Genomic DNA, 57,671 nt, shown 5'->3' with positions numbered 1-57,671 from the left:
AGAGAAACACATATCTACTGCATTATCTACAATATCTGTAATCATCTTGTAGATGGCATCGCGCATGTTCTCGCCATCCAGCACCTGGCGGCGCTCTTTGTAGATGATCTCACGCTGCTCATTGTTAACCTGGTCGTAATCAAGAAGATTCTTACGAATACCGAAGTTGTTAAACTCGATTTTCTCCTGTGCCTTCTCGATGGCGTTGGAAAGCATCTTATGCTCAATCTGCTCATTCTCAGCTACACCAAGAGATGTGAACACCTTCATCAGACGCTCAGATCCGAACAGACGCATCAGATCGTCCTCAAGAGAAATATAGAAACGGGATTCTCCTGGATCTCCCTGACGTCCGGAACGTCCACGCAGCTGGTTATCAATACGTCTGGACTCATGACGCTCTGTACCGATAATCTTCAGACCGCCGGCTGCTCTTGATACATCGTCAAGCTTAATATCCGTACCACGACCTGCCATATTGGTTGCGATGGTAACGGCACCGGCCTGACCAGCCTGTGCTACGATCTCAGCCTCAAGCTCATGGAACTTGGCATTCAATACATTGTGCGGGATTCCCTCTCTCTTCAGCATACGGCTAATGAGCTCAGAAGTCTCAATGGTAATAGTACCAACCAGTACAGGCTGCTGCTTCTCATGAGCTTCCTTTACAGACTGGACAACTGCATTGAATTTCTCTTTCTTGGTCATATATACGGCATCGTCTAAATCCTTACGCTGAACCGGCTTATTGGTCGGGATCTCAACAACGTCCATAGCATAGATATCACGGAACTCTTTCTCCTCAGTAAGGGCAGTACCGGTCATACCGCCTTTCTTATCGTATTTGTTAAAGAAGTTCTGGAAGGTGATGGTTGCAAGAGTTTTGCTCTCGCGTTTTACCTTAACATGCTCTTTTGCCTCGATTGCCTGGTGGAGACCATCCGAATAACGACGGCCCGGCATGATACGTCCGGTAAACTCATCAACAATCATAACCTCGTCATCTTTTACAACGTAATCCTGGTCACGGTGCATCAGATTATGAGCACGAAGTGCAAGGATGATATTGTGCTGGATCTCAAGGTTCTCCGGATCTGCAAGATTCTCAATACTGAAGAATTTCTCAACCTTCTTCACACCCTGCTCGGTAAGGTTGACAATCTTATCCTTCTCATTTACAACAAAGTCACCGGTCTCGATAACTTCCTCACCCATGATAGCTGCCATCTTGGTCATCTCATGGCTGGCTTCTCCACGCTCCAGCTGCTGTGCAAGGATATCGCAAACCTCATACAGCTTGGTGGACTTGCCGCTCTGACCGGAAATGATCAGAGGAGTACGAGCCTCATCGATTAAAATGGAGTCGACCTCGTCGATGATACAGTAGTGAAGGTCACGCTGTACCAGCTGCTCCTTGTAGATAACCATGTTATCACGAAGATAGTCAAATCCAAGTTCGTTATTTGTAACATAAGTAATATCACAGTTATATGCCTCGCGGCGTTCTTCCGGCTTCATGTCGTTCAGAACTACGCCTACAGTCAGCCCAAGGAATCTGTGAACCTGTCCCATCTCGTCGGCATCACGTTTCGCCAGGTAATCATTGACTGTGACAACGTGAACACCTTTGCCCTCCAGGGCATTCAGATAGGAAGGCAATGTAGCTACAAGGGTCTTACCTTCACCAGTTTTCATCTCGGCGATACGGCCCTGATGAAGTACGATTCCACCGATGAGCTGTACTTCGAAATGCTCCATTCCAAGTACTCGCTTGGCAGCCTCACGGACGGTAGCAAATGCCTCTGGTAAAAGATCATCCAGGGTAGCTCCCTCTTCCAGGCGTTTCTTAAACTCTCTTGTCTTACCACGAAGTTCTTCGTCGGTTAATTTCTGCATTTCGGGACGCAGATCCTCGATTTTCTTAACGAGAGGCATGATACGCTTAACCTCTCGCTGGCTGCGGGTTCCGAAAACTTTTGAAAACATGTTCATTTAGCTTTTATACTCCTGTCTATCTTTTTAGATGCTATATTGTGTAATATAACTGATTTCATTTCATTTAAAATTATTTATTTTGTTTAACATACCAGTCTATTTTAACACTTTTTGTCATGGAAAACAATAAATATTTGATGAACAAAATATGTCTCCCATATGATATATTAAAGTAAAATGAATTTATACCCCAAATCAGCCTCAAATTATTTTATGTTTTAGGAGAATTTTTATATGATTTATCTTTTTCAGGAACTGGACTTAATTTCAAACGAATTGCTTCACCAGATGATTTTCTCATTGCCTGTTGCACGCAGGGAATATGTTCAGCATTTTAAATTGCCGGAAGACCAGAAGCGTTCTGCCCTGGCCTGGCTGCTTTTGCGTTATGGACTTAAACAGGAATATGGTTTCCGGGAAATCCCGGATTTCCAGAAAACCTCTTCTGGGAAACCATTTTTCCGTGGGGAAAATATGCCGTTTTTTAATCTCAGCCACAGCGGAAATTTCGTAGGCTGTGCCTTGCATGACAGGGAAATTGGTCTGGATATCCAGAAGCTCACCGAGCCCCGGGAATCTCTTATCCGAAGAGTCTGCACTCAGGAGGAGCTTATTTCCCTAAAGTCCCCCCAGGATTTCTGCCGGATCTGGGCTATGAAGGAAAGCGCCGTCAAACTTACCGGAGAAGGGATCACCGGAAATTTCCGGGAGATTCTCACTCTGCATCCGGATATGCACACCCATACCATCCCATTAGAAAATGGAACCGGATTTCTGGCCTACAGTATTTATGACGAAAGCGAGCTCCCTGTCCGCGTACTATCCGCCAGGGAGCTTGCTGAAGAATTACTTTAAAATTCAAATTTTTATCACTTTTTCATCAGGGAACGGATCATCCAGAAATCTGGTCACATGATACTGATCCGTTTCTGCCAGATGAAGCTACAGCAGTGCCAGACCAATTCCAGCTGCTCCGTCAAAGCAAAAAAACAAGGGCATGTGAAAAAACTTTCGTTTTTTCACACGCCCTTCCTATTCACCTGTTTTATTTTTCAAACGGATATATCTCTATTAATCCTCCGGCTCGATCAGTCCGTAGGTATTCCCCTTACGCTTGTAAACTACATTCACCTGATCAGTCTCTGCATTGCAGAATACGAAGAAATTATGTCCAAGAAGTTCCATCTGGACACATGCATCTTCTGGATACATAGGCTTGATATCGAATTTCTTGGTACGAATGATCTTAACCTCTTCGTCCTCTTCATAATCCTTGTCCAGATATGCTTTCTGGAAGTTGGCAGCTGACTGCTGCTTATCTACGATCTTGTTCTTGTATTTCCTGAGCTGACGTTCAATTACTTCCTCTACAAGGTCGATTGATACATACATATCGTTGCTGACCTGCTCGGAACGGATGATGTTGCCCTTAACCGGGATCGTCACCTCGATTTTCTGTCTTTCTTTTTCTACACTAAGAGTTACGACAACTTCAGTGTCAGGAGTGAAATACCTTTCCAGTTTACCGAGCTTATCCTCTACTGCTGTACGAAGCCCGTCTGTCACTGTGATGTTCTTTCCGCTGATAATGAATTTCATGCTTCCATCCCCTTTGCTGTTTGATGGGTATATTATAACACATTACTCTAAAAATTAACATCATTTTCTGAAAAAATTACGAATTTTTTCACATTTATAAATTACCTATCAATTTTTCAAATGGTATGGTGCCGCCGAACAGATCCAGGGCACTTCCTACTGTCACATCCAGTTTTCCTCCTGCTGCCTGTTTCAGGAGCTGGATATCCTCCACGCTTCCAACACCGCCGGCGTAGGTCACAGGATGGCCTTCGTATTTTCCCAGAAGCTTCGCCAGGGAAACTTCTATACCTTTTGCCTTGCCCTCCACATCCACTGCATGGATGAGAAATTCATCGCAATAGGCACCCAGCTTTTCCATCAGTTCCAGAGTTACCTCCTCCTCTGTAAATTTCTGCCAGCGGTCTGTGACTACATAGTATGCATCCTCTTTTTTACGACAGCTGAGATCAAGGACAAGGTGTTCTTTTCCGGCTGCATCTACCATCTTCTCCAGATTTTTCCAGGAAATATGGCCATCACGGAACACATAGGAGGTGACGATCACATGACTGGCTCCAGCAGCAAGATAATCTGCCGCATTGTCCGGGTTTACACCGCCTCCGATCTGAAGACCTCCTGGATAAGCGCCAAGGGCCAGCATGGCCTGGGCTTTTGTAGCCTGGAAGTATTCAGAATCCGCACTGTTCAGAAGGATAATATGTCCTCCCTTCAGACCTTTTTCTTTATATAAGGAAGCATAAAAAGCTGCATCCTGCTCTGACACAAAATTCTCCTGTGCCTGGTTTCCCGCATCCTTCAAGCTTCCTCCTACGATCTGCTTTACCTTTCCATTATGTATATCTATGCATGGACGAAATTTCATGATGATCCTCCTTTTCTTGCATTGCAATTAAGTTGTAGCTATCCTGTATTTTGCTCACAAATTTATTGAAATCATATCACAAAAAGGCGTTGAATGAAACACCTCTCTTCATTCAACACCTTTTCATTTTACCTCTATTTTTTTATTATCTTCCATTCGCTGCATTATCCACAGCATCTCCAACATCTTCTACAGCGTTGCCCACACCTTCACCAACATCACGGACACCATCAGCTACTCCATCACCTAATTCTTCCACACCTTCTCCGAGAGCACCGGAAACGGAATTGTTATTGTCTGTCACATTATCACCGGGAACATCTGCATCTCCGGCAGTGCCTGCATCATCTGGTACTGCGGTATCAGCAGTTCCAGCTCCGTCTGCACCATTATTTACGCTGTCGCCCGCGTCATCCACCATGTTTTCATCCTCTGCAGTTCCATTCTCCACGTTATCCTTATCAATGGCGTCCTCATTTGCATTATTTTGAACCTCATCCGCTGCATTGTTATTGTCATTTCCACAGGCTGTAAGCATACATAATGTAAATACCAGCAAAGTACCTATGAGCATTCGTTTCATTTTTTTCATCTCATCTGTCTCCTTTTCTTATTTTCAGCTGAAAACACGTTACTGTCCACTTTCGCGAAAATGACCGTTCCGCCTGGCGGAACTCAGCCTGCGAACAGTAAACATTGCTGTATGCTCCTAATATGTACAGATGAGAAAGAAACTATTCTGGAAGAAATTTACATTTAAAAAATCCATCAATCCGGACATTTCCATTCTTCACTTATCACTGTTGTTTCCGCACGATCCTGCCGCTTTTGGAATTTCTCCACACGTCATGGGCTACCGCAATCTCTCCGCCCACCAGCACATAATCAAATCCTGTACAATACTGGTTTGGATTCTGGAAATCTGCATGAACGCTTAACTGGTCCAGATGAAATACATTGATATCTGCGGGCATTCCTTTTTCCAGGGTACCCAGAGGGAGACCCAGCACCTGCGCCGGTTTTGCTGTCATCTTATATACAGCATCTTCTATGGAAAAAATCTTTTTATCACGCACGTAAGCAGTAAGAAGCTTCGGAAAAGCCCCGTAAACTCTGGGATGATATTTGCCCCCTGCGGGATAGATCGCATCTGAGATCAGATTTGCCCGGCTGTCTTTCAAAAAATACAGCATGTCCTCCTCTGAGGCAATGGTATCCAGCATGGTAACCTGGCAGCGCTCTTCCAGGAGAATGTCATACAGGGTATCATAAGGATCCTGTCCAAACTGCTCTGCGATCTTCGCAATAGACTGTCCTGCAAAGCTGCCGAATTTCTCCGTATGTAAAGTGCTGGCATAGATCATATCAAAGCCAGCCAGCTCCACAATGTTCTCAAAAATATCGGAAGGCTGCTTCAGCACCTTCGTAATCTCCTTCCTGCAAAACGGATCTGCCAGCCTTGCGCAGATTGCATCGGTACCGCCCTCCTGAAACTGTGGGGGAAGAAGATGTACCAGCTGGGTGGAACCAGTCAGATAGGGATACAGGTCAAAATCCACCTTCACGCCCCGCTCTGCCGCCTGGTCAAACAGCTTCAGGATTTTCACCGGAGTCCCGCCCCAGTTTTTCCGCCCGATACACTTCATATGGCTTACATGCAAGGGAATCTGCAGCTCTTCCGCCACGGAAATCACTTCCTGCAGAGCCAGCAGGATTCCATCTCCTTCATTTCGGATATGGGTGGTAATGGGAATGTCCGTCCCCTTCAAGGGCTGCAGTGCTTCCACAAGCCCATCTCTGTCATATTCAAATTCCGGGGCATAGGCAATTCCAAGGCTGATTCCAAGCGCTCCTGCTGACAGAGCTTCCTCCACAGCCTTCCACACCTGATGTAATTCTTCCTTGGAAAGCTTCCCGGAAGCATAGCCTTTTACACTGGCGCGGATGGTTCCATTTCCTGCAAGCATTCCAGTGTTGACGCTGCGCTTTTCTTTTCCAAGAGCTGACATGTAGGCGGACATGGTTGACATAATTCTAAGAGCAGCTATCTCGATTTCTTTCTCTGAAATTCCGCAAGACTCCTCTTTCTTTTTTGAGAAAAGTACACCTTCGGTATCATCTGTATTTTCATCTTTTCCCCAACGAAAATCCCCAGTCACACTGCTGAGAAATCTGGCAATCTCTTTCCCAAATTTCTCCCCAGCCGGAGCCACCGAAAGCCCACAGTTTCCATTCACCACCGTCGTCAGTCCCTGCCGGTTCAAAAGCTCATCATCCCCGTTTCCAAAGGCCTGCCAGTCTCCGTGTCTGTGAATGTCAAGGAAGCCGGGGGTTATATAACCACCGGCCGCATTCAGAACACGCTCTTTTGGAAAATCGGCTGGAATCTCCACATGAGTTCCCACTTCCGCAATTTTCCCATTTTCTATTACAAGATCTCCATGAAATGGCTTTTCCTTTTTCCCATTTACGATCCAGCCATCTTTGATTATGTAGTCCATCCCGAATTACCTTTCCTCAACTTTCCTGATAAACTGACGAATACGATCATTCTTCGGATGCTCAAAAAACTCTTCCGGAGGCGCATCCTCCACGATCACGCCATCTTCCATAAACAAAATCCGATCCGCTACTTCTCTGGCAAAATTCATCTCATGGGTGACGATAACCATGGATACTCCTTCTGCTGCTACTTTACGGATAACACTTAAAACCTCTCCAACCAGCTCTGGATCCAGTGCGCTTGTAGGCTCATCAAAAAGGATCACTTCCGGATTCATGGCCATTGCTCTTGCGATCGCAACCCTCTGCTGCTGGCCGCCGGAAAGATTCTTAGCCATTGCCTCTTCCCTGCCTTCCAGCCCAACCATTTTCAGCAAATCTTTTGCCTTTACAATTGCCTCCTGTTTGGGGACTTTTTTCACATGAACCGGTGCCTCGATCACATTCTGCAGCACACTCATATGGGTAAAAACGTTAAATCTCTGGAAAACCATTCCAATATGCTGCCGCAGCTCATGCAGTGCCTGACCGGAATTCACAGGTTTTCCCATATAATCGATTTCGCCGCTGTCGTAGGTTTCCAGCTGGTTGATACACCGGAGAATTGTGGATTTACCAGAACCGCTGGGACCAAGGATTGCAATCTTTTCCCCTTTATGTATGTCAAAACCGATTTCCTTCAGCACCTGAAGATCCCCAAAGCTTTTGCTGATATTTTTTACACTTAAAATAACATCTTCTGCCATTTATGCCATCCTCCTTTCCAAAACTCCTGCAATCTGGGTAAATATAGTTGTCAGGATCAGATATAATACCGCAACAGCTATGTACGGCTCAAAATAATGGAAAGAATTATAAGCGATCAAGGTTCCCTCTCTTGTCAGCTCTGTCAAAGTGATGGCGGACAAAATAGAAGTATTTTTGATGGTGGCAATAAACTGGTTTACAAGAGGAAGAATGCAGATCTTGGTTGCCTGTGGTGCCACAATTCGAAGCATTTCCAGATGCCAGGGCATTCCAAGTGCTTTGGCTGCTTCTCTCTGCCCCGGGTCAATAGCATGGATACCGGAACGGACAATTTCTGCAATGTATGCGCCTGTATTTAAAGACATGGAAAGCACACCTGCTGTCATAGCGCTGAAAGTAATGCCCAGGTTTGGCAAACCGAAATAGATCAGAAATGCCTGCACCATCAGCGGGGTTCCTCTCCAGATCCAGATGTACATCTGTGCCAGTCTGGATACCACTTTTATGTGGCTGTCTCTCATCAACGCAAGCACAACACCCAGAATCGTACCAAAAATAAGTGTGAGAACCGATATTTCCATCGTCACTGCGCATCCCTGGAGCAGTGATGTCATTTTATCAAATACAAGTGACCATTTCAATGTTACCATACTATTTCCCCTGTGGCCAGTAATTATAGCCGGTTTATCCTTTCTTCCTTACTCTTCCGGTATTACTGGTCACGGAGTGACCAGTAACGCGCTTTCTGCATAGAAACATATCTGTGTTTTATTGTAACTGTTCAGTCCTTTCACTATTATGCTTTATTCAGCGGTTTTCGCATCTTCTGCTGCAGCTGCTTCTTCTCCCTCGCCGGAAGCATCGATCCATTTTGTCCAGAGTGTATCATAAGTGCCGTCTGCATAATACTCGTCAATACATTCATTGATAAATGCAAGCAGATCATCTTTTCCCTTCTGTACGGCGATGGCGTTCTCTGCATGGGTAAATGGATCACACACGATCTTGGCACCTTCATATTCCTGGGAAAGAATCTTCTGGTTCAGAAGATCGTTTACCACAACATCCACACGGCCTGCCAAAAGGTCAGATACGCATCCTACTGTATCCTTGTACTGAACAATCTCATAGGAAACATCCGGATTCTCATCCAGGAAGCTCTGCGCTACGTTATAAGAAGTTGCGCCCTCTTTTACTGCAACCTTCAGACCATCGCAGTTATGCTATCCCGATTTCCAGCTTTACTAACGCAAAAAGGACCGCCCTGTGGCAGCCCTTTCTGCATGGCAGAAATGCGATATTGCATTTCTCTCTTATGAAGTTTCGGTACGTTATGGAAACAAGTGCAAAAATGCTTTATCAGCAAATACTCTGACCTGCCATACCATAAACGCAAAAAACGGAGCAAACTCTCTAAGTAGTTTGCTCCGTTGCAACTTATGATGGAATTATAGCAAACACATTGCTATCTGTAAATCCATAAATTCAACAATTATTTTGTATGCATTTTACAATTTTTGTATATTTCTGTTAACCTTCGATCACGTTGCTCATATCATATCTTCCAGCTGGTTTTCCGGCAAGATATTTCGCTGCTTCTACAGCACCCTTGCCAAATACAGCCTTAGAATATGCTGTGTGCTTAAATTCGATCACTTCATCCGGTCCGGCAAAAATCACTTCATGCTCGCCAACAATAGAGCCTCCGCGAACTGCGGAAATACCGATCTCCTTAGCGTCACGTTTCTCTCTTCTCTGGCTGCGGTCATATACGTAATGATACTGGTTGTCCATTGCCTCGTTCAGACTATCTGCAAGGGCAAGAGCTGTTCCGCTTGGTGCATCCACTTTCAGGTTATGGTGCTTCTCTACAATCTCCATGTCAAAACCAGCTGCTGCCAAAACCTTAGCTGCATCCTGAACCAGTTTCAAAAGAGTATTGATTCCAAGGGACATGTTGGCAGATTTCAGAACGGCGATCTTTTTTGCACTCTCTTCTACTCTTGCAAGCTGCTCTTCACTTAAACCTGTGGTGCAAAGAACTACCGGCATATTTTTCTTCTCGCAGTAGTCCATCAGCTTATCAAAAGCCTTCGGGGAGGAAAAATCGATAACAGCATCTGCTTCCACCTGGCAATCGTCAATGTTTGTAAATACCGGATAGCTGTTTTTCCCCTGGTCTGCAATGTCGATTCCTGCTACGATCTGGGCATTTGCATCCTTCTCAACAATATTGGAAATAACCTGTCCCATATGACCGTTACATCCGTGCATGATAATTTTAACCATTTTATTTTTTCCTTTCTTACTGTAAATTAACGAGCTTGTAAAAATTATTTCAACAATATACGCGCTCTGTTTTTCTCTGCTTACATATTACAAAGAAATCCCGTCAGCCGCTGTCAGACAATATGCTGCCGCACACCAGAGCTGACAGGCTCTGTCCGGGATTTCAACATTATTTATGCAAGCTTAATTCCGTAATCAGCAAGAGCTTTTTTCAGTCTCTCCTCATTCTCCGGCTCCATCTCACAAAGAGGCATACGGGTCGGTCCCACTTTCCAGCCCATCAGGTTCAGGGCAGTCTTAACCGGAATCGGGTTTACCTCGCAGAACAGTGCATTGATAAGCGGAACAGCCTCAAGCTGAAGTCTGGCAGCACCAGCAAGGTCTCCCTCCATAAATTTCATAACCATGTCATGTGTATTCTTCGGAGCAACATTGGATAAAACAGAGATTACTCCAAGTCCGCCAAGGGAAAGGATCGGAAGTACCTGGTCATCATTTCCGGAATAGAGCTCAAGAGCTCCGTCAGCCATGGACATCATCTTGGCAATCTGGGAAAGATCTCCGCTTGCAGCCTTGATTCCCACAATGTTCTTCACATTCTTCGCAAGAGCAACTGCTGTAGCAGGCTGGATATTGCAGCCTGTACGACTTGGCACATTATACATGATGATCGGAGTTTCCGGTACAGAATTGGCAATCTCTGTATAATGACGGATAAGACCCTTCTGGCTTGCCTTGTTGTAATATGGAGTCACAATCAGAAGTGCATCAGCGCCATAAGAAGCAGCTTCCTGAGACATCATAACTGCAGTCTCTGTGCAATTAGAACCGGTACCTGCAATAACAGGAACTCTTCCAGCTACCTTGTCAATTGCAAATTTGATGGTCTGGAGATGTTCTCCATGTGTCAATGTAGAAGACTCGCCTGTAGTGCCACAGATAACGATTGCATCTGTGCTGTTCGCAATCTGATATTCCAGAAGTTCTTCCAGTTTCTCATAATTTACCTTTCCATCTTCATGCATCGGGGTTACAATTGCAACGGCTGCACCTTTGAAAATTGCCATATTATTTCCTCCTATTCATCCTTATCATGAGTTCTGCTCTCTTCCAAGAGTGGTAATGGTAGTCACACTGTCCACATAATCCAAAATGCCAGGGTCTACCCGATTTCCCGTAAGTATTAAATGCATGGATTCGTCCTTCTGTTTCAAAAGCCCGACAACCATATCAACAGTAGCAATATGCTTATCCAGAAGTCCCAGAATTTCATCCAGTACCAGGAAATCACATTCCTGTGTAGCAATCACTTTACGGGCAAAATTTAAACCATTGAGAATATTGCGCTCCTCTTCAGCCTGCTCTTCCTCATTCAACTGGTCGTAACAGCTCTCCATCTTTTCGAAGCGGAAGATCTTGATATCCAGCTGATCCAGTTCTTCCAGAAAGTCCAGCTCACGCCGTTCATTTCCTTTCAGGAACTGAATGATGATCACACTTTTGCCCTGAGAAGATGCCCGCAGTGCCTGACCAATTGCCAGTGTGGTCTTACCTCTGCCATTTCCGCAATATACTTCTGTTATTTCTTTTTCCATACTGATTCCTCTTATTGTTAAAAATAATGTTACCGTCTGCCATAGATCAATAACATTCCTCGCAATGCCGTCTCCGCAAATGATACCGTTCATTATATTCCAGATATCGCGCTTTGCAAATAAGAACCGCAAACTGCGCCATTTTTAATATGCTTATATTACCGCAAAACCAGCAGAAATGCAAGCAGAAGAAACTTGGAGAAAAATCGGGCTGGTTGCCTTCCATAAAGTAACTGGCAGACCATGGCGTATTTCCCGCCACTTCGGTTGGTTTACACATACTCCAGCTTGCTCACCGATACCTCATAAGCGATTCTCTTCTGTGTCTCATTTTCCCCGATGCGCTTCATGTATTCCCTGCTTTGGATCCTGCCCCAGATCAGTACATGACCGCCCACTTCAAAGGCTGAAGCATAGCGGGCATTTCGTCCCCAGCAAATACACGGTATGTAATCTGATTTTCCATAAGGTCGGTTCACTGCAAGAAGCAGATCGGCAATCTCTCTTCCCAGCGGTGTTTTCCGGTAAACAGGCGGCTTACAGATATATCCGTCCAGGAAAATCTGGTTTACCGGTGCCAGAGAATCCTCTTCTTCCAGAAATTTTAATTCCCGTGCAAATGCGGAAAGCACCAGCCGGTTGTGTTTTTCTTCATGACGGTTATAGGAACGGAACTGTCCGTGAATTTCCACATACTGTCCCACGTAATCCTGGGTAACGTCCACCAGCCTTTCAGATACCATCACCGGAATCCTGTCTTCAGAATCGCTAAGCCTCTTTACCAGAAGATCCATGGTATAAAATCCTTCTCCGTAAACCTGGTGGCTGAATGTGAAACCTGTAACGATTTTTCCCGTGATGGAAACCTGATTGTTTTCAATAATTTTATCTGCCATGTTGTAGTTCTCCTTCCTTATTTTCACTTTTTCTGCAGACATATAATACTTGTCTTACTTGTTGGTCTATAATATCTATGAGAAAATCACCCTGTTTAGAACCAGAAATTTAAAATATTTTTTTCATAGAAATTCAAAAATTTTTTTTCAACACCTTGTAATTCGCGAAAAATGTGGTAAACTGAGGTTTTGGACAATATAAAGAAGAAACTACATTAATATGGAAAGAAAGAGGCAGAATCCCTCTGCCCGATAAAGAAAGGATTTCGATTTTTATGAAGACGAAACGCGAAGATGTACGTAACGTAGCCATCATTGCCCACGTTGACCATGGTAAAACCACTCTGGTAGACCAGCTTCTGAAACAGAGCGGTGTTTTCCGTGCCAATCAGGAGGTTCAGGAACGTGTCATGGACTCCAACGATATTGAGAGAGAGCGTGGTATCACAATTCTCTCCAAGAACACAGCAGTTCATTACAAAGACACAAAGATCAACATTATCGATACCCCAGGACATGCTGACTTCGGCGGCGAGGTTGAGCGTGTACTGAAAATGGTAGACGGCGTTATCCTTCTGGTTGACGCTTTCGAAGGCGCTATGCCTCAGACCAAATTCGTTCTGAAAAAAGCTCTTGAGCTGGATCTGCACGTAATCGTCTGCATTAATAAGATAGACCGTCCAGAAGCAAGGCCAGACGAGGTTGTTGACGAGGTTCTGGAACTTCTTATGGATCTTGGTGCTTCCGATGAGCAGCTCGACTGCCCATTCCTCTATGCATCTGCAAAAACAGGACACGCTGTTCTGGATCTGAAGGATACACCAGAGAACATGGAGCCGCTGTTTGAGGCTATTCTGAAATACATCCCGGCTCCGGAGGGAGACCCGGATGCAGACACACAGGTACTGATCAGTACCATTGATTATAACGAATATGTTGGACGTATCGGCGTTGGTAAGGTTGAAAGCGGTACTATTGCCGTAAACCAGGAGCTTACTCTTCTGAACCATCACGATCCGGATAAAAAACAGAAGGTTAAGATCAGCAAGCTTTATGAGTTTGACGGTCTGAATAAAGTTGAGGTAAAAGAGGCAACTATCGGATCAATTGTTGCAATTTCCGGTATTGCTGAAATTCATATCGGAGATACCCTTTGCGGCGGAGATAACCCGGAGGCAATTCCATTCCAGAAGATTTCTGAGCCGACTATCGCCATGAACTTCCTGGTAAATGACAGCCCGCTTGCAGGACAGGAGGGTAAATACATCACCTCCCGTCATCTCCGTGACAGACTTTACAGAGAGTTGAACACAGATGTCAGCCTTCGCGTAGAAGACACTGAGACAACTGAGTGCTTTAAGGTTTCCGGACGTGGTGAGCTTCATCTTTCCGTTCTTATTGAGAATATGAGACGTGAGGGATATGAATTTGCAGTCAGCAAGCCAGAGGTACTTTACAAAATTGATGAACGTGGCAAGAAATTAGAGCCAATGGAAATTGCCTACATTGATGTTCCGGAGGAATTTTCCGGTACCGTTATCCAGATGCTCAGCGAGCGTAAGGGTGAACTGCAGGGAATGAGCACTGCAAGCGACGGTTCCGTTCGTCTTGAGTTCCACATTCCTTCCCGTGGACTGATTGGTTTCCGAGGAAATTTCCTTACTTCCACAAAGGGAACTGGTATTATCAATACTATTTTTGATGGCTATTCTCCATATAAGGGAGATTTCCAGTATCGTAAACAGGGTTCCCTGATTGCTTTCGAGGGCGGCGAGGCTGTTACTTATGGTCTGTTTGCAGCTCAGGAGCGTGGAACTTTATTTATCGGACCTGGCGCAAAGGTTTACAGTGGTATGGTTATCGGACAGAATGGCAAGGCAGAGGATATCGAGCTGAATGTCTGCAAGACCAAGCATCTGACCAATACTCGTTCCTCTTCTGCTGATGAGGCACTGAAACTGACTCCGCCAAGAGTTCTCAGTTTGGAGCAGGCTATTGAGTTTATCGATACAGATGAGCTTCTGGAGGTTACTCCAAGCAGCCTTCGTATCCGTAAGAAGATTCTGGATTCCCGTGATCGTAAGAGAGCTTCTATTAAGAAAAATGCGTAAAGGATTATAAGAAAATAGAGCAGATAGATCTTAGGTTGAGTAAGATTTATCTGCTCTTTTTGTATATAGCAAGCTCTAAAGCTCTTTCTTTAGTTTATAGAAGTCCTTCACAGCCTTCCAGCCAATTTTCACAATCTTCTTCACATTAATGGAATTAGTTCCGCCCTGTCTGGGTTTGAAGGTGATGTCTATGAATTGTACTTTTTCTTTGTAGTGGACAAAGTATGTAGTAAACATAATGTTGGGAATGTTGAAGTCTTCCGGGAGTTTGTCGATATATTTGGCTACCAGGCTGGATTTCATCAGGCGGTACGGCGCATTGGCGTCGGAAACTTTTACACCGAAGATCATTCTCAGCAGAAAGCATACAACATTCTCTACAAATTTTCTGGATTTTCCGTCGCCACGTACAGCGCGGCTGCCGATTATTGCATCATACCGGCCCCTCTGGTTCCAAAATGGCTCGAATTCGTCTGGATTGGTCTGACCGTCGGAATCAGTCTGGAAAATATAATCGGCTTTCTGCCGGATGGCATAACGATATCCATAAAGTACTGTAGGACCGTGACCGCCGTTTGGTTTATCCAGTGAGACAAGAAGGGGTCTTGTAGCAGCGCATTTCTGCAGGAGTTCATAGGTGTTGTCTTTACTTCCGTCGTTAATAATCACCAGTCTGGAATTTCCCTCATCGTTATGACGTTCCACTACTGGGTACCACTGGTCAATGGTTTTCTCAATATTCTCCGATTCATTATATGCCGGAATTACGATATATAAACTGGACATAACTTCCTCCCATTTACTGATTTTTCAAACAGGCTTTAAGCTTTAACAGCATATCTTTAACCGTACTTTATATATCATATTGTAACTGTTCAGTACCTTCACTGCTACACATTTTGCGGTACACAGAAATCATGCTTTCAGCCCGAATTCTTCTGCTAATTTTCCAAACTGGGGCAAAGAGTTCATAATCGTGTCATACGATACACAATAAGCCAGTCTTACATATCCAGGGCAGGCAAAGGAGCTTCCCGGCACCATAAGGATATTGTATTTTTTGCCAGCTTCGCAGAAGGCTTTTTCATCTGCAACTGGAGATTTTACAAATAAATAGAACGCTCCCTGTGGCTTGATACATTCAAATCCCAGTTCTTTCAGTCCATTGTAAAGAGCAAGGCGGTTCTTGTCGTAAGCTGCCACATCTACCTCTGCATCTACGCATTTCGCGATTACTTTCTGGATCAAGGATGGAGCATTTACGCAGCCGATAGTACGATTAGCAATGGCTGCTGCTGCGATCAGTTCCTCGCTTCCGTCTGCCTCGTCTGGAATAACCAGATAACCGATACGCTCACCTGGAAGAGAAAGGGATTTGCTGTAGGAATAGCCTACGATTGTATTTGCATAATATTTTGTCAGATAGGGTACCTGTACGCCGTCATAGGCCAGTTCTCTATATGGCTCATCAGAAATCAGGTAAATCACTGTGCCAAATTCTTTCTGCTTCGCTTCCAGAATTGACGCAAGTTTCCTGATTGTTTCTTCTGAATAAACAACTCCAGTCGGATTGTGAGGAGTATTCACAATGACAGCACGGGTCTTCGGTGTGATTTTCTCCTCAAATTCCTTCAGATTCGGCTGGAATGTGGTAGTATCCGGTGAGATTTCCACAAGGTTGCCATCATAATTGCGTACATATGCACCATACTCCAGAAAATAAGGTGCAAAAACGATCACTTCTTCCCCAGGATTCAGGATCGTCTTAAAAGCCACATTCAGTCCACTGGCTGCTCCAACTGTCATGATCAGATTTTTCGCTGCAAAAGAAGTGCCAAATCGACGGTTCAGGGACTCTGCAATTGTCTGACGAACATCTTCGAATCCTGCATTGCTCATATAGCCATGGAGAACTGTCGGCTCTTCCTCATTTACCAGATCAATGATGGCCTGACGAACACAATCCGGTGCGGGTACACTTGGATTTCCAAGGCTGAAATCAAATACATTTTCCGGTCCGTAAATCGCGCGAAGGCGATTGCCTTCCTCGAACATCATACGGATTGCAGAATTGTTTTTTACATATGGTTTCATTTTTTCTGCTATCATTTTATGTCACTCCTCTTTTGCTTATTTCTTATTAAGATTTCTCTATTATTTCGTCTTATTTTTTCCAAATATAATCCATCCTACAAGTCCCAGTACCAGCAGACTCACAAGCATCCACACGGTCAGCACAACCGGTCCCTTCGGGCTGAACATATCATAATATCCTTTCAGATAAATCACAACTACAATCGCCGAAATCACATACAGCATGTATTTCTGTACGTTTGCAGGGAATTTCAGCCCTTCTCCGGTATCCGCCTCTTTAATAAAGCGCTTCCAGCCCCAGCCATATTTGGACACGCAGAACATTACAAATACTACAGAACCCAGTGGAAGAATATTATTGGATACAATGAAATCTTCCAGATCCATGATGTTCGTTCCTGCTCCAAGCGGCTGTATTCCTGACAAAATGTTGAAGCCAAATACTGCCGGCAGAGAAAGAAGGATCATTGCCACCATGTTGACTATAACAGCTTTTCCACGGCTCCAGCCTTTTCTGTCCATTGAATAGGATATAATATTTTCAAAGACCGCAATTACAGTAGACAGGGAGGCAAAGGACATAAACAGGAAAAACAGAGCTCCCCAGATTTTCCCTCCTGTCATCTGGTTAAATACATTAGGCAATGTAATAAATACAAGTCCCGGGCCTGCTCCTGGCTCCACACCAAATGCGAAGCATGCCGGAATAATGATTAATCCTGCCATCAATGCGACAAAGGTATCCAGAATCGTAATATGCAGAGATTCTCCCAGAAGGGATCTATCCTTTCCAAGATAGCTTCCGAAAATCGTCATAGAGCCTGCACCAATACTTAATGTAAAAAATGCCTGCGACAGTGCCCCAAAGATCACATTTCCGATTCCGATCTCGGCCATAGCGGCAAAATCCGGCACCAGGTAAAATTTCACTCCCTCCATCGCTCCGTCAAGCGTAAGCGAATGAACCGCAAGCACTACGATCAGCGCCAGAAGACATATCATCATTACTTTTGTGATTTTCTCCAGGCCACGCTGCACTCCCAAAGAGCACACTCCGAAGGATAAAACAACTACAATGATCATCCATAAAGTCATTGTACCAGCTGAATCCTGAAGTCCTGTAAAATAGTCTGCCACCTGTGCAGAATCTTTCCCGTCCAGTTTGCCGGCTGCCATTGCATAACAGTAGTAAAGCATCCATCCTGCAACCATGGTGTAGAACATCATCAGCACATAGTTGGAAACCATGCTCATGTAGCTGAAATTATGGAAGTTGGCGCCCTCCGGTTCCAGGTCGTGAAATGCCCTTGCCGTGCTTTTACGGCTTGCACGTCCTACTGCGAATTCACATACCAGTACTGGCAATCCCAACAAAACCAGAAATATCAGGTAAATCAGAATAAATGCCGCTCCACCATATTTTCCCGCCATATACGGAAACTTCCACACGTTTCCAAGTCCAATGGCGCATCCTGCAGAGACCAGGATAAATCCCAGCCGTGATCCAAAGGTTTCTCGTTCTTTCAAATCGTCCCCCTTGTTTTCTTTTTCATTTTATAGTGCCTGGCAGCTGCACCTTCCAGGCTTTGTTTTTGTTGGAAAGTAATAAAAAGGACCGGTTATATCCAGCCCTTTTTCATATTTTTCCTGATATCTTATTGTAACGCGCCCACACTTTTATGTCAACGCTTTTATGTGATGGAAATTTGACGTTTTAAAGTCGAAAATAAATCATTGGTGATAATTTACGATTTTTTTCGCAGTAACAGAGACCAATGTATTGGTGTCCGCAAACTTTTATACATAAAAAGAACAGTCTCACCTTAAACACCATTTTCCAGGCAAAACTGTCCTCTTTCATTATTCCTTAACTTTTCACACTAAGTCTCACCAGCGCCCTCTGCAGCTTGGCTTCTACGATCTTGTATTCCTTATCGGAAAGTCCACCCTGGGCCAGCTTTTCCTGGGCACGCTCTTTGGCTTTTCCAGCGCGGTCGGCGTCGATGTCCTCCTGCCATTCCCAGGTGGTTGCAAGAAGACTGCAATTGCCATCCATTACGGTGAGCATGCCGCCGATGCAGGCTGCACTGCGGCTGGTGCCATTCTCCAGTATCACATGGGCCTCGCCCATTCCAAGAGCGGTACAGAAGTTGCAGTGTCCTGCCAGGATTGCCAGGTCACCGGTAATGCTGCGGCACACAATGCGCTGCACCTCTCCCTCAAAAAGCAGGCCGTCGGGGGTACCGATTCTAAGGGGAAATGTCCTCATAGGCAGCCTCCTTTACTGATTCTGGTTATTTTTTGCTTTCTCAAATACATCGTCAATAGTTCCGGCAAACAGGAAGCAGCTCTCTGGAATACTGTCGCACTCGCCATCCAGGATCATCTTAAATCCACGGAGAGTCTCTTTCAGCGGAACGTACTGTCCCGGCATACCTGTAAACTGCTCTGCAACAGAGAAGCTCTGTGACAGGAATCGCTGCACCTTACGCGCGCGGCTTACTGTCAGCTTATCCTCTTCTGAAAGCTCATCCATACCCATAATTGCAATAATATCCTGCAGTTCTTTATAACGCTGCAGAACTCTCTGTACTGCACGTGCAATCTCATAATGCTCCTGTCCAACTACCTCCGGGGAAAGGATACGGCTGGTGGAATCAAGCGGATCCACTGCCGGATAAATACCCTGGCTGGCGATCTCACGGGAAAGTACGGTGGTCGCATCCAGATGGGTAAATGTGGTAGCCGGAGCCGGATCTGTAAGGTCATCGGCAGGTACATAAACAGCCTGTACAGATGTGATGGACCCCTTTCTGGTAGAAGTAATACGTTCCTGAAGAGCACCCATCTCAGTAGCCAGAGTTGGCTGATAACCTACAGCGGAAGGCATACGTCCAAGAAGTGCGGAAACCTCTGAACCAGCCTGTGTAAAACGGAAAATATTATCAATGAAAAGAAGCACGTCCTGATTCTTCACATCACGGAAATACTCTGCCATAGTCAGTCCGGAAAGACCAACTCGCATACGTGCTCCCGGCGGCTCGTTCATCTGACCATAAACCAGTGCAGTCTTGTCGATAACGCCGCTTTCCTTCATTTCATTGTAAAGGTCATTACCCTCACGGGTACGCTCTCCAACACCTGTAAATACGGAAAGTCCGCCGTGTGCTGTGGCAACATTGTGGATCAGCTCCATAATAAGAACTGTTTTGCCAACACCAGCACCTCCGAACAGACCGATCTTACCACCTTTTGCATAAGGGCAGATCAGGTCAACAACCTTGATACCGGTCTCCAGGATCTCAGTTGCCGGCATCTGCTCCTCATAGGATGGTGCCGGACGGTGGATTGCCCAGTGCTCTTTCGTCTCTGGTGCCGGAAGATTATCTACCGGATCACCAAGAAGATTAAATACTCGTCCAAGGCACTCTTCTCCAACTGGAACCTTGATGGGTTCACCAGTATCTACAGCCTTGGTTCCTCTTACCAGACCATCGGTGGAATTCATGGCGATACAGCGTACCGTATTATCCCCGATCTGCTGAGCAACCTCTGCTGTGAGCTTTGTGCCTTCATGATCAATTTCGATGGCATTGAGAAGTGCCGGCAGCTCGTCATGCCCGAACCGGATATCCAGTACCGGACCGATTACCTGCACCACCTCGCCAATGTGTTTTTCGCTCATTTAGCAATCTCCTTATAGATTGAAGGGTAAAATCCTTCATAATCATCATTATTTCTGTGACTGACCATCCGAAAAATCCATATAGTGATATTTCGTTATATTTTTCACTATATCTTATTTTTTGTCCAGCCAGCACGCGGATGAATATTCTATAAACGCAAAATATCAACTAATATTGTAAGTACTGTCTCTTTCATGGCAGCAATATATTTTGCACCTATCCTATACTCCCTCCGCACCTCCAACAATCTCTGTGATCTCCTGCGTGATGCTTGCCTGACGTGCCCGGTTGTAATGCAGATTCAGCTTCTCGATCATTTCCTCGGCATTGTTGGTCGCAGCCTCCATGGCGGTACGTCTTGCAGCCAGCTCACTGGCAACACTCTCACAAACCGCGCCATAGATCAAACCGGCCAGATACTCCGGAACAATGGCATCAAATACTTCCGACGCATCCGGCTCATACAGAATCAGATTCCGGATGCTCTTTGTATCCTGTTTATCTGTCAGGTCCTTCAGAGGCAGCACCGGAATCGCTGATGGCTGCTGGGAAAGCATGGAAACAAACTTTGTATAACAAAGATCAATGTGTCCAAATTCTCCCTTCTTAAATTCCCCGCAGAGCAGATTCGCCATCTCAAAGCAGTCTGCAACAGAAACATCGGCAATTTCGCCAAAGCTTTCTGTAACACAGGCAAATCCATTTCGCTTCGAATACTCCACAGCCTTTTTCCCAATGGGAAGAACCAGGAAATCCTGATTCACAGAGGCTGCTTCCAGACATTTAAACAAGTTGGTGTTATATCCGCCAGCCAGACCACGGTCTCCGGCGATCAGTACATAGCAGCACTTCTCATTCCCGGATTCTCTGGCATATACAGAAGAAAAATCTGTATTCCCCTGTGCAATATCCACCAGAGTCTGATGCATAGTCTCAAAATAAGGCCGGCAGACTTCCGCCCTTTCTTTTGCTTTACGCAGTTTGGAGGATGCTACAAGTTCCATTGCCTTGGTAATCTGCATGGTGCTCTGCACACTTTTTATCCGCAGCTTTACCGCTTTCATGTTTGCAGCCATAAAAAGTCCTCCTTGTCACAATTTATTTCTCAGGTCTTGTATTTACAAAATTCTCAGTATACTGTTCCAATGCGCCCTTCAGCTTCTCTTCTGTCTCCGCAGATAATGCACCTGTGGAACGGATTTCCTGCATTGCAGCAGCACCCTGTGCATCACTGTCAATCCAGGTATAAAGACCAGCTTCATAGGTTCTTACATCCTCTGTAGCAACCCTGGAAAGGATTCCCTTGGTTACTGCATAAAGGATAGCTACCTGCTTCTCAACTGGAACCGGCGCATTCTGGTTCTGCTTCAGAACCTCCACAATACGGGCTCCCTGCTCCAGTCTGGCCTTGGTATCTGCATCCAGATCAGATCCAAACTGAGCAAAGCTCTGCAGCTCTCGATACTGGGAATAAATCAGCTTCAAAGTACCGGCAACCTTCTTCATTGCCTTGATCTGTGCATTTCCACCAACTCGTGATACGGAAATACCAGGGTTTACAGCCGGCATAACACCGGAATGGAACAGCTCTGTCTCCAGGAAAATCTGTCCGTCTGTGATGGAAATAACGTTAGTGGGAATATATGCGGAAACGTCTCCTGCCTGTGTCTCGATGATCGGAAGTGCAGTCAGGGAACCGCCGCCGTGTGCCTCATCCAGTCTTGCGGCACGCTCCAGAAGTCTGGAATGGAGATAGAAAACATCTCCAGGATATGCCTCACGTCCCGGTGGACGACGGATCAGCAGGGAAAGTGCACGATAAGCAACCGCATGCTTACTTAAATCATCGTAAATGATAAGTACATCTTTTCCCTTATACATAAAATATTCACCCATTGCACATCCGGAATACGGTGCAATGTATTGCAGCGGGCTGGCTTCTGAAGCAGTAGCCGCTACAACGATGGTATAATCCATAGCGCCATTTCTTGTAAGAGTCTCAACCAGGGAAGATACGGTGGAACGCTTCTGACCAATTGCAACATAGATACAGATCACGTCCTTCCCCTTCTGATTGATAATAGTATCTGCTGCCAGAGTGGTCTTACCAGTCTGACGGTCACCGATGATCAGCTCACGCTGACCTCTTCCAATGGGAACCATGGAGTCAATTGCCTTAATACCGGTCTGCAGAGGCTGGTTAACGCCCTGTCTCTCGCAGATACCTGGTGCCGGGCTCTCAATCGCCCTGTATTCACTTGTCACTACAGGTCCTGCACCGTCAATAGGCTGTCCAAGGGCATTTACAACTCGCCCGATCATAGCCTCACCAACCGGAACGGATACCACCTTTCCGGTGCGCTTTACGGTCTGACCTTCGCCAATACCGGAATCATCCCCAAATAAAACGATAGAAACACTGTTTTCTTCCAGGTTCTGTGCCATTCCGAAGCTTCCGTCCTCAAACTCAAGAAGCTCTCCTGCCATACAGTTGATAAGACCGCTGGCTCTTGCAATACCATCACCAACCATAAGAACCGTACCGGTCTCATTCTGTTTGATAGCGTTATCGTAGTATTTGATCTGACTGCGGATGACTTTTGAAATTTCTTCAGGTTTAAGCTGCATTTTCTCTATCCATCCTTATACTATAAGCTCGTTTAATTTCCTGGAAAGATCATCCAGACGGCTCTTTACTGTACCGTCCAGCTGTCTGCCCTCCAGTTCCACTTTAAGACCTGCAAGCACTGTAGGATCTGTCTTCTGGGTCAGGGTAACGGTCTTACCGCTTATCTTCTCCAGCTTGTCCTTAAGCGCTGCCATCTGCTCATCTGTCAGTGCAACCGCGCTGGTCACCACTGCAGTGGCAATGTTATGGTCCACATTGTACCGCCGTGTAAATTCCTCACAGCATCCGGAATACTCTCCCAGGATTCCGCGCTCACACAGCAGTTTCAGAAAATTCACCAGATACCGTTCTGCTTCTGTTCCAAATGCAGTATCAAGAAGTTTTGTCCTCTCTTCCTTCGGGATTGAAGGCTCTGACAACAATTTCACATAATCGGGATTCTCCCGGAAAAGCTGCCGGATTGTCTGCATCTGCTCCAGCACAGTGTCGGTAAGCTGTTCTTCAGCAGCAAGATCATACATGCTGCTGCCATATAATCTGGCAATCTGCGTCATGATGCCTCACCTACATTCGAAATAAACTCGTCGATCAGTTTCGCGTGATCCTCTTCTTTGATCTCACGCTCGATCACCTTGCCGGCAATCTCCATTGCCATGCCGCCGATCTCATTCTTCACTTCATTGACAGCTTTGCGTTTCTCCTGTGCAATGTCGCTCTCAGCCTTCTCTTTCATAGCACGGGCTTCCTGGGCTGCACTTTTCAGGATCTCCTCACTCTGGAGGGAAGCTGTCCTCTGTGCCTCTGTGACAATATCGCTGGCCTTTGCTTTGGCCTGCTGCATATTCTGTTCATACTCTGTCTTCATGGCAAGAGCTTCTTCCTTCGCCTTTGTAGCATCCTGGATTTCGGCATCTGCCATTGATCTTCTCTTCTGAAGCATTTCATTGACAGGCTTAAACAAAAATCTTTTTATCAGATACATTTGAAGAAAAAGATTGCAGATCTGTGCGATAAACGTCCACGGCACAATTCCTACAAGTTCCTGTACCTGCATGTTCTAACCTCCTGTTGTAACTGCCACCATTCATACCTTTCCAGTAGCTTACCAGTATAGAAACCAGCTGCTTTGGTGCCGCCTCTATGGAGCTTCCATAACCGCGGTCTGTGAATGGTAACGCCTGTGATACTTGTCCTTAATTATCCAAGGAACTTCATGAAGGTACCAGGTGCAACAAAGATCAGAAGCAGACCGGTTACGAAACCGTAAATACCTGTAGTCTCTGCGATCGCACAACCAAGAAGCATGGTAGAGGTTACATCACCTTTACACTCTGGCTGACGTCCGATTGCTTCCAGAGCTTTTGCAACTGCGTTACCTTCTCCAATACCAGGTCCGATACCTGCGATCAGTGCAAGACCAGCACCAATTGCACAACCAGCCAGTGCGATACCTTTTGCCAATACTGTAAAATCCATAATCAAATCCTCCTGTTATTTATGATTTCTCTTGTTAAAAATTCAATTCATCCGGAAACTGCAAAATATTTTCTGCATTTTCCGATTTTCTGCTCACTTCGTGAACATCCGCCTTCTTTACGCTACTCTTCTGCTGCATTCGCGATATACATTACAGTCAGCATACAGAAAATAAATGCCTGCATGATTCCGGAAAACCAGTCAAAATAAACTGACATAATTGCCGGAATACCAACGTCCAGGAATGGGATCTTCGACAAAACATCTCCCACAATACCCGGAATCAGTCCAAACAGTTTGGAGCTTGCCAGCGCCAGCGCTGCATAGATCAAACCATTGATAACTACACCGGAAAGAATATTTCCAAAATGACGGCATGCCATACTGATCGGTGTGGCAATCTCAGAAAGAATATTAAATGGTGTCATAATAGGGATTGGAGTTGTAAATCCCTTCATATATCCACCGAAACCATTTGTCTTGATCTTCTGTGCCGTGATCATGGTAAATACAACAACTGCCCATGCAGCTTCTGTGGAAAGATCTGCTGTAGGGCTTCGCAGTCCTACAAGGCTGATCAGGTTGGATACCACACTGGTAGCAAAAAGCGCCGCCACAAAAGGAATCATATAGCTGAATTTCTCCCCCATATTTCCGATGACGAACTTATTTGCTGTCTCCACCAGTAGCTCAGCCACAGCCTGTCTCCTGGATATTTTCTCCACCTTCAGATCATGTGTCAGCCAGATACAAAGTCCTGTGATCAACAGCATAACCAGCCAGCTTACAACCAGAGTCTCCGTTATCTGGAATTTCCCCAGGATGGGAATCTCGAACGGAAACGTATAGAATATCCTGCCACCGGTTATTTCAATATCCATGTACTCTCACCTCCTGTCATTATAAATTTGTAACTGTTCCGTACCACATCTGTCACACACTTCGCGGAGCAGTACCTGCTGAATAGTTACATAAAATTGTATATATCATTATGCGGCCTTCCTCCCCCCAATGATTCCAACTGTCTTGATCACAATGTTTGGAAAAAGCAATGGTAAGATTCCGGCTACAAACTGAAAACAGGGAACCGCAATCGCCAGAACGCCCCAGATAAGCTGAAGCATCATTCTCTGACTATAGCTGGCCTTCATCTTCGCTGCAGCCTGTTTATCGTCCTCCATGGAAACTATCTTCTGAACGGTCAGTCCCATAAGGAAAAAGTTCAGTACTGCCACCATCCCGCCAATAAATCCGGCGAGAAGCACTGTATAATCAAACGGAATCTGCTCCGGCACTGCCAGATGTCCGATTCCAAATACAGCCCACATCAGGACTACGCATACAAATGTACCAATCGCCACCTTCTTCGTCTCTTTCCTCACTGCCGGCTGCACATCTGCAAACATTTTGCTCATACAAAACTCCCTTCTGAAACGTGTTTGAAAAAGGCTTTCTGCAAAATGTACGTCACACTTTGCAGGAATGATTCCTCAAACACACTCTAATGATGTCTGTTAAATGAAACTTTATTCTTCTTTTTCTCTTTCTCTTTCTTCTGATGTCCGGTTACGGACAGGTAAAGCTTATAGGCTACTGTAAAGGAGCCTCCCAGTCCGAAAAAAAAGCCAGGAATAAAAATCCATTCTCCTATTCCCAGGCTGGTACTCATCCACCAGCAGATCAGCAGGCACAGAAGCAGAGGAGTGATAAAGGATAAGCTAAATTGACTAAGCAAAGTCATATTCTTGATAATATCTCCCCATTTTTTCATAAAAGTCTCCTGTCTCAAGTCTCATTTTATAGACAGATTTTAACACAATTCAGTATGGATAGCAACTTCTATTGTGCACATTATTTAAAAATTGACTTCCATTTTATTGCATATCGTCAATTTTTTCACACTTCAAAAAGTAATTACATGCTAACAAATTCTTGTTATTTTGTCGTTATACAATCGTTAAACATTGACTAAAATTCAGACACGGCAGGTAGTATTGTCTAGTACATTGAATATTAAGTAACCGCCATATTGACTTGTCTGATTTTTCATCTGCTGCGTTGTCGTCGGTCGCCGTAGCCACCGCTACGCCTCCTTCCTCCGCCTTGCATATGAAGAAATCATCCTGCGTCAATATAGCAGAAACTTAATTTTCGATGTACTAGAATGTGTTTGAAACAGGCTCTGGCTGCAATATCCTTTGATATGCAAAAAACTGCCTTGTATCAGCATTCCCATTCCTGGTAAATTCATGCTGTACAAAGCAGTTTCTCTTTCATAGTTTCTTATGAACCTCACTATCTTATTTTAGAGCGTATTTATAAAATCATTCTCGCAATCTGCACGCCCCGCTTTGCGACATATTTTGCCCAAATTCGTAGAGCGTGTTTGTGAAATCATTTCTGAAAATTATGACGTGCCTCTTATGAAAGCTATTTCAATTTGCATACAAATAAGAACTGTATGTAGGATCATCAATGTTTGAGGAATCAATCCATGCCGGGTCGATACGCACATTCCGCTTGATTTCCACACTCTTCTTTGGTGCTGTAGTCAAAAGTGCTGTCCAGATGGTCTGATATCCCATCGCGTAAGGCTGCTGGGAAACCACACCGACCTCTTTACCATTCCGGATAGCCTCCTGTTGTTTCGCTGTGGCATCCACACCAACCATCACAATGGAATCCTTTGTCTCATCCTTTTTCATGTCCAGATACAGATCGGCAATATCTGCATTATCGCAGAAAACACCGTCCAGCTGCGGATATTTGTCAAGAACCTCCTGCATGGCAGCTGTCATATCATCTACCTGATCCTGATAAACAATCTCCACAACTTCAATATCCGGATAATTGGTGATATAATTGGTAAAACCGCTTACACGTTCCTGAATGCTCTGCGTCTTTTCCTGCGCAGAAAAGACTGCAACCTTACCCATTTTTCCGATGGCTGTGGCTAATCTATACGCAGCAATTTCTCCCACCCTGGTATTATCCGTACCACGAAATGCACGGACCATCTTGCTGTCTGTAACACCAGAGTCAAATGCCACAACCGGGATTCCATTCTCCTTGGCAGCTTCCAGCTGCGCCTGAAGGGAATCCATATCGCTGGCAGAAACACAAAGTACATCCGGATTCTCTGCAATTACCGCATCTATGGTATTTACCTGGCTCTCCACATCTTTCTCATCACTGGCGCCTTCAAAGGTCATGGTCACCTGATCTTCTTTCTTGAAGCCATATGCCTCGTTTACATCGGCAATTGCCTGCTCCATTCCTTTCTTAACCAGTCCCCAGAACTCTCCACTTGTACTCTTGCTTACAACTGCTACCCGGGATCCTGCCTGGATTTCTACAGATGTATCGATTTCAGGAATAAGAGGATCCTTTTCTTCCTGGGCTTCTTCTGTGGATTCCGTAGTCTGCCCGTCAGAAACCAGTGGCGCGATCACTTTCTCCACTTCTTCTTTCTTACAGCCTGTGAAGGTGCATAATGCAGCCAGAACAACAGCAGGTATCACTGCTACTTTTTTCATTTTATTCACTCCTCATCTGAATGTTTAAAGTTTTTCATAGAAACTTTTTATAACTATTTTTCGCAGTCTTCATCTTTGTTTAATCTTGCTTTTACATTATACACAATTTCGGTTCCACGTCTATAGTTTTTATGGTTTTTTCACATTTGCGGGATAGAAATCCCCTTAAACTCAGTCCCTTCCGGCTTTGTCACGAATTTCATCACCTTTCCGGTTACCGGATGGAAAAAGGTGAGGCTTGCGGCGCACAGAGCCAAGCTGCCTGCCCCGATGGTCACATTCGTTCCGGCACCATATTTCCGGTCACCAGCCAAAGGCATTCCTGCATGAGCCATCTGAACCCGGATCTGGTGATGACGGCCTGTATCCAGATGAATTCGAAGCAGCCATTTTTTCTTTCCGGAAATTGCATCCACAGCCTCACCGAGAACCTCATAGGAAAGTCTGGCCTTCTTCGCACCAGGAGTGTGCGCATTTACCACGGAAGAAGTATTGGATTTTCCATCTTTTTTCAGGTAATCCTCCAGAACTTTTTCTTTTTTCCCAGCCTCGGCCTGCTTTCCATATGTTACTGCCAGATAAATTTTTTCCATCTTTCCAGCTGTAATCTGTGCACTTAACGATTTCGCGGCCTCAGGTGTCTTCCCAAATACAAGAATACCTTCTACCGGCTGATCCAGCCTGTGGATTACTGCCAGATATGGAATCCTTCTCCCACCACCGTCTTGCATTGCCAGATAATTTTTCAGGCTGCTCTCCAGATCCATGGCACCGATTCTTGCATTCTGTACCGCAATTCCCGCTGGCTTACGGCAAACTATAATTTCTTTATCTTCGAAAAGAATGTAGTCCTCTATTTTCCCACTAAACATCGTCTGCTTCCCTCATAGTTTCCAATTTTCTCTGCTCATTATAGCGGATTAAAGCCTGATTTACAAGCTCACACTTTCTATTCCGGTATGCTTTATGCTGCATATCGGTTCCTGTTCACTTCGTATCCAATACATCATCCCGCTTTTTTGTCTCTCACAGCATGGAAAAGGACGGTCATCATTTTACTTATATTTCAAATGATGACCGTCCTAAAATTCTTCAGTATTCAATGGTCTTTTCCTCGTTTTTCAAATTGATTTACAATTTAATATTTACGTGGTCTTTATTCAGTTGTTCTATATTCAGTTTTAAGTTTTTATTTAAAATATCTTATCTTATTTCCTGCTCATAAACGATATGATGTTTATCATTCGGTTTATTTAGAAGTTTGATAGATTGAAATTATAATTCACGTTTTATAATTTCTTCTGCAGAAATATCGGATATACTTCTCAGGCTCTGAATCATTATCATAAACAATTTCAAACTTAATTCGGTTAAATCCAAAACCACTTACTGGTTCATATGCTCTCTTATATGTATTATACAAAAAAGTTTGAGCGGAAGTTCCTGATCTATTTCTGACTGGAATATCAATTATGATATTCTTCTAATGCAAAGTTTCGATTCATATTCTAAAGGTTCAATAGGAATCTCAAGATATCCTGCTTATCTGTGATAAGGGGTTATATCCTCTGGAGAAATGTTTCTTTACACAAGTTCCAGATCTTTGTATTAGTGGTGGACAGTTATTCAATATAAGTAATCGCTTCTATTTACCTTGGATACGTTTATAAGTATCAGCTGAATCAAGTGATACTTTATTTTCTATTTACACGGTTCTCGTATCAGGTCTTCTTGCAGGAAATGCGATTCCTGTCTCTCTTATATTGATTAGAAAGATTTTATGTTCCCATTGGAATCACTAAGCTCCTTTCTTTATGAAGTTGTTTTTCTTTTCTTTTGATGAGCTTATATTACCATCTCCCGTCTTATTTGTCAATACTTTTTCGTGTATTTTTTGTTTTATTTCTGTTTTATTTTGGTGTTTCACGTTGTATTTCTGTGTTTTTTACTAATTATTGTAATTATTCAGAATATTTGTTTATATAACAAGAAAGGCTCCTTTTTGCAAAAGTCTAAATAGGTGTTTAAAAAAGGCTTTCTGCAAGATATACGTCATGATTTGTGGGAGATTTTGTCCGGTTGAGGGTATCATAGCGGGCTACGACAACCGAATTCGGGAAAAATATACCGCAAAGTGGGACGTGCAGATTGCGGAAATGCTTTTTTAAACACGTTCTAGCCTATGTAGAAACACATTGAGCGATATTTGCCTTTTCGTTGCAGTGTGATCATACCATGTAGAACTTTTTATGTAACAGGGAATTCTGATAAAAAGGCAGGTCGCTCTCAAAAAGAATGACCTGCCTCATAACATTTTATTTTCTATTGTAATTGATCAGACAGCCTTTCAGGATGATTTCCCGCTCATCATCTGTCAGCTCTCCAAGTGTTACAGTAAATGGAACCAGTCCGCTCTCTTTTACCACATAGCCGGTAATGCAGTCGGCTTTCTCTTCCACAGCCTTGCGGATTTCCGGGAAGAACAGGTAATCACCGTTTACAAACGGAAGATCACCGGCCGGGATCAGGAATGGAAGCATTCCCCAGTTAATCAGGTTGGAACGGTAACGTTTGGTAGCGTATTCGTTGGCAATGTTTGCCCACCCGCCAAGTACTTTCTGACAGGAAGCAGCCTGCTCACGGGCAGAACCATCTCCGGGCTTCACTGCGAAAATAGTACTTCCAACGCCAAGATTGCCTTTGCCAGCTTCCGGATACTCTTTGTTCACCGCTTCCATAACCGGCTTCAGCTCTGGCAGTGCATCCAGCGGACATTCGCCGTTCTCAATGGCATGCTCTGCTTTCTGAACCTCTTTTGCCCGTCCAACATAAGCCGGATCCTTTCTGGAAAGAGTAAACTCAGCCAGTCCAAGAGGATTGGAACGGTAGGAGGAAGTCTCACCGGACGGGATCAGCTCGTCGGTAGTAGTTACCGGATCGTGAATTTCGGAAACAACCTTCAGAACCAGATTCTCTGCAAGTGCCGGCATCTTCGGCCAGTCTTTGATGTTCGGTCCAAACTGGATCTCAACAGACGGATCAGCCACGCCCTTGCTGTCAAATACACGGTTATCGTAAATCGTTTTATCAAAGAAATATTTCTGTCCTCTGTACTCTCCTGTGAAATTCTCAGCAGAGGTAAGGAATCCCTTGTTTGCAGCTGTAGCAGCGATAGAACGGGCATCCATAAGTGCAACAGAAGAAATCTGACCATTCTGGATCTTGGAGCCTTCACGGTTCGGGAAGTTTCTGGTGGTATGGCGGATACTGAAAGCATTGTTTGCCGGAGTATCTCCAGCACCGAAGCATGGACCGCAGAATGCAGTTTTCACAACAGCACCTGTCTCAAGAAGATCTGCCAGAACTCCATTCTTAGCCAGTTCCATATAAATCGGAGTACTTGCCGGATATACGCTTAAAGTAAAGGCATCTGCACCGATGCTGGTTCCGCGGAGAATATCTGCTGCAGCACAGATATTCTCAAATCCACCGCCTGCACATCCTGCAATGATTCCCTGGTCAACGTAAAGCTTTCCGTCTACAACCTTATTACGGAGAGTATAAGGAACCTTGCCGTCCAGACTTACCAGAGCTTTTTTCTCAACATCGGCAAGGATGTCATCCAGATTTGCATTCAGTTCATCAATTGTATAAGTATTGCTTGGATGGAACGGCATAGCGATCATTGGCTTGATCTCGCCAAGGTCAATCTCCACACAGCCGTCATAGTAAGCCACATCTCCCGGTTTCAGCTCTTTATAGCTCTGGGCTCTTCCATGGATCTCGTAAAACTCCTGAATCTTCTCATCTGTCTGCCAGATGGAGGAAAGGCAGGTAGTCTCAGTAGTCATAACATCGATTCCAATACGGAAATCAGCACTTAAATTAGCTACGCCAGGACCTACGAACTCCATTACTTTATTCTTCACATAACCATTTGCAAATACTTTACCAATGATAGCAAGAGCAACGTCCTGCGGTCCTACGCCCGGACGTGGGCTTCCTTTCAGATAAATAGCAACAACTCCTGGCATATTGATATCATATGTCTGGGAAAGAAGCTGCTTCACAAGCTCCGGTCCCCCCTCTCCCATAGCCATAGTTCCAAGAGCGCCATAACGGGTATGGCTGTCTGAGCCAAGGATCATCTTGCCGCACTCAGCAAGCATTTCGCGGGCAAACTGATGGATAACTGCCTGATGTGGCGGAACATAGACACCGCCGTATTTTTTCGCACAGGTAAGACCAAACATATGGTCATCCTCATTAATAGTACCGCCAACTGCACAGAGGGAGTTGTGACAGTTGGTCAGAACATACGGTACCGGAAAACGCTCCAGTCCGGAAGCACGTGCAGTCTGGATAATTCCTACAAAAGTAATATCATGGGATGTCAGTTTATCAAATTTAATCTGAAGCTTGTCCATATTACCGGAAGTATTATGGGCTTTTAAAATAGAATAGGCAATGGTATTTCTTGCTGCATCTTCTCTGGAAACAGGAAGCTGGGCTTCAGCTGCCGGAATGATTTCCTTTCCATTCTGCAGATACACGCCAGTATCATATAATTTCATAATAAAGCTCCTCCTCATCTTGAGAGATTTATAAGTAACAAATATTATGCAGCTGTTCACCAGCAACATTCTGAGAGGTATTTTTTGTGAACAGCAGCAACATTATCGTTAATTATAGTAGATTTCTCCGAAAGGGTCAAGCAAAAACACTTTAGCGTGCTAAAAAGCTTTTTCTGCAAAAAATGGTCTGTAATTTTGCTCCACATTTCTGTTGCAACTTTTTCAAATCAGTGATAAGGTAGAATCTACCAACACTGAAATAATGGGAGGTGTTCTAAGATGTTTCGCCTTTGGGGACGAATCTGGAAAGATAACCATATGCTGAAGGATACCGTGATCTGTGATGACCGCCAGGAGACCAGAACGCACAAGGTTTTTCACTGTCTGGAGCAGATCTGTTATGAGCTGGATCTTGGTAATCCAATCTGGCTGGATACTACGGTGCGGGATTTTAAGAAGCACAGTAAAACACGTTTTTATCAGGATAATTTTATTGAACAGATTGACTTTGATTACCTGGAAATACAGGTAATAGAGGAAGATGGAGGAGAATGATGAAAAAGACAAAAATGTTTATGCTGGTTCTCACCAGCGCAGTACTTGCCCTTACTCCGGTAACTGCAAACGCAGCTGAAGCTGCACCTTCTCAGGTAACGGAAACTGTTATTGCCACCCCTACTCCGACACCCAAAAAGCCACAGAAAAAAGGCTGGGTGAAGACCAAATCCGGAATCAGAAGATACTATCGAAAAGGAAAACGCCTCACCGGTTTCCAGAAGATTGGCAAGAATTATTTCTATTTCAGTGCCAAGGGAACCCTATTAAAAAATACTACTGTTAATAAAGGTTACAGGGGATTTACTTACTACATCGACAATAAAAGTCATGTAATCGGCAGAAAAAAGGGTTCTACCTACTATACTGCCAGCGGAAAGAGAATGACTCAGGTTCAGATTGCCAACCTCCGCTCCAAGCAGATTGCAGCAGAGATCACCAATTCCAGCATGTCCAAATCCCAGAAGCTTCAGACATGCTTCAACTGGGTGATCAAGGGCTATTATAATATCTGGCGTGATTTTGACCAGGGCGGCAAGGACTGGCCGGCTACTTTTGCAAATGACCATTTTCTCCATCACAACGGAGACTGCGTTTCTGACGCTGGCGCATTTGCTTACCTCGCCAAAGCAATCGGATACAAGAATGTTTATGTATGTGCCGACGCTGTGCAGAGCAACAACAATGCCCACGCATGGTGCGAGATCAACGGGTATGTTTATGACCCGCTTTTCGCAGAGGCAAAGAGTTACAGCAAGTATTACGGTGCTACTTACGGCTCTTATGGACTTTACCCGGTTTTGAAATATAAGATCTCATAAATAGTTAATATTCGCTGTACTGGCTGCAGTAACTAAGTTCAGACAAAATATATGCGGCGCACAGATTACAAAAGCTCCCGGATCCGCTACAGGATTCCAAGAGCTTTTTTGGCAAGCTGGTCAGCCATATCGTTGTATTTGTCGTTGGAGTGTCCTTTTACTTTTACAAAATGGACTTTTACTTTCTTCATGGCTTCCCGGTAAAAGGCCTGATACGCAATTGTTCCGGGTTTGGTAGCTTTCCAGGCACCGGTGCACCATTTGGCAATGCCTTCATAATCATGGTAAATGGTAATTTCCGGAATATTATGATCCACAGCATACTGCATTGCCGCTTCGGAGCCTTTGATTTCTCCTGCTACATTATGCATCAGTGCCAGCTCTTTGTCTGTCATTTTTTTGCAGAATGTGTGCTCTTCTCCATCCTTCAGGATGACCATTCCGTAGGAAAATTCGCCGGTGTCAGAGCGGTAACTGCCATCTACGTAGGCAATCACCTGGTCTAACGCAGGTTTTTCTGCCCTGGAAAGTGTATCCGGGATGCCCTCTGCACTCACACCGGCAAATGCCTGTGCCTCTTCCATAGTGGAAAAGCTCTTAAATTCTGCTCCCGAAAATCCCGTGACCTGTTTCTGGCACTCTGCCCAGGTCATAAATACACCTGTTTTTCTGCCTGTTCTTACTGCATAGTATTTCTTTGCCATGTAGCCTCCTTCTGTATCAGACATTCTCAAACACTTTTTCTTTAATTATAACGAAACTGTTTCTTATCTTCAATAATAGATTAGAGCATGTCCACAACACACTCTAATCTATCCCTGGCCCGAAACTTTAATATACCCTGTTTGTCCTGTCGTCACGTTGGAACCGCTGAATGTTTTTCACCACTTCATCTACTACGCGGAATCTGGTCTCTTTCGCAGCCCATGCAATATGCGGAGTAATGATCAGCTTGTTGCTATCCTGGATCTTAAGAAGCGGATTCTCCGGATCCATTGGCTCTTTGCAAAGAACATCAAGGCCTGCACCTGCAATGGAGCCTTCGGTAAGAGCTGTATACAAATCTGGCTCATTTACAATGGCGCCTCGCGCAAGATTCAGGAAAATAGCGGATTTCTTCATCTTGCGGAATTTTTCCAGTGTCATCAGATTCTCCGTGTACCCGTTCAGCGGTGCATGGACGGAAAGAATATCAGAGCGGGAAAGAAGCTCATCCAGGCTTACCTGTTCATATTCTGTATTGTATTTCTTCCCGGAAGCGGAATAGCAGATAATATGGCAGCCAAATGCCTTGGCAATCTGCGCCACCCTGTTTCCAATTGCGCCAAGACCGATAATTCCCCAGGTTTTTCCATCCAGCTCGAAGAAATTCTGTCCGAAATGGGAGAAACAGGTTCCTCTTGCATATTCTCCGGATTTTACGTAATTGTCGTAATAATTCAGTTTTTCCAGAATATAGAAAAGAAGAGCGAAGGTATGCTGTGCCACTCCGTTTGTAGAGTATCCGGCAACATTGTAAGCTGCAATTCCCCTCTTTTTCAGATAGTCTCCATCCAGGTTGTTAAAGCCTGTTGCGGTCAGGCAGACCAGCTTTAGGTTCTGTGCTTTTCCAATGGTAGACTCGCAGATTGGAACCTTGTTGGCCACGATCACATCTGCGTCTTTTGTCTTTTCTTCCATTTCATCTGCTGTTGTACTTCGATATATTACTACTTCGCCCAGTGCCTCAAATGGAGTAAATACCATATCCTGTCCCAGGCTGTCTGCTTCCAGAATTACAATTTTCATAATGTGCTCCTCGCTTTCTTCTGTGCTCATTTATATAGTCGTGCGTTTCCTCATCTGTTTTATAAAATACCGTTTTCTCCGGGAAAATGCAATCCCAAACTATAAAATGTACAATAAGTGTTACTATCCTGTTATTATTCACTGGTGATGTTCTGCGAGGTGTTTTTTGTGAACAAAGTTCACAGAACCCCCGAGAATTAAGTTTGCGCAGCGTGTTGCTGTAAATGGGGAAAACAATAATCCCAAAAATACAAGAGCGCAAGGCTGATAGTGCCTGCGCCCTCATCTACCATTCTGTAATTGTCAAGCCATAAATTCCCGGATAATTTCCCTCATAATCTTCTCTTCCTCAGGAGTCAGCATCTTACTGAAATGACTTCCGGAAGCAGCTGTCTGCTTGATGCTACTGGTAATCTTATCCACGATTTCTTCCTGTAAAACAGGGTCAGCTTTTTTCGCGGCTGGAATCTCTTCTGTCCAGCTTCTCATCTGCTCCACATAATCTGCCAACGTATCCATCACCAGCTCTTCTTTGTAAGAAAAATCCAACGCCTGACGTAAGAGCAATAACACCACCGGTACAGTGGCGCCCACATACAGATAAGTCAGAGGAAGTCCCTCTTCTATCCTTAACGTCTTGGAAAAATAGATGGCACAGCCAAGAATCACAGTGGACAAAAGTGCCGGATACCACACCAGCCGATTCATTCTGTGAAGAAGCCTGTCCCGTGTTTTCCAAAGTCTCAGCCATTTTTCCTTCAAGCTGATCCGCTGACTGCTGCCTGCTCCTTGGGTGTTTTTCGTGCCTGTGTTTTTGCTTCCGGTACTTTTCAGCATTCTTCTGTAGGTGAGGTTTGTCGTCAGCATTCCAATTGCTCCAAGGGTCCCAAGGGCCGCCATACTGTAGAGCAATATCTGCAGATCCATAATTTTCTCCAGCATAATGTCCTCCCATGCTTTCTTTCAAATTGGGAAACTGTTCAATATCTTTGCACCGCAGTTCTCTTTTTTTGTATGAACCTGATTTCAAAAAATACCTGGCGGAACATTGCCAATAAACAGTAACCTTTTACGAACATTATACCGCTGTCCTGTTCTGTATGAAACATAAATCGTTCGTCAAATTCTCGGTGAATCCCGCTTATCCTGTGGTTTCTCTGCATATTTTCCTATTTTATGATCACTTATATAAAGACTTTCCGCAATATATCAATTAGTTTTTGATTTATTGCGGAATAAGTATGATATATTGCGGAATAGCATTGATTTTTCGCGCTATAAGTCAAATATATCGCGGAAATAAATGTAAATGCCCCTTAAACAGATTCTGCTTAAAGGGCAATACATTATCTTCCCTACATTTCCTGCAATGCAGCTACCACTTTCTCAAATTGCATAAAGTGAGACGCCTTTACCAAAATGGTATCACCGGTCTGCACATAATCAGACAGATGGGACAAAAGGCTGTCACGATCCGGTTCTTCTATAACGATAAGCTCCGGGTTCTTTCTCGCCATCTTCGCAATGTTTGCGGAAAGAGGGCCGGTGCAGATGCAAACGTCAATTCCACACTGGGCTGCATGCTCGCCTACCTCTGCGTGAAGCTGAACTTCATTCTCTCCAAGCTCTCCCATGTCGCCTAAGATTGCCACTCTTCTGCCAGCACCATCTTTCAGCACATCCAGTGATGCTTTCATGGACATTGGGTTGGCATTATAACAATCGTCTACGATAAGGAAACGGTCTGTCTCGATCATGTGGAATCTGCCGCTGATGGCTTCCAGGGTCTCAATTCCATGACGGATCTGCTCCAGCGTCAGTCCGTAAATACGACCAACTGCAGTTGCTGCCAGGGCATTGTATACCATATGACGGCCAGGCATTGGGATGTCCGTTGTAAAAGACTCCTCACCTACGTGAATGCGGCAGGTCATGCCTTTCAACCCTCTGCTCACGATCTCATCCGCATAAATATCCTTATCTGACTCCATACCGAAGAATACAGGCTTAATTCCTTCATATTCTTTCACAGTGCAAAGCTTATCATCGTCACCGTTTAATACAATATGTCCATCTTTTTTCAGATATTTAAAAATTTCGGTTTTCGCTTTCAACACACCGTCTCTGTCACCCAGGTTCTCCAGATGGCAGGTGCCAATATTCGTGATCACACAGGTATCGGGTCTTGCAATCTTCGCAAGTCGGGTCATCTCACCAAAATCGCTGATTCCCATTTCCAGAACTGCGATCTCATCCTCGTCACGAAGGCGGAATACGGTGAGTGGAAGACCTAACTCATTGTTAAAGTTTCCCTGTGTTTTCAGGGTACGGTATTTCTCTTTCAGGACAGAGGCAATTATCTCTTTTGTACTTGTTTTTCCCACACTTCCGGTAATTCCAACAACCGGAATCTGAAGCTGCTGCAGGTAAAATTCTGCAATGTCCTTTACAGCCTGAAGGGAAGATTCTACCTTGATATATGGGAAATCAGCATTCTCCAGGATTCTCTCAGATAAGGTAGCAAGCGCACCTGCCTCCATCACCTGGGGAATAAATTTATGGGCATCTACACGTTCGCCTACGATGGGAACAAATAAGGTTCCGGCTTCTGCTTTCCGGCTGTCTGTTGTAATAGAGGAAACCTCCTGCTCCAGCTTGTCAGACGGTCCGGAATAAACACCGCCGCAGACCTTGGTCAGGTTTTCCAGGGTAAGATTTTTCATTTTATTTAATCCTTTTTATATTTAATATAAACATTCGGTATATTATTCGTACTTCTTTAAAGAAATCCGGATCAGTTCCTCGCAAAGCGTCGGATAATCCATTCCCAGTACCTTCGCCTCCTGAGGAATCAGACTGGTAGGAGTCATTCCCGGAAGGGTATTTGCTTCCAGACAGTACATATCTCCGTTCTCTTTCATCATGAAATCCAGACGGCTGTAGCCAGTAAGTCCCAGTGCTTTCGCTGCCTTCACTGCATTCTCCTGCATTTTTGCTGTGAGCTCCGGAGAAATCTCAGCCGGGCAGGTCTCTACAGTAGAGCCAGCCTGATATTTGTTCTTGTAGTCATAGAATCCCTGGATCGGAGCAATCTCGATGATCGGATACGCCTTGTCATCCACAACTGCAACAGAAAATTCACGGCCTTTGATATACTCCTCCACAACAATATCCGCGCCATACTGGCATGCATCTGTAAGAGCCTCTTCGTATTCTTTCTGATCATTTACAATATAAACACCTACGCTGGAACCGCCGCAGCTTGTTTTTACAACTACCGGGAATTCCAGTCCATGCTTAGCAATGTCTTTCTCCAGATTGTCTCTTGTCATGGTAAATCCGCCTGGGGTAGGAACATGGTTCATCAGGAAAACTTCCTTGGTGATACGCTTATCCATAGCCATGGCACTGCTGAGATAACCGGTTCCTGTGTAACGGATTCCCAGCAGGTCAAAGGTAGCCTGCACCTTTCCATCCTCACCATTTGCGCCGTGAAGTCCAAGGAACACAATGTCACATTTTTCACAAAGTTCCAGAACATTTGGTCCGAAAAAGCTTCTGCGTTTTTTCTCCATCTCCTTGATCTGCGGATTGAAGCTGCTCATATACTCTGCTGCTTTTTCCACATCATATTCAGCCGGGAAAGGATTCTCCCAGTCTACATTCTCAACTCCACAGAAAATATCTACAAGTATTGCCTCATGACCTTTCTGGCGCAGTGCACCGCAGATTCCGGTACCGGATACAATGGAAATCTCTCTCTCCGTACTGGTTCCTCCAGCCAAAACTACTATCTTCATAATCTTATATCTCCTTTTTTGTTCGTAAACGTAACTGTTCAGTTCCTTCACAGTTACACGCTTTGCCATGCACAGGAATCATGCATTCGCATGATTTCGCGCTGAATTTCCGTGGGGCGTGCAGATTGCGGAAATGATTTTTCAAACAGACTCTAGTTTTCCCAAAACACCTCGCGGAATATTCTCTACTGAATAGTTACTCATACACAACCACCGGCATACCAACCTCAATATTTGCATAAATCTCGGCCGCCTTGTCATATGGAACATTTACACATCCATGGGAGCCTTCCCACAGATAAAGATTTCCTCCAAACTCAGACCGCCAGGAAGCGTCGTGAATTCCCACATTTCCTGCAAAAGGCATCCAATAGGTCACATTTGCCTCATAATCCTCTCCTGTAAGCACAGCCGGAGATTCCTTGGCATCCAGTGCATAACAGCCTGTAGGAGTGCCACAGCCTTCAATATCCGGATTTCCGCTTACAATAGGTGTGTCCACGATCGGAGTTCCCTTCTGGTAAAAAACAAGACGCTGGTTTGTCAGATCTATCTCTAAGTAGGTGGAACCAATATCATTGGTTCCGCGACTATAGCCTGAATACAGATAAACAGGCTCACGAACCTGGGTAACACCGCTTTCGATAGCAGCGATCAGCGCTTTTACTTCTTCGTCCTGATCGATCACCCAGCCGTAATCGCCGCCTTTAATTTCCACCTGGCGATTATCGTAAGTCAGAAATGTCCTGGTCTGTCCCATAGTATCATATTTCAGCCCAAGGTCTGCCACATACTGCCGCACCAGATTTTCATCCAGTATCACATTGCCATCCTCATCATAACCGAACCAGTTCTTGATCAAGGTACGGTCCACAGTCTCAGTACGATCAGCAAAGTCATAAGTTATGATCACCTTGACAAGCTGGTTCATTTTTTCACAATTGGCTTTCAGCTGTTCATCTGTGCTGTATACCGAAGGCTTCCGGTAGCAGCTCTCGTTCTCCAGATTTACAGAAGTTTTTCCCCGGAGCATGGCTGCGGAAATCACTTCCTCCGTCTTAGTGCGATCCAGAGCATTTCCCATTACTTCCGGAATGATTTCAAAAGTATCTCCGGTATCCTGGATCTGGGCATCCACAGGCTGGACTACATTCTCTGGCTGCATGCATTTCAGATTCTCAACAGCCTGCCCCATGAACTCCACATTATAGCTGAGGGATTCTGAAATATCATAATTCTTATCCTGGTTAAAAGCAAGAAACCAGGTAAAACGGTCCTGATCTTTGATCAACTGCTTCACAATTCCAGTAGACACATAGGAAAGCCCCACATCCTGGGCAGAAATTGCTTCCTGACCGTTTTTCATGGTCTCCACAGCAAGAACATAAGCGCCTACACGCTGGTTCAGAAGGTCCTCGGTATCTTCTGAAGCCATATAGGAACAATTAAAGCCATTTACCATAGATCCTGGAAGAAAATGACTGGAAAAGTAGTACACGCCATATCCATAGGCTCCTGCTGTAAGAAGCAGCAGCAAAACCACAAGTAAAATAACAATCGTTCTTCCTGCGCCTGCTTTTTCCTTATTTTTTGCCATAAATTCCTCCCTGCTTATGATGAATTCTTATTGCCTTTACACGACCACATCTTCTGTTTAACCTTATGTAGGAAATAAACTCCATAGTCGGCATTTATTTCTATCTTCCAAATGCAGACGGGTAAAGACAATAAAAAGCAGATGATTACTGTTCACAGATAACAGTAGATTACTCTGCCTCTTTTTATATGCCAGATCAGGTACTTTTCCTGATCTGGCATGGTTACATTCTATGCGCAAATTTCCGATTTCAGAGCCTGTTTGAAAATAGCGGCTCACCTTTTACGGAAAGGTTACCGTTCACAGCAACACGCTTTTAGCCGAGAAGTTTTTCTACACTGACAAGTTTCACACAAAGTACGAATACCTGTGCTGCTTTGCCAAGATCCTCAAGTGTAGGGAAGGATGGTGCAATACGGATGTTGGAGTCTTTCGGATCCTTGCCGTATGGATAAGTAGCACCTGCGCCAGTAAGGATAACACCAGCCTCTTTTGCTCTGGCTACAATTGCCTTTGCACAGCCATCCAGGGAATCAAAAGAGATGAAATATCCGCCGTGTGGCTTTGTCCACTCACCGATTCCAAGTCCGGAAAGTTCTTTGTCAAGCGTATCCAGAACCAGCTCGAATTTCGGGCGGAGGATATCTGCGTGTTTTCTCATGTGGGCGTGAAGTCCGTCAAGATCCTTGAAAAATCTTACGTGACGGAGCTGGTTCAGTTTATCATGACCGATGGTCTGAACCTGCATATATTTGCGGAAATCATCCAGGTTTGCCTTGGAAGCTGCAACGGCAGCGATTCCAGATCCTGGGAAGCTTACCTTGGAAGTGGATGTAAATTTATAAACAAGATCAGGGTTACCAGCTTTTGCACACTCACCAAGAATTTCAACCAGGAAATCCTGATTATCATCATAGAGATGATGAATGCTGTATGCATTATCCCAGTAAATACGGAAGTCCGGTGCTGCCGGTTTCAGTCTTGCAAAACGCTCTACGGTTTCTTTGGAGTAAGTGTAACCCTGTGGGTTGGAGTATTTCGGAACACACCAGATTCCCTTGATTGCTGCATCTTCACTTACCAGCTTCTCTACCATGTCCATATCCGGTCCCTGTGGAGTCATCGGAACATTGATCATCTCGATTCCGAAAAATTCGGTGATCTTGAAGTGACGGTCATAACCTGGTACCGGACAGAGGAATTTCACCTTGTCAAGCTTGCACCATGGAGTATTTCCCATTACACCCTGAGTCATGGAACGTGCGATACTGTCGAACATAACGTTCAGGCTTGAATTTCCATATATGATAATGTGTTCCGGATCTACCTCAGACATTTCTCCAAGAAGACGCTTGGCTTCCGGAATACCATCGATCACACCGTAGTTACGGCAATCTACTCCGGTCTCGCATTTCAGATCTGAATTGCCCTTCAGGACGTCCATCATTTCCATAGAAAGTTCCAGCTGTGCATTGCTTGGCTTTCCTCTTGACATATCAAGGGCAAGTCCCTGTGCCTTGATCTCTTCAAATTCTTTGTCCAGCTCTTTTTTCAGTGCCAGAAGCTCTTCATGATTCATTTCGGTATATTTTTTCATAAATTCCTCCTTCGGCAATTGCCTGTTTGGTGTATCCTCCTCGTATATCTTTTCCATTTTAGTATGCTAAATTGTCGGTTGTCAAGTGTTTGGCTCTATTTTATATAAAATCCCTCTTAAACCGGTTACTGTTCACTTCGTTCACAGTAACACGCTTCGCGATGCACAGAAATCATGCTTTGCATGATTTCGCGCCGCAACTCTCGGGTTTTCTGTGAACTTTGTTCACAAAAAACACTTCGCGGAATGTTACCAGTGAACAGTAACTTAAACCGCTTCCCATCTTCCAGAAGCACCGCATGGCAATACCAGCCCATTTGACTTCACCGGAAGACCAATTTCCTGGGAATCTACATGTCCCTTATACTTCTTCATCTCTGTTGCCAGCATATAAGTAAGTACAGCCGGGGCAAGTCCGGTGGTGTAGGAATTGATCAGGAAAAACAGGGGATCATCGCTGAGAATCTTTGTGCAAAGCTTCACCAGGGGATGAATGGCATCCTCAATTTTCCAGATCTCGCCTTTTGGTCCTCTTCCATAGGACGGAGGATCCATGATAATTGCGTCATAGTGATTCCCCCGGCGGATTTCACGCTCTACAAACTTCACACAGTCATCTACCAGCCAGCGGATTGGTGCATCAGCAAGACCACTTGCTGCCGCATTCTCTTTCGCCCAGGTAACCATTCCCTTAGAGGCATCTACGTGTGTAACGGATGCACCTGCGGCTGCTGCCGCAAGAGTTGCACCACCTGTATAAGCGAACAGGTTCAGCACCTTGATCGGTCTGTCAGCCTTACGGATCTTGTCTCCAAACCAGTCCCAGTTTGCTGCCTGCTCCGGGAAAAGACCGGTGTGCTTGAAGCTGAATGGTTTCAGATGGAACGTAAGCTCCTTGTAATGAAGATCCCACTGCTGGGGCAGATCAAAGAACTCCCATTCACCGCCTCCCTTGGAGCTGCGGTGATAGTGTGCGTTCATCTTGCGCCATCCTGGCTCTGTCTTCGGTGTATCCCAGATTACCTGCGGATCCGGACGGACAAGGAGATATTTCCCCCATCTCTCCAGTTTCTCGCCGCAGGAAGTATCAATTACTTCGTATTCTTTCCAGCCATTTGCTATCCACATTTTATTTTTACCTCATTTTCTATTATTTCGCACAAAAGTCCTAAATGTCATCCATGAATCATATCTGTATAAGTAAAATCATGAATCATTTATAGCACGAATGCGGACAACCCCTGGGAATCGCCACAAACGCAATGTAACTGACTTTCATTTCGCCTAATATCAAACAACAAATTTATGATAGCAGAAAACTGTACCCACGTCAATTTTGTTCATCTTCTTCCCTGAAAAAGTGCCCAAAAATCCGCCTCACTTTTTTCGGATTTTTCCCATTGAACCACATATTTTTTCGCACTATAATCACATTAAAAAGGAGCGTGATTCAAATGTCAGAAAAGACTACCGATAATAAACTTCCTTACACCTGTACCTCCGCCTACGACCGCAACGCCTGCAAGGGTTGCGTCTGTTCCACCTGCTATGAACAGGAATTCTGCGACAGGTGCAGCAGCTGCGAAAATCAGTCGAAGCGCAAGGAGCGCTGCAATGCTTATGAGGGTGCATACAATTATTAGTCCTCTGTTTTTTTCTCCTCATGCACAAAAAAGTCTGAGTACAGATGCCGTTTCAAGCGACATACTATACTCAGACTTTATTATGAAATCATTCTTTCTGCATATTCCTGCAGCAAACTATCAGCATCTGGCTTTTTCTGCCTTTTCCTTCTGTCTCTCATCCCACAGCTGATCTGCTCTCTCTTTCCAGCAGGCTGCATATTTATCACATTTGCCGCAAAGATGCTCTGCACTCTCCGGTGACTGAAGATCAGTGGATTTCGCGCCGGTCTCTGCAACTAATTTACGCAGGATCTCCGGATTCTCCAGCATTGGACATGGACGAAGCATGTTCTCGTTGAAAGGCTGGTTATCATGATAAGCCTGGAAAATCGGGCTCTTCAGTGCGTCCAGAAGAGAAGTATCTTTGATATTGCAGTTTGAATAATGGATGAATACACAAGGCTCCACATCACCATTTGCATTAATATGCAGATAATGTCTTCCACCTGCAATACATCCATGTACAAATTCAGCATCATTCTGGAAATCCAGCGTAAAGATTGCTTTTGTGCTTCTGAATTTACGAATTGCATGATACATTTCTTCTCGCTGGTCCGGTGTAAGAAGAAGCTCCGGTGAAGCATCATTTCCAACTGGCATGTAATGGAAGAACCATGCAAATAATGCACCACAGTCAATCAGCTTGTCAAAATATTCCTCACTGCTTACACTGTCTACGTTCATGCCTGTATAGCAGGTGGAAACTCCAAATGGAAGACCTCTGTCCTTCAACAGTTTCATTGCATGCATAACCTTCTGATAGATTCCCTCTCCACGGCGTCCGTCGTTGGCCTCCTCGGAACCTTCCAGACTGAATGCCGGAACGAAGTTCTTTACTCTTAAGATTTCATCACAGAATTCCTCATCGAAAAGTGTCCCGTTTGAGAAGGAAAGGAACTCACAATCCGGATGCATCTCACAAAGTTTAATAAGATCCTTCTTACGTACAGTAGGTTCACCACCGGTATAAATATACATGTAAACACCAAGCTCTTTACCCTGTCTGATAATGGAGTCAATGGTCTCCAGATCCAGGTTCAGCTTGTGACCATACTCTGCTGCCCAGCATCCTGTGCAATGCAGATTACAGGCACTTGTAGGATCCAGAAGGATTGCCCACGGAACATTGCAATTGTTCTGTGCAGCAACCTCTTCCTGTCTTGCACTTCCCTTTAAGCTGGCATTTACAATAAAGTTCTGGAAAAATACTTTTCGAACACCTGGATCCAGCTGATACAGGTTCATGATCAGCTTATACCAGTTGCTGTCTGTGTCCTGGATTGCATTACGAATGGCATCTCTCTGACCTTTATACCAGTCCTGCGGAGTGAATTTATCTACCAGCTCCATCAGCTTCGGAATGTTTGTCTCCGGATCCTTTTCCAGATATTCTAATGCTTTTGTTACAGCACCTTCCATAGCGGCCTGTTTTGCTTTATCAATCAGTTTCATAATGCTCCTCCTTTAAATTTCTCTGAATTCATCTTCCCAGACTACATTTTCATTCTCACGGATTTTCACAGTGTATACTACCACGCAAAGCTTCAGTATTCCCTCCAGCAGAAATGCCACGCCTGTAAAAATCACAGTCAGCTTTGCACCTCCTGCCGGATCAACAAGAAGAAGCATTCCAAATATTCCGGTTGCTACTGCAATAAGCAAAACTGCCCACCAGAGCTTCAAACCGAATTTTTTCGCTTCCACTGACATTTGGATCCGAAGCAATGCATCGGTCAGAATCACAAGACCGAAAATCACGAAAATCAGTCTTAGTATGGCTTCCCTTCTCACCAGAATCAGAATTCCAACTGCAATCATGAGAATTCCAAAGCCAAGGTCAAATTGAAAAGCCAGACAGTAAAAATCTCTGGAAAAATATCCGATTATTTTTATAATTCCATCTGCAATAAACAGAATTCCTGCAAGAACACAAATTATTTTCACGGCTTTTTCCGGAACAGCCATCAAAAAAATTCCCAAAGCACAGAAAACAACTGCTATCACTATATATCCATTTCGTGCTATTTTCAAAGTTCCTGACGAATTCATTCTGATTCTCCTTTCTGCTTTTCATGGATTTATTATAGTAAGATAAATTTCAAAAAGGAACGGACAAAAAAAGGACTGTGTCTGAAATTCAGACACAATCCCATATTTGCCTAAAAGCTTACCGCATTTCCATTTTCCGAGGAAAAAAGCAGATTTACAAATTCCCTATACGATTTTCAGATAAACAGGTTTGGTTCCTGCCGCCTTTTCCAATGTTTTCTCAAAAGTATTTTCATAGAGTTCACGCAGCTTCTCTGCATATTCTGTCAGATCATAAGACATCCTGTGATCCATCCAGTCCAGAATCACTCCGATCATTACACATTTATAAAAATGCATGAGCACCTTCATATCTTCTTTTTCCATAATTTCTTCTTTAAAATTATGTACGATATACTGCTTTATAACATACTGGCACATTTTATCCAGTGCACTGGTAAACGTTTCTCTCTGCACGGAACAGTAAATATGGAGCATGGCCTTCTTGTTCTCTCCGATCAGCTTCACCAGTACCTCAAGGCATTCCAGCATAGAATCCACTTCCACCGGATGTTCAAAAGCGTTGTCTACTTCCCGAAGAAGAGCTGATTCCACAACATCAGAAATATCGCGGAAATGATAATAGAAAGTATTCCGGTTCACACCGCAGCGCTCCACAATATCCTTCACTGTAATTTTCGCAAGAGGTTTCTCATTAAGCAGTTCAAACAAAGTCCTGATAATAATTTCTTTCGTAAAACCAGACATTTTCTCACCTGTCATCTTGAAATGAAACCGGACAAAAGCCTAATCGGCTATGTTTCCAGCTTGTTAAGTTATTATCACAGATTATGCCACAAACCAATTTAAAATGCAAGGACAACGCGCCCTTGCATTTACATTAATTTCCCTTGTTTTGATAAATCATCAATTTCTGGAACTGATTCATTTCTTCGGATACGTCCCGGACAGCTCCATAAAACATCTTATGTCCATCCTGTTCTCTCAGGAAAAATGCTTTGATATTTATCCATATATACTGACCGTCTTCTCTTCTGCGGCGCACAGTTCCCTCTGCACCTTCAGCCAGTCTCTGGAAAGACCGCTGGAAAATATTCTGCATTTTTTTCCTGTCTTCCGGGTGTATTGCCTCCATGACCTGAACATTCTCTGCCAGATCCACAGGATCCTGTCCAACCAGCAGACAGTATTTATCATTTACCTGCAGCAATTCCACATTGTCACAATATACATCATAAATGGCAATTGGCCCAAGAATATTATTCAGTATGCTGTCACTTGCCAGCTCAGACTGAAACAGATCCTTGAAACGCACATGCTCAATTTTTCGTGCCTGAATCCCCCGGTAATCCACATTATTCTCGTCATTGAGAAGTATTTTTATTTCTTCGACTGGAAGAGGCTTGTAGAAGAAATAGCCCTGACCATAAATACAGCCCATATTCAGCAGATAGTTGATCTGGTCTTCCGTCTCAACTCCCTCTGCAATCATGCGAAGTCCCATAATATTTGCCATTCTGGTAACAGCCTCAAGAATTCCCATTCCCTTGTCCATGGTATTCTCATCCATTTTCAGAAACTTCATGTCAATCTTCAGAACGTCTACATTTACATCCTTCAGCATATTCAAAGAAGAATATCCGCTTCCAAAATCATCCATCAGAACGGTAAAGCCTGCATTTCGCAGTGCCTCTGCCACACCGGTGATCACCTTATATTCTTCTACATAAGCACTTTCTGTAATCTCCAGCTCTACATATTCCGGCGGAAGCCCATATTTGCGAACCAGATTTTTAAAATGCTCTACTACATCAATTGCATAAATATCCACACTGGATACATTGACAGAAATAGGAATTACCTTGTGTCCGCTTTTTATCCAGTCCTGCAGCGTCTGGCAAACCTGCTCCCACACCTTCATGTCCAGTTCTGTGATCAGTCCGTTACTCTCCATAACCGGAATAAAATATCCAGGTGCCACAATTCCCTTCTCAGGATGCTTCCAGCGCACCAGAGATTCCAGTCCGACGATCTTACCTGTGTTCAGATTACATTTCGGCTGAAGATAGTAGATAAACTCATCTCTTTCCAGACCGGCCTGCACTTCAGCAAGGAGCACATGATTATTCTCCAGGCGTGTCTTCATATCTGAGCTGTAATAAGCACAGCGTACAGCATAATTTCCCTTTACTGTCTCCTGCGCAAGAATTGCCCGGTCATACATCTGTGAAGCACTGAGACTGATATCATCAATTACATAAAAACCAAAAGCAGGAAGGAATCCGGTATGTCCACCGTATGCACGCACAAATCCGGTAATACGGCATTTCAGATTTTCGAGGACTTTTTCATCATTTGGAAGAACAATTACAAAGTCATCCCCACCCATATATCCGGCAATCCCGCCAAATTCCTGACGCATTTTATTAAGATGCGCCCCGATTTCTCTCAGAAGCTTGTCACCTGCCACCTGACCATACCATTCGTTAAAAAGCTTAAAATGTTCAATATCAATGGCTACCAGACAGTATTTCCCTGCCGCAGTTTCATTTACTCTGAGAAAAGTTTCTGTCTGTGTAAAAAAAGGATTTCTGGCAAATAAACCTGTAAGCTTATTCTTCTCAGTCTTGCCCGGGTTTCTCCGTTCCAGAATCTCCTTCTTCATATTTACAAAACGGCAAAGATTATCCATATCTTCCTCGTAAATATCCTTTGCCAAAATCACATGACAGTTCCTTGCTCCCGGCCACTCGACCTCTCCGGCATTGATTTTCAGCCATTTCCCCTGATCTTCATTATAAAATAAATCGGTCTTCCGGTTCGGATGTGCCAACGGGCAATTACGACAGGGCTTCTCTCTTCCCCGAAACTTCTCATAACAGATCTCGCCAGGCTCAAAATCTGAAAACTGTTTCGCCAGTGCTTTACTCATATACTGAATTCGATATGACTCATCTACTATGTATGTAATTGTCTCAGTTCTCTTCTCCTGTCTCATACGCGTCCTTTTCCATTTCTGAATGTAAATCCAACGATTAAAACTATTAAAAATATTATAAGCTATTCCTTTTCAATACGCAACATGTCAACTCGCGAAAGTTTTTCTGTTTTTTTTTAGGCATAATGACACATATTACAATAAAGCTAAGAAATGCTCCCGCCAGAAAACAATAGAATCTATTGGCTGGCTGAATGAATTGGAAAAACAGTATGATGACCCTATTGCTCACTTTCAAAAAAGAGTGGAGCAGCTAAAAGCTGACAAAAGCCGACAATATTGTTGCATTTAGCGTGGCTTTCTTTTACACTCATATTTATCGGACAAGTACGTTTTTATACGGTGCAGTGTATCCATAAGCTTACGTACAATATTTTCATAAGAATATCTTAAGATTTTACCCCTTTCATCTTAAATTTTGTCTGATACCTTATATATTACAGGGGAGGTGAAAAAGAAAATGGCAACAATTCTTGTATGTGATGATGATAAAGATATTGTAGAAGCCATCAGCATTTATCTGGAACAGGAAGGTCACCAGATTCTAAAGGCTTACGATGGACAACAGGCACTTTTGGTTTTACAGAAAAATGAGGTAGATCTGTTGATCATCGACGTAATGATGCCGAAGCTGGATGGCATCAGGGCAACTTTGAAAATCAGGGAGGAACATTCTCTTCCTATTATTATTCTTTCAGCAAAGTCCGAGGATGCAGATAAAATTCTTGGATTGAATGTTGGAGCTGACGATTACGTAACCAAGCCCTTTAGTCCTTTAGAGCTGATTGCCAGGGTTCGTTCCCAGCTTCGAAGATATACCCAGCTGGGTGCAGCGGTTTCCTGTGAAAGTCAGCATATTTATACAATCGGCGGGCTGACGGTGAATGACGATCAGAAAGAAGTTCAGGTGGATGGCGAAACCCTGAGGCTTACGCCAATTGAATATAATATTCTGCTTCTTCTCATAAAGAATCAGGGCCGGGTATTTTCCATCAATCAAATTTATGAAAATATCTGGAATGAAGAAGCAATTGCGGCAGATAACACAATTGCCGTGCATATCCGGCATATCCGGGAAAAGATTGAGATCAATCCCAAGGAGCCCAGGTATTTAAAAGTTGTCTGGGGACTTGGATATAAAATTGAAAAGCTTTGATTAAAAGTATTTGAAAGATTCGCTATTGAATATGCCAAATGGCGTTACCAATACGATAAGCAGCACATTATCAAGAAAGGGATTAATCATATGGAAAAGAAAAAATGGCACCGCAGCCCTGGTATCAAAGGGCTTTTGCTCCTATTTCAATATATTTTTCTGGGAGCTGTAATCTTCTCAGGTTTATTTTTAATTACCTCTTTGGCACATGGTCTGAGGCTTTCTGATTCCGGGAAAGATTATCTGGATTCCACGGCATTTGCCAATACCCTCTACGACGCAGCCTATGACGTGATGTACGGAATTTCTGGTACATTTCCCTATACTAACGTATCCTGGAAAGGCCTTGCCCAAAATGAAGCTTCCCAGTCATCTGACAAAAATGCCTCATCTGAGGCTCACGCTTCTTTAATTCAGACATCTGCATCCCAAGTAGTTGATCTTAATGAAATTGCCAACGATGAAGAAATCTCTTTTCAAAACACCTCCGGTCTGGCCTATTCAGTTTCAGACCTGGAAAAATGGGCGCAGGATTTTGATACCTCCAGTGGAAATCCCATTGTGATCTGCCACCAGGCTTCTTCTGCCGGCGAGTCACTTTCCCGGCATTATTATTATGTTCAGGATTTTCTGGAAAAAATTGACAGTGGAGAACTGGATTTTTCTGTGGATATGGAGTATTACGGATTCAGTGACTCTGCAACTGAAATAGCATCCTACGATGAAAATCTCAAACAGCTTATCGAAGACATCAAATACGACATGCAATATGGTGTAATGGATGATCTTTCCGGCATTCAGATCACATCCGGGGACGGCAAAGTGCTCTATGATTCCATCTCCCTCTATGATGGATATTATGAACCAACAGAGGCTTATCCGCCCCAAGGCGCAGACAGCATTCTGGATGTTCTAAATTCCAATGCCAAATGGAACGACCGCATTGATGAGGCTTTCGAATCTCTTTACAGCCTTCTTTCCAGAACTGACTTTTATATTCAGCAGGAGCAGATTCTGAAAAATTATTCCAAGGGTCACTCCAACATGAGTTACATTTACATTAACGAGGATGACGGACAGGTTATTTCCAATGACAGCGAGCTGGAAGCCCAGCTGGGCTATACCTTGGAACGCAGTGTAACACACGCTGATTCAGCCATAGAAAAGCCTACAGCTGACAATATGGGAGGCACCATCGATTATTGCACAAAACTGACAGATCTTTTAAAATCTATAAATAGTATTTCCTATGTTCTTATCCAATATCAACCAGATGGATTTACCAGCAACCTGGCAGGGCTCAGGAAATACAATACTTTCCCCGGAAACAATGTTACCTGCGACTCCTGGAAGGAGGTGGCAAACTCCCTGCTGCCAGCAGTGAACAGCAATTTCATCTTTGCAGCCTATGTGGATCAGACATTTCCTGTTTCCGATACCTTTTTTGCCGACAAAACATTTTTTGAAAACTATTCCAGCTATCAGAAGCCGGTATTTCTTTTCTTCCTGCTGTGCAGCTTTCTTTTCCTGGCTGCGTTTGTATGGCTAACAGCAATTGCCGGAAGAAAAAACAGTGACCAAAAGCTGCACCTTTGCTTTTTTGACCGCTGGCCAACCGAGCTTTCTGCAGGACTGATTCTGCTTGCATGGTTTCCTGTCCTGGTACGCTTTTTACAATGCCTGTCCTTTGCAGACTATCAGATTGGCAGACTGCGTGCCACATCGCTCCTTGATGTGAGTCTGTTGCTGAAGCTTATGATTCTGGGGCTTTACACTTTATTCTGGTTCCAGATTGGCTACCTTAGCCTGGTACGGCGGATCAAGGCAAAGCAGCTCTGGAAAAACAGCATCCTGCGCCGTCTTCTTGTCCTAACCTCCAGACTGATTCATTCAGCCAGTCACAAGCTTCACGCCCTTGCTGATCTCTACTCCAGAAACACTGCTGCCAGACTGAAAGCAACCTTCGCTTTTCTTTGCTTTCTTTTCATCAAATATATAATCTGCGGTCCCTTACTTGGCAGCATGCAGCTGTTCTTTTTCTTCAGCTGTCTGGCTGATCTTTTGATACTGCTATATGTTATTACAAAAGCCTGCAGCAGAGAACAGATCATAAAAGGACTGAGAGAAATTTCCAATGGAAACCTGCAATATAAAATTCCTCTGGAACGGCTTTGGGGCGATGATAAACATATTGCAGAATATATTAATAACATTGGAAGCGGTCTTGACGCAGCTGTAGAAAACAGTGTGAAAAATGAGCGAATGAAAACCGAGCTGATCACCAACGTTTCCCACGATCTGAAGACCCCGCTGACTTCCATTATCAGCTACATTGATCTTCTGAAACGTGAGAATTTTACAGATCCTAAGGTTCTGGAATATCTGGATATTCTGGAAGCCAAGGCAGCCCGGCTGAAAGTACTCACAGAGGATGTGGTAGAAGCCTCCAAGGCCAGCACCGGAAATCTGACACTGAACATGAATAATCTTGATTTCGTAGAAATGCTCCATCAGGTAATCGGAGAGTTCGAGGAGCGTTTCGAAGAACACCATCTTACCATGATAGTACATTTTCCAGATGAGCCTTCTGTAATCTATGCGGATGGCCAGCGGCTGTGGCGTGTTTTGGAAAATATTTTCGGAAATGTAACAAAATATGCCATGGAAGACACCCGGGTTTACGCGGAAGTAATGAACGCCCACGGTCAGGTGGTTTTCACCCTGAAAAATATTTCCGCCCAGCCGTTAAATTTCGCTGCCGAGGAACTTACCGAGCGTTTCGTCCGCGGTGACGTAGCCCGTGGCACCGAGGGAAGCGGGCTTGGACTTAGCATTGCCAAAAGTCTTACTGAGCTCCAGGGCGGCAAATTCCAGCTTTACCTGGATGGGGATTTATTCAAAGTGACTATCACCTTCCAGGCGCAGAATTCCAAGTGCACTGACGCAGAAGTCCCTGCTCAGCCCAAACCGGAAGCGAGATGATTTTTATCATATGCAGCTATAAAAATAGCAGCAGGAGTAAGCGATTAGTTGTTACTGTTCACTCCGTTCACAGTAACACGCTTCGCGATGCACAGAAATCATGCTTTGCATGATTTCGCGCCGCAACTCTCGGGTTTTCTGTGAACTTTGTTCACAAAAAACACCTCGCGGAATGTTACCAGTGCACAGTAACCTTTAGATCACATAATCATCTGCACTTGCAGCCTGCCAGTCCAGAAGATCTCCCAGTGTAATATTATCTACCACCTCATTGATGGCATCATCAATCTTCTTCCAGAGAATACGGGTAACACAAGCATCCCCTTTCTCACAGCCGGCTCCATCCGGTGCTACACAGTCTACCGGTGACAGGCAGCCCTCGGTAAGTCTGAGGATCATGCCCACGGTGTACTCCTCTGGTCTGCGTTGCAGTAAATAGCCGCCCTGTGGTCCTCTGACACTCTTCACATATCCGGCCTTGTTCAGCACGGAAATGATCTGCTCCAGATATTTCTCGGAAATTTCCTGTCTACGTGCTACATCTTTCAGCCGGATCGGCTCTCCATTGTCATTGGTAGCCAGATCAAGCATTAACTTTATTGCATATCTACCCTTAGTGGATATTCTCATCTTCATTCCTCCTGCTCTGTGATTCTGCAAATGCAAAATCACTCTACAGAAGATTATACCTTCTAATTCCTATTATTTCAATAGGAAATTACCTTTTTATTCGCAGATAATCCAGTATTCCGGAAATAGTTATCGTCTGCGCATGAGCCGCTGCGCGAACTGATAAGCTGGTTCGCAATGTGAACTTTTTCTCACTCTCTGATGTTCCCTCATAAATTACCGGAACTGCTGTGTCGTCATAAGGCTGTCAAGAGTTTCAACTGCCTGATCATTCTGGATGATTTTAAACGTGACATCCTTTTCCCCATCAATTGGCGAGTAATAACAGCAGTCCCTAAAATTCTAATTTTTCTCATATCGTTTCCTTTCCCGGGCTAGAGCGTGTTTGACAAAATATACCGCCAAGCGAGGCGTGTCGATTGCAGAAATATGCTGAAAAAAGAATCGCAATTTTCCTGTCTTTCCCTTATAATAATGCTGATAATAAAATGCTTTATCAAACAAGTATCATTTAAAAAGCACTTGAAAAACAGGAGAAAACGAAATGAGTAACCGAATTGAGATAACAGATTTCACTGCCCCGGAGCTGGATGTTTACGCCAGAATCCCGGAGGTGCAGCTTCTACGATTCTATGAGCCCAAACCAGGACTTTTTATCGCAGAAAGCCCAAAGGTAATCCAACGCGCGGCCAATGCCGGATATCAGCCGGTTTCTTTTTTAGTTCAACACAAGGATCTGGAAAAAGAAGGAAAAGAATTGTTACAAAAGTTCCCGGGAATTCCGGTTTATACAGCAGATTATGAGGTACTTGTAAAGCTTACAGGCTTTGCACTTACCCGTGGAATGCTTTGTGCCATGACTCGCCGGGACCTTCCCTCTGTGGAAGATATCTGCAAAAATGCCCGCCGTATCGCCATTCTGGAAAATGTAGTGAACCCAACCAATATCGGAGCCATTTTTCGTTCAGCTGCCGCGCTTCATATGGATGCGGTTCTTCTCACCCCAGGCTGTTGTGATCCTCTTTACCGCAGAGCCACCCGGGTAAGTATGGGTACTGTTTTTCAGATTCCATGGACTTATTTTCATAAAAAAGTGTCCTGGCCGGAAGCTGGAATGGAGCAGCTTCGCTCTCTCGGATTTAAAACTGTAGCAATGGCTCTTCGGAACGATTCCATCAGCATTGACGCCCCAGCCCTTCAAGCCGAAGAAAAACTGGCGATTATCCTTGGAGCTGAAGGAGACGGACTGGTGGATGCAACCATCACCGGCTGCGATTACACCGTAAAAATCCCCATGTCCCATGAAGTGGATTCCCTGAATGTAGCTGCCGCAAGTGCTGTGGCTTTCTGGGAACTTGGAAAAAGGTGAGGGAATGCTTCCTCACCTTTTCCAGAGCGTGTTTAAACAGGTTCTAAGACTCCAGCATTTTCACCAGACATTCCTTTTTATAAAATGAGATTCCATAACAAAAGATATCTTTATACCTGTCCTTATAATCCTCTGCATACTTTCTCTCTTTCATCTGCGCCAGTGCTTTATCACAATCTTTATTTAACTGTTTCATGCTTTGCGAATATTTTACTTCGAAAATCGCTACCTTTCCATTGGCTTTATCAATAATTACAAGATCTGGTCTTCCCAATCCATGCTCTTTGTTCGATTCAATCTGTTCACCAGTTCCCATAAAAATGCCTGTGAGAAACGCATGATAGAAGTCTTCTTTATAATCATGATAACTGATGGTATTCCACAGCAATAGATTCATTTCTCTGGTTATAATTTCTGGTTTTTGATTCCAGAGAGCCTGAAAAATCGCTGTTCGATTCCATTTTTTCACACTGTCAGCAAACCATTTCATTACCGTAGTTTCAAAAATTTCTCTTATTTCTGCATTTGGTATCTTTAATGCTTTGGTATCCGGTGAAAATGCAGTTTTCCCTTCTGAAATCCGCGCTTCTGTCAGATAACCAGTCATGTAAAGAATACTCCAAAGATTACTTTCGGATGAATGCAAATAATCATAAGTCAGGTTCTCATCAATATCCTGAAGAATATATCCACCAGAAAGCAATGTTTCCATTTTGTCCGTAATGCTATTGCCTGCAAAATCGATGAAAGAGCGGATAATTGCGTTGTCACTGGTATTTTTCCAATAACTGACTGGCTGCGCTTTGGGATTTCTCTGAAGTTCCCGCAAATAATTCATAACATCCCACGGGCAGTACACATCAATTTCTCCCATATGATATCCATCGTACCATTCCTTCATCTGCTTTGCATACTGCACTGTCCCTGTATCTTCCAGGATTTTGTTGACCTCCTGCTGGGTAAATCCGAAATATTCATTGAATCCGGTATTTGCAATCGTATCTGTAACAAAGTTATTTGTCCCTGTAAAAATGCTCTCTTTTGCAATCTGCAGACAGCCTGTGATAACAGCAAATTTCAATGAAGTATTATCTTTTAATGCAGTACTCATCATACCTCTGATAATTTCCAGCATTTGCTGGTAATATCCTTTGCTGCTGGCTTTTGCTATAGGAACGTCATATTCATCTATAAGCAAAATCATCTGCTTATGGTAATAATTCTCGAGCAGACGCATAAGCAGACTAAGAGATCTGATAACCAAAATTTTGCTTCCCTCACCAGATTTCAGAAGTTTAAAGCGTTTACGATCTTCTTCATCAATTTCTTCGCTTTCCAGCAAAAAACTGTATTTCTGATACAAATCAGAGATGGTAAATACCAGCTGGTCATACGCACTTGCAAAATCAAGTCCATCTATATCTTTAAATGTCAAAAAAATAGTAGGCCACTTATTCAACCATTTTTCACAAAGCTCGTGATTTCTTGAAATTTCAAGCCCTTCAAATAATTTCTGACTCTCATTTCGAACATTAAAGAAATAGTAGAGCATGCTCATACCCAATGTTTTCCCAAATCGTCTCGGTCTGGTAATCAATGTTACTTTCGCTGCACCATCGGTTAGGAGTTCAGATATGAAACCGCTTTTATCAATATAATAGTTATTATTCTCACGTATCTCTTTAAAATCAGAGATACCTACTGGAATATTAGGATTTCCCATATGCCCTTCCTTCCTAAACAGATATTTTTTATATAAACATGATAACACAGCAGTATAGTTTCAGCAAATAAAAAAACGATAACCAAATGGTTACCGTCTCATTTACTGTACCTTCAAAACTACATACATGTTACATCCTAATGGAATCATTTTACCTCTGCGTGAGTCCGGCAACCGCTTTGCAACCGCCTTTCTCATTTCTTGGTCAAGCCCTCACCCTATTAGTAACAGTCAGCTCCATGTGTTACCACACTTCCACCCCTGCCCTATCTACCTCGTCGTCTTCAAGGGGGTTTACTTCTTTCGAATGGGACATCTCATCTTGAG

At 44.1% G+C, this 57,671-nt stretch carries 50 protein-coding genes, 1 rRNA gene and 1 pseudogene (1 of these 52 running past the window's edge); 9 read left to right on the top strand and 43 right to left on the bottom strand.

Annotated features, from left to right (window positions below; genetic code table 11):
- Positions 1-1,992 carry the 5' portion of a preprotein translocase subunit SecA gene (secA, locus tag I4V84_RS16930; protein ID WP_195478463.1) on the bottom strand. The gene continues 585 nt to the left of window position 1, outside the view, so the window shows 1,992 of its 2,577 coding nt (coding positions 1-1,992); its start codon is at positions 1,990-1,992; the stop codon falls past the left edge of the window.
- A gap of 237 nt (positions 1,993-2,229) precedes the next feature.
- Between secA and I4V84_RS16925 the strand changes: the two genes are divergently transcribed.
- Positions 2,230-2,850, top strand: coding sequence for a 4'-phosphopantetheinyl transferase superfamily protein (locus tag I4V84_RS16925; protein WP_195993021.1), 621 nt, complete (start codon positions 2,230-2,232; stop codon positions 2,848-2,850).
- 216 nt (positions 2,851-3,066) lie between these two features.
- On the opposite strand, the gene raiA is transcribed toward I4V84_RS16925, so the two are convergent.
- The 11 genes from raiA to I4V84_RS16870 form a co-directional block, all read right to left on the bottom strand.
- Positions 3,067-3,594, bottom strand: coding sequence for a ribosome-associated translation inhibitor RaiA (gene raiA / locus I4V84_RS16920; protein WP_118582188.1), 528 nt, complete (start codon positions 3,592-3,594; stop codon positions 3,067-3,069).
- 94 nt (positions 3,595-3,688) lie between these two features.
- A complete protein-coding gene (hisA, locus tag I4V84_RS16915; RefSeq protein ID WP_195993020.1) occupies positions 3,689-4,459 on the bottom strand; it encodes a phosphoribosylformimino-5-aminoimidazole carboxamide ribotide isomerase in 771 nt (256 codons plus the stop codon).
- Between the two features lie 145 nt (positions 4,460-4,604).
- Entirely contained in the window at positions 4,605-5,051 is a 447-nt protein-coding gene (locus I4V84_RS16910) for a hypothetical protein (RefSeq protein ID WP_118582182.1), read from the bottom strand.
- A 205-nt stretch (positions 5,052-5,256) separates the two neighbouring features.
- Complete coding sequence (locus tag I4V84_RS16905) at positions 5,257-6,960, bottom strand: amidohydrolase family protein (protein WP_173735277.1); 1,704 nt, start codon at positions 6,958-6,960, stop codon at positions 5,257-5,259.
- A 6-nt stretch (positions 6,961-6,966) separates the two neighbouring features.
- A complete protein-coding gene (locus I4V84_RS16900; RefSeq protein ID WP_179962565.1) occupies positions 6,967-7,707 on the bottom strand; it encodes an amino acid ABC transporter ATP-binding protein in 741 nt (246 codons plus the stop codon).
- The gene (locus tag I4V84_RS16895; RefSeq protein WP_173735278.1) at positions 7,708-8,358 is read right to left on the bottom strand and encodes an amino acid ABC transporter permease; all 651 of its coding nucleotides are present in this window, start codon (positions 8,356-8,358) and stop codon (positions 7,708-7,710) included.
- A gap of 153 nt (positions 8,359-8,511) precedes the next feature.
- Positions 8,512-8,916: a transporter substrate-binding domain-containing protein gene (locus I4V84_RS16890; protein WP_195993022.1), complete on the bottom strand. Its 405-nt coding sequence runs from the start codon at positions 8,914-8,916 to the stop codon at positions 8,512-8,514.
- Positions 8,917-9,238: 322 nt separating this feature from the next.
- Positions 9,239-9,997 carry a 4-hydroxy-tetrahydrodipicolinate reductase gene (gene dapB, locus I4V84_RS16885; protein ID WP_148461017.1) on the bottom strand — a complete coding sequence of 253 codons (759 nt, stop codon included), beginning with the start codon at positions 9,995-9,997 and terminating at the stop codon, positions 9,239-9,241.
- Positions 9,998-10,170: 173 nt separating this feature from the next.
- Positions 10,171-11,064, bottom strand: a complete 894-nt coding sequence (gene dapA, locus I4V84_RS16880; RefSeq protein WP_118582161.1) for a 4-hydroxy-tetrahydrodipicolinate synthase — start codon at positions 11,062-11,064, stop codon at positions 10,171-10,173.
- 24 nt (positions 11,065-11,088) lie between these two features.
- Positions 11,089-11,592, bottom strand: coding sequence for a cob(I)yrinic acid a,c-diamide adenosyltransferase (locus I4V84_RS16875; RefSeq protein ID WP_173716858.1), 504 nt, complete (start codon positions 11,590-11,592; stop codon positions 11,089-11,091).
- Between the two features lie 272 nt (positions 11,593-11,864).
- Positions 11,865-12,488 carry a single-stranded DNA-binding protein gene (locus I4V84_RS16870; protein ID WP_118582155.1) on the bottom strand — a complete coding sequence of 208 codons (624 nt, stop codon included), beginning with the start codon at positions 12,486-12,488 and terminating at the stop codon, positions 11,865-11,867.
- Positions 12,489-12,763: 275 nt separating this feature from the next.
- Here I4V84_RS16870 and typA point away from each other — a divergent pair, with 275 nt between their 5' ends.
- On the top strand, positions 12,764-14,599 hold the full coding sequence (gene typA / locus I4V84_RS16865) for a translational GTPase TypA (RefSeq protein WP_118582152.1): 1,836 nt from the start codon (positions 12,764-12,766) through the stop codon (positions 14,597-14,599).
- Between the two features lie 75 nt (positions 14,600-14,674).
- On the opposite strand, the gene I4V84_RS16860 is transcribed toward typA, so the two are convergent.
- From I4V84_RS16860 to I4V84_RS16790, 15 genes are all read right to left on the bottom strand, one after another.
- Entirely contained in the window at positions 14,675-15,385 is a 711-nt protein-coding gene (locus tag I4V84_RS16860) for a glycosyltransferase family 2 protein (RefSeq protein ID WP_173770106.1), read from the bottom strand.
- Between the two features lie 129 nt (positions 15,386-15,514).
- Entirely contained in the window at positions 15,515-16,708 is a 1,194-nt protein-coding gene (locus tag I4V84_RS16855) for a pyridoxal phosphate-dependent aminotransferase (protein ID WP_195993019.1), read from the bottom strand.
- 45 nt (positions 16,709-16,753) lie between these two features.
- Complete coding sequence (locus I4V84_RS16850; RefSeq protein ID WP_195993018.1) at positions 16,754-18,220, bottom strand: sodium-dependent transporter; 1,467 nt, start codon at positions 18,218-18,220, stop codon at positions 16,754-16,756.
- Positions 18,221-18,560: 340 nt separating this feature from the next.
- Complete coding sequence (gene atpC / locus I4V84_RS16845) at positions 18,561-18,962, bottom strand: ATP synthase F1 subunit epsilon (protein WP_148461014.1); 402 nt, start codon at positions 18,960-18,962, stop codon at positions 18,561-18,563.
- A 12-nt stretch (positions 18,963-18,974) separates the two neighbouring features.
- Complete coding sequence (atpD, locus tag I4V84_RS16840; RefSeq protein WP_148461013.1) at positions 18,975-20,378, bottom strand: F0F1 ATP synthase subunit beta; 1,404 nt, start codon at positions 20,376-20,378, stop codon at positions 18,975-18,977.
- A 222-nt stretch (positions 20,379-20,600) separates the two neighbouring features.
- On the bottom strand, positions 20,601-21,455 hold the full coding sequence (gene atpG, locus I4V84_RS16835; protein ID WP_118582134.1) for an ATP synthase F1 subunit gamma: 855 nt from the start codon (positions 21,453-21,455) through the stop codon (positions 20,601-20,603).
- 22 nt (positions 21,456-21,477) lie between these two features.
- The gene (gene atpA, locus I4V84_RS16830; RefSeq protein ID WP_118582131.1) at positions 21,478-23,007 is read right to left on the bottom strand and encodes a F0F1 ATP synthase subunit alpha; all 1,530 of its coding nucleotides are present in this window, start codon (positions 23,005-23,007) and stop codon (positions 21,478-21,480) included.
- Positions 23,008-23,022: 15 nt separating this feature from the next.
- The gene (gene atpH, locus I4V84_RS16825) at positions 23,023-23,562 is read right to left on the bottom strand and encodes an ATP synthase F1 subunit delta (RefSeq protein ID WP_118582128.1); all 540 of its coding nucleotides are present in this window, start codon (positions 23,560-23,562) and stop codon (positions 23,023-23,025) included.
- The gene (atpF, locus tag I4V84_RS16820) at positions 23,559-24,062 is read right to left on the bottom strand and encodes a F0F1 ATP synthase subunit B (protein ID WP_195380086.1); all 504 of its coding nucleotides are present in this window, start codon (positions 24,060-24,062) and stop codon (positions 23,559-23,561) included. Before atpF ends, atpH begins: the two co-directional genes overlap by 4 nt.
- 143 nt (positions 24,063-24,205) lie before the next feature.
- Complete coding sequence (gene atpE, locus I4V84_RS16815) at positions 24,206-24,484, bottom strand: ATP synthase F0 subunit C (RefSeq protein WP_179962564.1); 279 nt, start codon at positions 24,482-24,484, stop codon at positions 24,206-24,208.
- Positions 24,485-24,606: 122 nt separating this feature from the next.
- Positions 24,607-25,365 (bottom strand): F0F1 ATP synthase subunit A, encoded by a 759-nt coding sequence (locus I4V84_RS16810; RefSeq protein ID WP_118582122.1) that lies wholly within the window; start codon positions 25,363-25,365, stop codon positions 24,607-24,609.
- A gap of 108 nt (positions 25,366-25,473) precedes the next feature.
- Positions 25,474-25,899, bottom strand: coding sequence for an ATP synthase subunit I (locus I4V84_RS16805; protein WP_118582119.1), 426 nt, complete (start codon positions 25,897-25,899; stop codon positions 25,474-25,476).
- An 86-nt stretch (positions 25,900-25,985) separates the two neighbouring features.
- The gene (locus I4V84_RS16800) at positions 25,986-26,255 is read right to left on the bottom strand and encodes an AtpZ/AtpI family protein (protein WP_173717843.1); all 270 of its coding nucleotides are present in this window, start codon (positions 26,253-26,255) and stop codon (positions 25,986-25,988) included.
- A 664-nt stretch (positions 26,256-26,919) separates the two neighbouring features.
- A complete protein-coding gene (locus I4V84_RS16795) occupies positions 26,920-28,020 on the bottom strand; it encodes a substrate-binding domain-containing protein (protein ID WP_195993017.1) in 1,101 nt (366 codons plus the stop codon).
- Between the two features lie 140 nt (positions 28,021-28,160).
- The gene (locus I4V84_RS16790) at positions 28,161-28,892 is read right to left on the bottom strand and encodes an RluA family pseudouridine synthase (RefSeq protein ID WP_148461010.1); all 732 of its coding nucleotides are present in this window, start codon (positions 28,890-28,892) and stop codon (positions 28,161-28,163) included.
- 1,182 nt (positions 28,893-30,074) lie between these two features.
- Here I4V84_RS16790 and I4V84_RS20875 point away from each other — a divergent pair.
- Positions 30,075-30,125 (top strand): annotated as a pseudogene (locus tag I4V84_RS20875) (hypothetical protein); the annotation flags it as partial.
- 210 nt (positions 30,126-30,335) lie between these two features.
- Here I4V84_RS20875 and I4V84_RS16785 read toward each other — a convergent pair.
- Positions 30,336-32,594 carry a hydratase gene (locus I4V84_RS16785; protein WP_173772102.1) on the bottom strand — a complete coding sequence of 753 codons (2,259 nt, stop codon included), beginning with the start codon at positions 32,592-32,594 and terminating at the stop codon, positions 30,336-30,338.
- Positions 32,595-32,873: 279 nt separating this feature from the next.
- Here I4V84_RS16785 and I4V84_RS16780 point away from each other — a divergent pair, with 279 nt between their 5' ends.
- Entirely contained in the window at positions 32,874-33,149 is a 276-nt protein-coding gene (locus tag I4V84_RS16780) for a hypothetical protein (protein WP_118582107.1), read from the top strand.
- A complete protein-coding gene (locus I4V84_RS16775) occupies positions 33,146-33,970 on the top strand; it encodes a transglutaminase-like domain-containing protein (protein ID WP_118582104.1) in 825 nt (274 codons plus the stop codon). The genes I4V84_RS16780 and I4V84_RS16775 overlap by 4 nt, the downstream gene beginning before the upstream one ends.
- Positions 33,971-34,056: 86 nt before the next feature.
- On the opposite strand, the gene I4V84_RS16770 is transcribed toward I4V84_RS16775, so the two are convergent.
- The 8 genes from I4V84_RS16770 to I4V84_RS16735 form a co-directional block, all read right to left on the bottom strand.
- Entirely contained in the window at positions 34,057-34,674 is a 618-nt protein-coding gene (locus I4V84_RS16770) for a ribonuclease H family protein (RefSeq protein ID WP_195993016.1), read from the bottom strand.
- 127 nt (positions 34,675-34,801) lie between these two features.
- Entirely contained in the window at positions 34,802-35,758 is a 957-nt protein-coding gene (locus tag I4V84_RS16765; RefSeq protein ID WP_195699589.1) for a D-2-hydroxyacid dehydrogenase, read from the bottom strand.
- A gap of 303 nt (positions 35,759-36,061) precedes the next feature.
- Positions 36,062-36,700: a hypothetical protein gene (locus I4V84_RS16760; RefSeq protein WP_173716849.1), complete on the bottom strand. Its 639-nt coding sequence runs from the start codon at positions 36,698-36,700 to the stop codon at positions 36,062-36,064.
- A 413-nt stretch (positions 36,701-37,113) separates the two neighbouring features.
- A complete protein-coding gene (gene murF, locus I4V84_RS16755; protein ID WP_195993015.1) occupies positions 37,114-38,481 on the bottom strand; it encodes a UDP-N-acetylmuramoyl-tripeptide--D-alanyl-D-alanine ligase in 1,368 nt (455 codons plus the stop codon).
- Between the two features lie 42 nt (positions 38,482-38,523).
- Entirely contained in the window at positions 38,524-39,558 is a 1,035-nt protein-coding gene (locus I4V84_RS16750) for a D-alanine--D-alanine ligase (protein ID WP_173716847.1), read from the bottom strand.
- A gap of 196 nt (positions 39,559-39,754) precedes the next feature.
- Entirely contained in the window at positions 39,755-41,155 is a 1,401-nt protein-coding gene (locus I4V84_RS16745; protein ID WP_195993014.1) for a L,D-transpeptidase family protein, read from the bottom strand.
- A 316-nt stretch (positions 41,156-41,471) separates the two neighbouring features.
- Positions 41,472-42,752 carry an aminotransferase gene (locus I4V84_RS16740; protein ID WP_195993013.1) on the bottom strand — a complete coding sequence of 427 codons (1,281 nt, stop codon included), beginning with the start codon at positions 42,750-42,752 and terminating at the stop codon, positions 41,472-41,474.
- Positions 42,753-43,019: 267 nt separating this feature from the next.
- Positions 43,020-43,880: a class I SAM-dependent methyltransferase gene (locus tag I4V84_RS16735; RefSeq protein WP_118582081.1), complete on the bottom strand. Its 861-nt coding sequence runs from the start codon at positions 43,878-43,880 to the stop codon at positions 43,020-43,022.
- A 326-nt stretch (positions 43,881-44,206) separates the two neighbouring features.
- On the opposite strand from I4V84_RS16735, the gene I4V84_RS16730 reads away from it, so the two are divergent.
- On the top strand, positions 44,207-44,395 hold the full coding sequence (locus I4V84_RS16730) for a hypothetical protein (protein WP_118582078.1): 189 nt from the start codon (positions 44,207-44,209) through the stop codon (positions 44,393-44,395).
- A gap of 120 nt (positions 44,396-44,515) precedes the next feature.
- Here I4V84_RS16730 and I4V84_RS16725 read toward each other — a convergent pair whose 3' ends face one another.
- The 4 genes from I4V84_RS16725 to I4V84_RS16710 all read right to left on the bottom strand — a co-directional run bounded on the left by I4V84_RS16725 (position 44,516) and on the right by I4V84_RS16710 (position 49,484).
- Positions 44,516-45,889: a radical SAM protein gene (locus I4V84_RS16725; protein WP_118582075.1), complete on the bottom strand. Its 1,374-nt coding sequence runs from the start codon at positions 45,887-45,889 to the stop codon at positions 44,516-44,518.
- 12 nt (positions 45,890-45,901) lie between these two features.
- The gene (locus I4V84_RS16720) at positions 45,902-46,486 is read right to left on the bottom strand and encodes a DUF308 domain-containing protein (protein ID WP_118582072.1); all 585 of its coding nucleotides are present in this window, start codon (positions 46,484-46,486) and stop codon (positions 45,902-45,904) included.
- 165 nt (positions 46,487-46,651) lie between these two features.
- A complete protein-coding gene (locus tag I4V84_RS16715) occupies positions 46,652-47,248 on the bottom strand; it encodes a TetR/AcrR family transcriptional regulator (protein ID WP_207748689.1) in 597 nt (198 codons plus the stop codon).
- Positions 47,249-47,366: 118 nt separating this feature from the next.
- Entirely contained in the window at positions 47,367-49,484 is a 2,118-nt protein-coding gene (locus I4V84_RS16710) for an EAL domain-containing protein (protein ID WP_195993012.1), read from the bottom strand.
- Between the two features lie 460 nt (positions 49,485-49,944).
- Between I4V84_RS16710 and I4V84_RS16705 the strand changes: the two genes are divergently transcribed.
- Entirely contained in the window at positions 49,945-50,640 is a 696-nt protein-coding gene (locus I4V84_RS16705; RefSeq protein WP_195993011.1) for a response regulator transcription factor, read from the top strand.
- A 90-nt stretch (positions 50,641-50,730) separates the two neighbouring features.
- The gene (locus I4V84_RS16700; RefSeq protein ID WP_195993010.1) at positions 50,731-53,622 is read left to right on the top strand and encodes a HAMP domain-containing sensor histidine kinase; all 2,892 of its coding nucleotides are present in this window, start codon (positions 50,731-50,733) and stop codon (positions 53,620-53,622) included.
- A 195-nt stretch (positions 53,623-53,817) separates the two neighbouring features.
- Here I4V84_RS16700 and I4V84_RS16695 read toward each other — a convergent pair whose 3' ends face one another.
- A complete protein-coding gene (locus I4V84_RS16695) occupies positions 53,818-54,252 on the bottom strand; it encodes an Rrf2 family transcriptional regulator (protein WP_173716837.1) in 435 nt (144 codons plus the stop codon).
- Between the two features lie 544 nt (positions 54,253-54,796).
- On the opposite strand from I4V84_RS16695, the gene I4V84_RS16690 reads away from it, so the two are divergent.
- The gene (locus I4V84_RS16690; protein WP_148460988.1) at positions 54,797-55,621 is read left to right on the top strand and encodes an RNA methyltransferase; all 825 of its coding nucleotides are present in this window, start codon (positions 54,797-54,799) and stop codon (positions 55,619-55,621) included.
- A 43-nt stretch (positions 55,622-55,664) separates the two neighbouring features.
- Here the strand turns inward: I4V84_RS16690 and I4V84_RS16685 are convergent, their stop codons facing one another.
- Together I4V84_RS16685 and I4V84_RS16680 are read right to left on the bottom strand one after the other, a co-directional pair.
- Positions 55,665-57,344: an AAA family ATPase gene (locus I4V84_RS16685; protein ID WP_195993009.1), complete on the bottom strand. Its 1,680-nt coding sequence runs from the start codon at positions 57,342-57,344 to the stop codon at positions 55,665-55,667.
- A gap of 201 nt (positions 57,345-57,545) precedes the next feature.
- Positions 57,546-57,671, bottom strand: a 23S ribosomal RNA gene (locus I4V84_RS16680); the annotation flags it as partial.

The sequence above is a fragment of the Ruminococcus sp. 1001713B170207_170306_F1 genome (assembly GCF_015668065.1).
Lineage (GTDB): Bacteria > Bacillota > Clostridia > Lachnospirales > Lachnospiraceae > Blautia_A > Blautia_A faecis.
The sequence above is the reverse complement of the archived record's forward strand: the minus strand, read 5'-3'. Positions and strand labels throughout refer to the sequence as shown.

Coding starts and splice junctions, on each gene's coding strand:
- I4V84_RS16925 (WP_195993021.1), top strand. CDS start 2,230: ATGATTTATCTTTTTCAGGAACTGGACTTAATTTCAAACGAATTGCTT.
- raiA (WP_118582188.1), bottom strand. CDS start 3,594: ATGAAATTCATTATCAGCGGAAAGAACATCACAGTGACAGACGGGCTT.
- hisA (WP_195993020.1), bottom strand. CDS start 4,459: ATGAAATTTCGTCCATGCATAGATATACATAATGGAAAGGTAAAGCAG.
- I4V84_RS16910 (WP_118582182.1), bottom strand. CDS start 5,051: ATGAAAAAAATGAAACGAATGCTCATAGGTACTTTGCTGGTATTTACA.
- I4V84_RS16905 (WP_173735277.1), bottom strand. CDS start 6,960: ATGGACTACATAATCAAAGATGGCTGGATCGTAAATGGGAAAAAGGAA.
- I4V84_RS16900 (WP_179962565.1), bottom strand. CDS start 7,707: ATGGCAGAAGATGTTATTTTAAGTGTAAAAAATATCAGCAAAAGCTTT.
- I4V84_RS16895 (WP_173735278.1), bottom strand. CDS start 8,358: ATGGTAACATTGAAATGGTCACTTGTATTTGATAAAATGACATCACTG.
- dapB (WP_148461017.1), bottom strand. CDS start 9,997: ATGGTTAAAATTATCATGCACGGATGTAACGGTCATATGGGACAGGTT.
- dapA (WP_118582161.1), bottom strand. CDS start 11,064: ATGGCAATTTTCAAAGGTGCAGCCGTTGCAATTGTAACCCCGATGCAT.
- I4V84_RS16875 (WP_173716858.1), bottom strand. CDS start 11,592: ATGGAAAAAGAAATAACAGAAGTATATTGCGGAAATGGCAGAGGTAAG.
- I4V84_RS16870 (WP_118582155.1), bottom strand. CDS start 12,488: ATGGCAGATAAAATTATTGAAAACAATCAGGTTTCCATCACGGGAAAA.
- typA (WP_118582152.1), top strand. CDS start 12,764: ATGAAGACGAAACGCGAAGATGTACGTAACGTAGCCATCATTGCCCAC.
- I4V84_RS16860 (WP_173770106.1), bottom strand. CDS start 15,385: ATGTCCAGTTTATATATCGTAATTCCGGCATATAATGAATCGGAGAAT.
- I4V84_RS16855 (WP_195993019.1), bottom strand. CDS start 16,708: ATGATAGCAGAAAAAATGAAACCATATGTAAAAAACAATTCTGCAATC.
- atpC (WP_148461014.1), bottom strand. CDS start 18,962: ATGAGGACATTTCCCCTTAGAATCGGTACCCCCGACGGCCTGCTTTTT.
- atpD (WP_148461013.1), bottom strand. CDS start 20,378: ATGAGCGAAAAACACATTGGCGAGGTGGTGCAGGTAATCGGTCCGGTA.
- atpG (WP_118582134.1), bottom strand. CDS start 21,455: ATGGCTGCAAACATGAAAGCGGTAAAGCTGCGGATAAAAAGTGTGCAG.
- atpA (WP_118582131.1), bottom strand. CDS start 23,007: ATGCAGCTTAAACCTGAAGAAATTTCAAAAGTCATCCGCAGTCAGATC.
- atpH (WP_118582128.1), bottom strand. CDS start 23,562: ATGACGCAGATTGCCAGATTATATGGCAGCAGCATGTATGATCTTGCT.
- atpF (WP_195380086.1), bottom strand. CDS start 24,062: ATGCAGGTACAGGAACTTGTAGGAATTGTGCCGTGGACGTTTATCGCA.
- atpE (WP_179962564.1), bottom strand. CDS start 24,484: ATGGATTTTACAGTATTGGCAAAAGGTATCGCACTGGCTGGTTGTGCA.
- I4V84_RS16810 (WP_118582122.1), bottom strand. CDS start 25,365: ATGGATATTGAAATAACCGGTGGCAGGATATTCTATACGTTTCCGTTC.
- I4V84_RS16805 (WP_118582119.1), bottom strand. CDS start 25,899: ATGAGCAAAATGTTTGCAGATGTGCAGCCGGCAGTGAGGAAAGAGACG.
- I4V84_RS16800 (WP_173717843.1), bottom strand. CDS start 26,255: ATGAAAAAATGGGGAGATATTATCAAGAATATGACTTTGCTTAGTCAA.
- I4V84_RS16795 (WP_195993017.1), bottom strand. CDS start 28,020: ATGAAAAAAGTAGCAGTGATACCTGCTGTTGTTCTGGCTGCATTATGC.
- I4V84_RS16790 (WP_148461010.1), bottom strand. CDS start 28,892: ATGTTTAGTGGGAAAATAGAGGACTACATTCTTTTCGAAGATAAAGAA.
- I4V84_RS16785 (WP_173772102.1), bottom strand. CDS start 32,594: ATGAAATTATATGATACTGGCGTGTATCTGCAGAATGGAAAGGAAATC.
- I4V84_RS16780 (WP_118582107.1), top strand. CDS start 32,874: ATGTTTCGCCTTTGGGGACGAATCTGGAAAGATAACCATATGCTGAAG.
- I4V84_RS16775 (WP_118582104.1), top strand. CDS start 33,146: ATGATGAAAAAGACAAAAATGTTTATGCTGGTTCTCACCAGCGCAGTA.
- I4V84_RS16770 (WP_195993016.1), bottom strand. CDS start 34,674: ATGGCAAAGAAATACTATGCAGTAAGAACAGGCAGAAAAACAGGTGTA.
- I4V84_RS16765 (WP_195699589.1), bottom strand. CDS start 35,758: ATGAAAATTGTAATTCTGGAAGCAGACAGCCTGGGACAGGATATGGTA.
- I4V84_RS16760 (WP_173716849.1), bottom strand. CDS start 36,700: ATGCTGGAGAAAATTATGGATCTGCAGATATTGCTCTACAGTATGGCG.
- murF (WP_195993015.1), bottom strand. CDS start 38,481: ATGAAAAATCTTACCCTGGAAAACCTGACCAAGGTCTGCGGCGGTGTT.
- I4V84_RS16750 (WP_173716847.1), bottom strand. CDS start 39,558: ATGAAGATAGTAGTTTTGGCTGGAGGAACCAGTACGGAGAGAGAGATT.
- I4V84_RS16745 (WP_195993014.1), bottom strand. CDS start 41,155: ATGGCAAAAAATAAGGAAAAAGCAGGCGCAGGAAGAACGATTGTTATT.
- I4V84_RS16740 (WP_195993013.1), bottom strand. CDS start 42,752: ATGAAAAAATATACCGAAATGAATCATGAAGAGCTTCTGGCACTGAAA.
- I4V84_RS16735 (WP_118582081.1), bottom strand. CDS start 43,880: ATGTGGATAGCAAATGGCTGGAAAGAATACGAAGTAATTGATACTTCC.
- I4V84_RS16730 (WP_118582078.1), top strand. CDS start 44,207: ATGTCAGAAAAGACTACCGATAATAAACTTCCTTACACCTGTACCTCC.
- I4V84_RS16725 (WP_118582075.1), bottom strand. CDS start 45,889: ATGAAACTGATTGATAAAGCAAAACAGGCCGCTATGGAAGGTGCTGTA.
- I4V84_RS16720 (WP_118582072.1), bottom strand. CDS start 46,486: ATGAATTCGTCAGGAACTTTGAAAATAGCACGAAATGGATATATAGTG.
- I4V84_RS16715 (WP_207748689.1), bottom strand. CDS start 47,248: ATGACAGGTGAGAAAATGTCTGGTTTTACGAAAGAAATTATTATCAGG.
- I4V84_RS16710 (WP_195993012.1), bottom strand. CDS start 49,484: ATGAGACAGGAGAAGAGAACTGAGACAATTACATACATAGTAGATGAG.
- I4V84_RS16705 (WP_195993011.1), top strand. CDS start 49,945: ATGGCAACAATTCTTGTATGTGATGATGATAAAGATATTGTAGAAGCC.
- I4V84_RS16700 (WP_195993010.1), top strand. CDS start 50,731: ATGGAAAAGAAAAAATGGCACCGCAGCCCTGGTATCAAAGGGCTTTTG.
- I4V84_RS16695 (WP_173716837.1), bottom strand. CDS start 54,252: ATGAGAATATCCACTAAGGGTAGATATGCAATAAAGTTAATGCTTGAT.
- I4V84_RS16690 (WP_148460988.1), top strand. CDS start 54,797: ATGAGTAACCGAATTGAGATAACAGATTTCACTGCCCCGGAGCTGGAT.
- I4V84_RS16685 (WP_195993009.1), bottom strand. CDS start 57,344: ATGGGAAATCCTAATATTCCAGTAGGTATCTCTGATTTTAAAGAGATA.